The organism is Nostoc sp. (assembly GCF_036917195.1).
Taxonomy (GTDB): Bacteria; Cyanobacteriota; Cyanobacteriia; order Cyanobacteriales; family Nostocaceae; genus Nostoc.
The window spans coordinates 173,014-230,684 of record NZ_JBALDG010000066.1 but is presented as its reverse complement, the minus strand read 5'-3'; the positions used below and the strand labels follow the sequence as shown (position 1 = coordinate 230,684).

At 41.8% G+C, this 57,671-nt stretch carries 49 protein-coding genes and 1 pseudogene (1 of these 50 running past the window's edge); 24 read left to right on the top strand and 26 right to left on the bottom strand.

What is annotated here, in order from left to right; genetic code table 11:
* Both V7K40_RS21380 and V7K40_RS21375 read left to right on the top strand, forming a co-directional pair.
* On the top strand, positions 1 to 141 hold the final stretch of the coding sequence (locus tag V7K40_RS21380; protein ID WP_334963185.1) for a hypothetical protein. The gene continues 357 nt to the left of window position 1, outside the view; 141 of the gene's 498 nt are visible here — the last part of the coding sequence; its start codon lies off the left edge, out of view; its stop codon occupies positions 139 to 141.
* Between the two features lie 224 nt (positions 142 to 365).
* Entirely contained in the window at positions 366 to 692 is a 327-nt protein-coding gene (locus V7K40_RS21375) for a DUF6464 family protein (protein WP_334963184.1), read from the top strand.
* 260 nt (positions 693 to 952) lie between these two features.
* Here the strand turns inward: V7K40_RS21375 and V7K40_RS21370 are convergent, their stop codons facing one another.
* Both V7K40_RS21370 and V7K40_RS21365 read right to left on the bottom strand, forming a co-directional pair.
* Positions 953 to 1,255, bottom strand: coding sequence for a Dabb family protein (locus tag V7K40_RS21370; protein ID WP_334963183.1), 303 nt, complete (start codon positions 1,253 to 1,255; stop codon positions 953 to 955).
* 176 nt (positions 1,256 to 1,431) lie between these two features.
* The gene (locus tag V7K40_RS21365; protein ID WP_334963181.1) at positions 1,432 to 1,611 is read right to left on the bottom strand and encodes a hypothetical protein; all 180 of its coding nucleotides are present in this window, start codon (positions 1,609 to 1,611) and stop codon (positions 1,432 to 1,434) included.
* Positions 1,612 to 1,843: 232 nt separating this feature from the next.
* Here V7K40_RS21365 and V7K40_RS21360 point away from each other — a divergent pair, with 232 nt between their 5' ends.
* The 4 genes from V7K40_RS21360 (at position 1,844) to V7K40_RS21345 (ending at position 6,050) form a co-directional block, all read left to right on the top strand.
* Complete coding sequence (locus tag V7K40_RS21360) at positions 1,844 to 3,106, top strand: ABC transporter substrate-binding protein (RefSeq protein ID WP_334963179.1); 1,263 nt, start codon at positions 1,844 to 1,846, stop codon at positions 3,104 to 3,106.
* A gap of 7 nt (positions 3,107 to 3,113) precedes the next feature.
* The gene (locus tag V7K40_RS21355; RefSeq protein ID WP_334963177.1) at positions 3,114 to 4,064 is read left to right on the top strand and encodes a branched-chain amino acid ABC transporter permease; all 951 of its coding nucleotides are present in this window, start codon (positions 3,114 to 3,116) and stop codon (positions 4,062 to 4,064) included.
* A 247-nt stretch (positions 4,065 to 4,311) separates the two neighbouring features.
* Positions 4,312 to 5,235, top strand: a complete 924-nt coding sequence (locus tag V7K40_RS21350; RefSeq protein ID WP_334963175.1) for a branched-chain amino acid ABC transporter permease — start codon at positions 4,312 to 4,314, stop codon at positions 5,233 to 5,235.
* A 23-nt stretch (positions 5,236 to 5,258) separates the two neighbouring features.
* A complete protein-coding gene (locus tag V7K40_RS21345; RefSeq protein ID WP_334963173.1) occupies positions 5,259 to 6,050 on the top strand; it encodes an ABC transporter ATP-binding protein in 792 nt (263 codons plus the stop codon).
* Between the two features lie 14 nt (positions 6,051 to 6,064).
* Here V7K40_RS21345 and V7K40_RS21340 read toward each other — a convergent pair whose 3' ends face one another.
* The gene (locus V7K40_RS21340; RefSeq protein WP_334963171.1) at positions 6,065 to 6,934 is read right to left on the bottom strand and encodes an Rpn family recombination-promoting nuclease/putative transposase; all 870 of its coding nucleotides are present in this window, start codon (positions 6,932 to 6,934) and stop codon (positions 6,065 to 6,067) included.
* 338 nt (positions 6,935 to 7,272) lie between these two features.
* Between V7K40_RS21340 and V7K40_RS21335 the strand changes: the two genes are divergently transcribed.
* From V7K40_RS21335 to trpD, 7 genes are all read left to right on the top strand, one after another.
* The gene (locus V7K40_RS21335; protein ID WP_334963169.1) at positions 7,273 to 8,238 is read left to right on the top strand and encodes an AraC family transcriptional regulator; all 966 of its coding nucleotides are present in this window, start codon (positions 7,273 to 7,275) and stop codon (positions 8,236 to 8,238) included.
* Positions 8,239 to 8,260: 22 nt separating this feature from the next.
* The gene (locus V7K40_RS21330; RefSeq protein ID WP_334963167.1) at positions 8,261 to 8,791 is read left to right on the top strand and encodes a TonB-dependent receptor plug domain-containing protein; all 531 of its coding nucleotides are present in this window, start codon (positions 8,261 to 8,263) and stop codon (positions 8,789 to 8,791) included.
* Between the two features lie 37 nt (positions 8,792 to 8,828).
* Positions 8,829 to 9,248, top strand: a complete 420-nt coding sequence (locus V7K40_RS21325; RefSeq protein WP_334963165.1) for a hypothetical protein — start codon at positions 8,829 to 8,831, stop codon at positions 9,246 to 9,248.
* Between the two features lie 45 nt (positions 9,249 to 9,293).
* On the top strand, positions 9,294 to 9,500 hold the full coding sequence (locus V7K40_RS21320; RefSeq protein WP_334963163.1) for a helix-turn-helix transcriptional regulator: 207 nt from the start codon (positions 9,294 to 9,296) through the stop codon (positions 9,498 to 9,500).
* Between the two features lie 116 nt (positions 9,501 to 9,616).
* Positions 9,617 to 12,280 carry a TonB-dependent siderophore receptor gene (locus V7K40_RS21315; protein ID WP_334963161.1) on the top strand — a complete coding sequence of 888 codons (2,664 nt, stop codon included), beginning with the start codon at positions 9,617 to 9,619 and terminating at the stop codon, positions 12,278 to 12,280.
* Between the two features lie 708 nt (positions 12,281 to 12,988).
* Complete coding sequence (locus V7K40_RS21310; RefSeq protein WP_334963159.1) at positions 12,989 to 13,900, top strand: DNA adenine methylase; 912 nt, start codon at positions 12,989 to 12,991, stop codon at positions 13,898 to 13,900.
* A 180-nt stretch (positions 13,901 to 14,080) separates the two neighbouring features.
* The gene (gene trpD / locus V7K40_RS21305; protein WP_334963157.1) at positions 14,081 to 15,172 is read left to right on the top strand and encodes an anthranilate phosphoribosyltransferase; all 1,092 of its coding nucleotides are present in this window, start codon (positions 14,081 to 14,083) and stop codon (positions 15,170 to 15,172) included.
* Here the strand turns inward: trpD and V7K40_RS21300 are convergent.
* Entirely contained in the window at positions 15,102 to 16,151 is a 1,050-nt protein-coding gene (locus tag V7K40_RS21300; RefSeq protein WP_334963155.1) for a retroviral-like aspartic protease family protein, read from the bottom strand. The genes trpD and V7K40_RS21300 overlap by 71 nt on opposite strands.
* 315 nt (positions 16,152 to 16,466) lie before the next feature.
* Here V7K40_RS21300 and carA point away from each other — a divergent pair, with 315 nt between their 5' ends.
* The 5 genes from carA (at position 16,467) to V7K40_RS21275 (ending at position 21,099) form a co-directional block, all read left to right on the top strand.
* A complete protein-coding gene (gene carA, locus V7K40_RS21295) occupies positions 16,467 to 17,633 on the top strand; it encodes a glutamine-hydrolyzing carbamoyl-phosphate synthase small subunit (protein WP_334963153.1) in 1,167 nt (388 codons plus the stop codon).
* A 420-nt stretch (positions 17,634 to 18,053) separates the two neighbouring features.
* Positions 18,054 to 18,425, top strand: a complete 372-nt coding sequence (locus V7K40_RS21290; protein WP_273769590.1) for an STAS domain-containing protein — start codon at positions 18,054 to 18,056, stop codon at positions 18,423 to 18,425.
* 574 nt (positions 18,426 to 18,999) lie between these two features.
* Positions 19,000 to 19,479 carry a ribonuclease III domain-containing protein gene (locus V7K40_RS21285; protein WP_334722576.1) on the top strand — a complete coding sequence of 160 codons (480 nt, stop codon included), beginning with the start codon at positions 19,000 to 19,002 and terminating at the stop codon, positions 19,477 to 19,479.
* A gap of 96 nt (positions 19,480 to 19,575) precedes the next feature.
* The gene (gene rlmB / locus V7K40_RS21280; protein ID WP_334963151.1) at positions 19,576 to 20,703 is read left to right on the top strand and encodes a 23S rRNA (guanosine(2251)-2'-O)-methyltransferase RlmB; all 1,128 of its coding nucleotides are present in this window, start codon (positions 19,576 to 19,578) and stop codon (positions 20,701 to 20,703) included.
* An 87-nt stretch (positions 20,704 to 20,790) separates the two neighbouring features.
* Complete coding sequence (locus tag V7K40_RS21275; protein WP_334963149.1) at positions 20,791 to 21,099, top strand: DUF1816 domain-containing protein; 309 nt, start codon at positions 20,791 to 20,793, stop codon at positions 21,097 to 21,099.
* A 184-nt stretch (positions 21,100 to 21,283) separates the two neighbouring features.
* Here the strand turns inward: V7K40_RS21275 and V7K40_RS21270 are convergent, their stop codons facing one another.
* From V7K40_RS21270 to V7K40_RS21250, 5 genes are all read right to left on the bottom strand, one after another.
* On the bottom strand, positions 21,284 to 22,144 hold the full coding sequence (locus V7K40_RS21270) for an alpha/beta hydrolase (RefSeq protein WP_334963147.1): 861 nt from the start codon (positions 22,142 to 22,144) through the stop codon (positions 21,284 to 21,286).
* Positions 22,141 to 22,458, bottom strand: coding sequence for a hypothetical protein (locus tag V7K40_RS21265; RefSeq protein WP_334963145.1), 318 nt, complete (start codon positions 22,456 to 22,458; stop codon positions 22,141 to 22,143). Before V7K40_RS21265 ends, V7K40_RS21270 begins: the two co-directional genes overlap by 4 nt.
* Before the next feature lie 288 nt (positions 22,459 to 22,746).
* Positions 22,747 to 22,983, bottom strand: coding sequence for a transposase family protein (locus V7K40_RS21260; protein ID WP_334963488.1), 237 nt, complete (start codon positions 22,981 to 22,983; stop codon positions 22,747 to 22,749).
* A complete protein-coding gene (locus V7K40_RS21255) occupies positions 22,907 to 23,134 on the bottom strand; it encodes a hypothetical protein (protein WP_334963486.1) in 228 nt (75 codons plus the stop codon). The genes V7K40_RS21260 and V7K40_RS21255 overlap by 77 nt, the downstream gene beginning before the upstream one ends.
* Positions 23,135 to 23,188: 54 nt before the next feature.
* Positions 23,189 to 23,419: a transposase family protein gene (locus V7K40_RS21250; protein ID WP_334963143.1), complete on the bottom strand. Its 231-nt coding sequence runs from the start codon at positions 23,417 to 23,419 to the stop codon at positions 23,189 to 23,191.
* A 685-nt stretch (positions 23,420 to 24,104) separates the two neighbouring features.
* Here V7K40_RS21250 and V7K40_RS21245 point away from each other — a divergent pair.
* Positions 24,105 to 24,482 carry a response regulator gene (locus V7K40_RS21245; protein ID WP_334963141.1) on the top strand — a complete coding sequence of 126 codons (378 nt, stop codon included), beginning with the start codon at positions 24,105 to 24,107 and terminating at the stop codon, positions 24,480 to 24,482.
* Between the two features lie 239 nt (positions 24,483 to 24,721).
* Here the strand turns inward: V7K40_RS21245 and V7K40_RS21240 are convergent, their stop codons facing one another.
* From V7K40_RS21240 to V7K40_RS21215, 6 genes are all read right to left on the bottom strand, one after another.
* Positions 24,722 to 25,156 (bottom strand): transposase family protein, encoded by a 435-nt coding sequence (locus V7K40_RS21240; RefSeq protein WP_334963139.1) that lies wholly within the window; start codon positions 25,154 to 25,156, stop codon positions 24,722 to 24,724.
* A gap of 164 nt (positions 25,157 to 25,320) precedes the next feature.
* The gene (gene truB, locus V7K40_RS21235) at positions 25,321 to 26,205 is read right to left on the bottom strand and encodes a tRNA pseudouridine(55) synthase TruB (protein ID WP_334963137.1); all 885 of its coding nucleotides are present in this window, start codon (positions 26,203 to 26,205) and stop codon (positions 25,321 to 25,323) included.
* Between the two features lie 487 nt (positions 26,206 to 26,692).
* Positions 26,693 to 29,101 (bottom strand): DUF4214 domain-containing protein, encoded by a 2,409-nt coding sequence (locus V7K40_RS21230; RefSeq protein WP_334963135.1) that lies wholly within the window; start codon positions 29,099 to 29,101, stop codon positions 26,693 to 26,695.
* 449 nt (positions 29,102 to 29,550) lie between these two features.
* Positions 29,551 to 31,131, bottom strand: a complete 1,581-nt coding sequence (locus V7K40_RS21225) for a reverse transcriptase domain-containing protein (protein ID WP_334963133.1) — start codon at positions 31,129 to 31,131, stop codon at positions 29,551 to 29,553.
* A 698-nt stretch (positions 31,132 to 31,829) separates the two neighbouring features.
* Entirely contained in the window at positions 31,830 to 33,617 is a 1,788-nt protein-coding gene (locus V7K40_RS21220; protein WP_334963131.1) for an alpha/beta hydrolase, read from the bottom strand.
* Between the two features lie 429 nt (positions 33,618 to 34,046).
* Positions 34,047 to 34,970 (bottom strand): DMT family transporter, encoded by a 924-nt coding sequence (locus V7K40_RS21215; RefSeq protein ID WP_334963129.1) that lies wholly within the window; start codon positions 34,968 to 34,970, stop codon positions 34,047 to 34,049.
* A 281-nt stretch (positions 34,971 to 35,251) separates the two neighbouring features.
* Between V7K40_RS21215 and V7K40_RS21210 the strand changes: the two genes are divergently transcribed.
* Positions 35,252 to 37,540 (top strand): cytochrome c peroxidase, encoded by a 2,289-nt coding sequence (locus tag V7K40_RS21210; protein ID WP_334963127.1) that lies wholly within the window; start codon positions 35,252 to 35,254, stop codon positions 37,538 to 37,540.
* A gap of 304 nt (positions 37,541 to 37,844) precedes the next feature.
* Here V7K40_RS21210 and V7K40_RS21205 read toward each other — a convergent pair whose 3' ends face one another.
* Positions 37,845 to 39,023 carry a GNAT family N-acetyltransferase gene (locus V7K40_RS21205; protein WP_334963125.1) on the bottom strand — a complete coding sequence of 393 codons (1,179 nt, stop codon included), beginning with the start codon at positions 39,021 to 39,023 and terminating at the stop codon, positions 37,845 to 37,847.
* A 52-nt stretch (positions 39,024 to 39,075) separates the two neighbouring features.
* The gene (locus V7K40_RS21200) at positions 39,076 to 39,345 is read right to left on the bottom strand and encodes a hypothetical protein (protein WP_334963123.1); all 270 of its coding nucleotides are present in this window, start codon (positions 39,343 to 39,345) and stop codon (positions 39,076 to 39,078) included.
* Between the two features lie 66 nt (positions 39,346 to 39,411).
* Here V7K40_RS21200 and V7K40_RS21195 point away from each other — a divergent pair, with 66 nt between their 5' ends.
* Both V7K40_RS21195 and ptsP read left to right on the top strand, forming a co-directional pair.
* Entirely contained in the window at positions 39,412 to 40,608 is a 1,197-nt protein-coding gene (locus tag V7K40_RS21195; protein WP_334963121.1) for a hypothetical protein, read from the top strand.
* 94 nt (positions 40,609 to 40,702) lie between these two features.
* A complete protein-coding gene (ptsP, locus tag V7K40_RS21190; RefSeq protein ID WP_334963484.1) occupies positions 40,703 to 43,219 on the top strand; it encodes a phosphoenolpyruvate--protein phosphotransferase in 2,517 nt (838 codons plus the stop codon).
* Between the two features lie 127 nt (positions 43,220 to 43,346).
* On the opposite strand, the gene V7K40_RS21185 is transcribed toward ptsP, so the two are convergent.
* From V7K40_RS21185 to V7K40_RS21170, 4 genes are all read right to left on the bottom strand, one after another.
* Positions 43,347 to 43,643 (bottom strand): hypothetical protein, encoded by a 297-nt coding sequence (locus V7K40_RS21185; RefSeq protein ID WP_334963119.1) that lies wholly within the window; start codon positions 43,641 to 43,643, stop codon positions 43,347 to 43,349.
* Positions 43,644 to 43,921: 278 nt separating this feature from the next.
* Positions 43,922 to 46,015, bottom strand: a complete 2,094-nt coding sequence (locus V7K40_RS21180) for a TonB-dependent receptor (protein ID WP_334963118.1) — start codon at positions 46,013 to 46,015, stop codon at positions 43,922 to 43,924.
* A gap of 342 nt (positions 46,016 to 46,357) precedes the next feature.
* The gene (locus V7K40_RS21175; RefSeq protein WP_334963116.1) at positions 46,358 to 46,915 is read right to left on the bottom strand and encodes a hypothetical protein; all 558 of its coding nucleotides are present in this window, start codon (positions 46,913 to 46,915) and stop codon (positions 46,358 to 46,360) included.
* A gap of 12 nt (positions 46,916 to 46,927) precedes the next feature.
* The gene (locus V7K40_RS21170) at positions 46,928 to 47,806 is read right to left on the bottom strand and encodes a hypothetical protein (protein WP_334963114.1); all 879 of its coding nucleotides are present in this window, start codon (positions 47,804 to 47,806) and stop codon (positions 46,928 to 46,930) included.
* Positions 47,807 to 48,108: 302 nt separating this feature from the next.
* On the opposite strand from V7K40_RS21170, the pseudogene V7K40_RS21165 reads away from it, so the two are divergent.
* Positions 48,109 to 48,474: pseudogene (locus tag V7K40_RS21165) on the top strand (Uma2 family endonuclease); the annotation flags it as partial.
* Between the two features lie 362 nt (positions 48,475 to 48,836).
* Here the strand turns inward: V7K40_RS21165 and V7K40_RS21160 are convergent.
* The 3 genes from V7K40_RS21160 to V7K40_RS21150 all read right to left on the bottom strand — a co-directional run bounded on the left by V7K40_RS21160 (position 48,837) and on the right by V7K40_RS21150 (position 51,812).
* Entirely contained in the window at positions 48,837 to 49,172 is a 336-nt protein-coding gene (locus V7K40_RS21160; protein ID WP_334963112.1) for a c-type cytochrome, read from the bottom strand.
* A gap of 605 nt (positions 49,173 to 49,777) precedes the next feature.
* Positions 49,778 to 50,269, bottom strand: a complete 492-nt coding sequence (locus tag V7K40_RS21155; protein WP_334963110.1) for a GNAT family N-acetyltransferase — start codon at positions 50,267 to 50,269, stop codon at positions 49,778 to 49,780.
* Positions 50,270 to 50,639: 370 nt separating this feature from the next.
* Positions 50,640 to 51,812, bottom strand: coding sequence for an RpoD/SigA family RNA polymerase sigma factor (locus V7K40_RS21150; protein ID WP_334963108.1), 1,173 nt, complete (start codon positions 51,810 to 51,812; stop codon positions 50,640 to 50,642).
* 814 nt (positions 51,813 to 52,626) lie between these two features.
* On the opposite strand from V7K40_RS21150, the gene priA reads away from it, so the two are divergent.
* Positions 52,627 to 55,272: a primosomal protein N' gene (gene priA, locus V7K40_RS21145; RefSeq protein WP_334963106.1), complete on the top strand. Its 2,646-nt coding sequence runs from the start codon at positions 52,627 to 52,629 to the stop codon at positions 55,270 to 55,272.
* A 275-nt stretch (positions 55,273 to 55,547) separates the two neighbouring features.
* On the opposite strand, the gene V7K40_RS21140 is transcribed toward priA, so the two are convergent.
* Positions 55,548 to 56,222: a response regulator transcription factor gene (locus V7K40_RS21140; protein ID WP_334963104.1), complete on the bottom strand. Its 675-nt coding sequence runs from the start codon at positions 56,220 to 56,222 to the stop codon at positions 55,548 to 55,550.
* A gap of 49 nt (positions 56,223 to 56,271) precedes the next feature.
* The gene (locus V7K40_RS21135) at positions 56,272 to 57,348 is read right to left on the bottom strand and encodes a HAMP domain-containing sensor histidine kinase (protein ID WP_334963102.1); all 1,077 of its coding nucleotides are present in this window, start codon (positions 57,346 to 57,348) and stop codon (positions 56,272 to 56,274) included.
* Positions 57,349 to 57,671: the final 323 nt, after the last annotated feature.

The following is a 57,671-nucleotide window of genomic DNA, read 5'->3' as shown; positions in this document are numbered from 1 at the left end:
AGAGAAGCAACGCTATTAGCACAGCAACTTCGTCAGCAAACCAAAAAAAGATTAGCATCGCAGCGACACAGAAAAAACAAGAGTGGGGCTGAGGCTGACATAAAACGCTTCCTTAAAAAGGTATTAGTCAACAAATCTTAAAATTATCAACATTCAACGGCAGCTGACCCATGAGATTTAACAGTTATGCTGATTGAAGTGGCAGAAGGAACTTCTTCATCAAAATTGCTAGATACCACACTGCCATTGCTAATTGCAACCACAGTTGGTGGCAATTAGGCAAAGCTGCCCTAGTATTTGCACTTCCGTAAAACCAGGTGCAACATCAGGGATAATCAATCAGCGCACAGAAGAGGTAAAAAAAGGTGTTAAAGACACTTTTAGTGATTGCCGTTGGTTTTTTACCGTCCCTGTTTTCCCTGTGGATGATCCGCAAAAACTTTGTGCGATCGCGCTTACGGATGAGGCAAGCAGCGATGAATTTTCCAATGGTGCAGGGACGGCACAACATTAGACCTGTTGAAGGCGATCGCTATTATTTAGAAGGGGTGGGTTATCTGATTGGCGATATCAGCTGCAAATTTAATGCCCGATCTGGCTATATTCGCTGTGCTGTCAATCCCGACGGTCCATGTAACGTTTGCCGTCACTACGAACCTAAGGGATTAGCTGGTAGTGAAAAAAAGACTTAATAAGTTTTACCTGACTAAATCTGGATTCAAAAAATCTTATTAGTAGGATAGGTTCAAATTTTTTGTTTTGTGGCTCCCCTGACGCAGGGGTTTGAATCTCCTTCTTAATGGAACCTTCAGCAAGAACTGCCTTCTTCAATGGGTCTTTCTATATATTAAAAAATAATTACCCTGTTCAAGTCCCCAACTTTCCCTGCTAAAGAACAGCCTCCCCACCTCCCCCATCAGAAGCTCACCGCTTCGCATTGAGCGTGAGTAGTTCAGCCTTCAAGATCAAATGCGATGACATCATCAATACACGATAAGATTTCAACTTTGATTTTTTCATGAATAGGATGGGGTAAATAGGCATCGCGGGCAGCAGCGCTCTCAAAAGTCATTAAAAATCCATGCGTATAACCCTGATTCAAACCTTCGTTGCTGGAATATCTACCACCTGTAAAGTAAGTGATACCAGGAATCAATTTTATGATTTCTTGGAGATGTCTAAATATATCTGCAATCTTTTCAGCGGGGGTTTGTGGTTGAAATTTTAACAAAACTATATGTTGAATTAGAGGCATCTAAAATTTCCTTATTTATACTTATGTAATTATTAGTGGTATACTACTCAACTCTTGTGAATGGGGAGTCATTGAGAAACGAACCCTAAACTCGACTTGATCCATTTTAGGCTATGTTCAGCTATCGCCTCAGCTTGAAATTGCGAATAACAGGCATTTAGCACAACACACTCGGTTCAATTAGAGAAAAGTTTAAATAAATTCGCTAATGCTTCTGAACTCACTAGTTTTGCCTGCCCAGTTGCATCCTCGAATAGCAGACCTTCCTGTTCTACTCCATGACCAACCTGAGGCCCACTCCACAAACTGCTATTATCAGCCGTTGCATGAACATTGGTTGAATTAAACTCTACCAAAGTAAATTTTAGGTAAAATTTAGGTAAAAATTTGTTTTACCTGACATGGTAAAATCACGGCTAATTATAATTTGTATTGACAAACACTTTGAAAATTTGGCTTTGCATGGTCAAATAAGAATGATTTAATAGAATTCGTGCAAAAGTGTGAATCTGCGTCATTTTGTTTGCAGATTATGAAATTTACTATTAGCTTTTGCCGAATATCTAATAACTACATGATTATTTAACGATGAACAACGCGATCGCTCGGACAACAGCATTATTATCAACTTGCGCTTTGCTACTAACAGGCTGTGGTGGTGGCACTAGCACTGTGACAAATTCTCCAAATAATAGTCCAAATAGTACCCAAAATAACACTGCAACCAATACGGCAGCCACAACGGGTACATTGTCAGGTGCTATTCCCATCGGTATTGCCGTTGCCCAAACTAGCAATGTAGCATTACTAGGTCAAGAGCAAGTTGCTGGAGCCAAACTTGCCCAGAAGTATTTCAATAGTAAAGGTGGTATTAATGGCACTCCAATTAAATTAGTGTTTCAAGATACTAGCGGTGATGAAGCAGGGGCAATTAACGCTTTTCAAACTTTAATTAACAAAGATAAAGTTATTGGGATTGTGGGGCCAACTTTGTCACAACAAGCTTTTAGTGCTGATCCAATTGGCGAACGGGCAAAAGTACCAATTCTTGGGCCATCGAATACTGCTAAAAACATTCCCGAAATTGGAGATTACATTGCTCGTGTTTCTGCACCAGTTTCCATCGTTGCGCCTAATTCGGTGAAAGCTGCACTTAAGCAGAACCCCCAACTGAAAAAAGTCGCAGTTTTCTATGCTCAAAATGATGCATTTAGCAAGTCAGAAACAGAAATTTTTCAGCAAACAGTTAAGGATCAAGGGCTAGAATTGGTAACAGTCCAAAAGTTCCAAACCAGTGATACAGATTTTCAAAGCCAAGCTACCAATGCAATTAATCTCAAACCAGATTTGATCATTATTTCTGGTTTGGCTGCTGATGGTGGTAATTTAGTGCGACAATTGCGGGAACTAGGTTATAAAGGCTTAATTGTTGGTGGAAATGGTCTAAATACATCGAATGTATTGACAGTTTGTAAAGCACTTTGTGATGGCGTGTTGATTGCTCAAGCCTACAGTCCAGAACATCCAGGTGAAATTAACGCAGCATTTCATAAAGCCTATACTGACGAATATAAAAAAGAGCCACCCCAATTTAGCGCTCAAGCTTTTGCAGCAGTGCAGGTTTATGTCGAAGCACTCCAAGCTTTAGATAAAAACAGCAAAGTTAACAAATTACAGCTACCAGAATTGCGGACGCAATTAAACAAACAGATCCTTGTCGGAACATACAATACACCACTGGGTGAAATTGGTTTTACTCCTCAAGGTGAAATTGTTCAAAAAGATTTCTATGTTGCCCAAATAAAAATGGCAAAAGACGGAAGTCAAGGTAAATTCATATTCCTCAAATAGTTGCTAAATGAATATAAATCTATTTTTACAGCAATTATTAAATGGTTTATCTATCGGCAGTGTCTATGCAATTTTTGCCTTAGGATATACCTTGGTTTATTCTATTTTGGGCATCATTAATTTAGCTCATGGTGCGATTTTTACCTTGGGTGCATACTTCACTTTTGCACTCATGGGTGGTAACTTTGGATTTAACGGCTTGTTAGCTAATGCAGCCCTGCCGATAAAATTACCATTTGCTATATCCTTGATTTTAGGAAGTACCTTGGCAGGATTGGTAGGGGTAGTTATGGAACGTGTTGCTTTTCAACCTTTGCGCCGTCGAGGATCTGACCCTTTACTAACTGTTGTTTCCAGTTTAGGGGTAGCAGTGGTAATTGTGAATTTAATCCAGTATTTAGTAGGCGCAGAAAGTTACACATACCCTGCAAATACTTACGGAAATTTGCCGCCTGCTATTAACTTTGGTAGTTCAGAAAACCCAATTCCTATTCGTAGTGTTCAGGTGGTAATTTTTACTGTATCAGTTGTGATTGTGGCAATTCTTACCTATTTTATCAATCGAACTAAATATGGTAAGGCAATGCAGGCGATCGCAGAAGATGCAACTACAGCTAGTTTGTTAGGAATTAATAGCGATCGCTTTATTATTTTAACATTTTTCATCAGCAGTTTTTTAGCAGGATTAGCAGGAACTTTAGTCGCCTCTAGTGTTAGTATTGCTGGGCCATATTTCGGCATTGCTTTTGGTTTGCGGGGTTTAGCGGTAATTGTTTTAGGTGGTTTGGGTAGTATTCCTGGTGCAGTATTGGGAGGCTTGGTAATTGGATTAGTGGAGGCGTTTGTTCCTGCTGAATTCTCTGGATATAAAGACGCAGTAGCCTTTGGAATTTTGTTTATCATGCTATTAGTTAGACCCCAAGGTTTACTAGGACGGCGGTTTATTCAAAAAGTTTAACGTAGCGTTATCGGCTTGCCGCAGGCTACCGCAATCGCGCAGCGTCTCGCAGAGAAGAACACATAGACACAAAGTGGCTGACCGCAGGGTAGGACACAAAGAGAAGAAAGAAATGCTTTGAACTGTATTGACCGCAGAGGCGCAGAATACACGGAGAAATAGAATAGAGAGATTTTTAAAACTGATTTTTAAGCGCTAGAGTTGATGAAAATGATAGTTTTATTAAGCTTAATCAATATATTTTAAAATGGCTGATTTTTTCACTGCTTACGGTTCTTTAATTGTCTCTATGGTATTAGGGGCGCTACTAGGATTATCACTTTACTTACCGCTAATGACAGGGCAATTGTCTTTAGCTAGTCCAGGATTTTATGCTTTAGGTGGGTATATTGCAGCAATTCTCTCCACAAAAGTTTTGACATCTAGTAGTAGTTTATATCCCATTCCATTATTGTTATTGGAGATGTTAATTACTGGTGTAATTTCTGGTTTATTGGGTGTAGTAGTGGGAATTCCAGCGTTGAGGTTGCGAGGAATTTATTTAGCGATCGCTACTATTGCTTTTGTAGAAGTTCTGCGCGTCATCTCTCTCAATCTGGATATTACAGGCGGTGCTGTCGGGATTTTTGGCATTCCTCAACCTTTCCAAACACAACTTGAATATTTATGGATTGTTTTGCCCTTACTATTAATTAGTATGGTGTTACTTTACCGTTTAGAACGCATCCGAGTAGGAAGGGCATTTATAGCTATCCGTGAAGATGAATTAGCAGCGGGTGCAATGGGAATCAATCCCACTTATTACAAAGTTTTGGCATTTACACTAGGGGCTATGCTTGCAGGGGTTGTAGGTGCAATTAGCGCCCACTTCTTGAATACTTGGAATGCTCGTCAAGGTACTTTTGATGCCAGTATTATATATTTAACTTTTGTTTTGATTGGTGGTTCAAGAACTTTTTTAGGGTCGGTAGTCGGAGGTATAGTATTTACAGCCTTACCAGAAATTCTGCGAAGCCTAGCTGATACTGGTGGTTTACCTAATTGGTTAGCACAATTTTTGCGCGATGGGAGATTAATTATTTTTGGCTTACTAATAGTAATAGGTACAATATTTTTCCCCCAAGGGCTAATTACTCCAGATATTTTCCAAAGACGCAAAATCCCAAAGTGAACTATTCATAATAATATGCAAAAATGTCACATAGTACTCCAGCAGCTAACAGCAGTATTGTCTTAGAAGCACGAGCATTGACTCGCCGCTTTGGTGGTCTAGTAGCAGTTAATAATGTATCTTTTAGTGTAAATAAATATGAGATTTTTGGACTGATTGGCCCTAATGGTGCTGGCAAAACAACACTGTTTAATTTGATTACCGCTTTCATTCCACCTTCTAGCGGTCAATTAATTTATCAAGGTGGAGAAATTTCCCAACTGCGTCCTCATCAAATTGCTGCTTTAGGTATCGCCCGTACCTTCCAAAATATCCGGTTGTTTGGGGAATTATCGGCATTAGAAAATGTGATCATTGCCCGACATTTACACACTAAAAGTAATATGATTACAGGAGTTTTGGGATTACCACCAGCGCCTAGTGAAGAATTTAAAACTAAGCAAAAAGCTTTAGATTTATTGGATATGATTGGCTTGAGCGATCGCGCTGACGAAAAAGCTAAAAACTTTGCCTACGGTGATCAGCGTCGCTTAGAAATTGCCCGCGCTTTAGCATTAAAACCGCAAATCTTACTTCTCGACGAACCGGCGGCGGGGATGAACCCCAACGAAAAGCAGCAACTCAGTGCATTTATTCGCAGCCTGCGCGATCGCTTAAATTTGACGATCATCCTGATTGAACACCATGTACCTTTGGTTATGGGTTTGTGCGATCGCATTGCGGTATTAGATTTCGGTCAATTAATTGCTTTGGGTGAACCATCTGTAGTCAGAAATAATCCGGCGGTGATTGAGGCTTATTTAGGCAATGAATGACTATCTGTCTCAAATTACAAAACCTGTTGCAATTCCTCAATATTATTTGCAGTTACAACATTCCGTAAAATTGTCTTCAAACGCTCTAAATCATTAATTTGGTTGATTTGTGGCATTAACTGTAACCCGTTATCACCGAATTTCAACTCTAAATTAATTTCAATACTAGAAAGTATTCCTCGCAGTTCCCCGCGTGCTTCTCCGCGTGCTTCCCCGCGTGCTTCTCCTTCACGTAAAATTTCCTGATACCAAGGCGACTCACGTAATACAGTCATATCCCACCTCATGATTTCTTGAATTAGGGCACTTTCTAAAACAAACGTAGCAAAAAAAGCTAAGACCGTTTCCAGTTGGTTTAGTTGTTCATCAGCACGGAGAATTTGCAATGCTTCTCTAATAGTAGATTCATTTTCACCACCTTTAAGAATGGGTACAAACGGCAGTAAGCAAGGTAAAGGTTGTTCAAAAGCAATGTTAACATCGACTTCCCACAGGTTAATTACCCGATAATCTTGTATTGCCCGTAATCCAGCAATATTTGATGTAAAGCTTGTGGGTATTTCGTTGTTACCGATTTTAAGAATGTTGATGAGAACGGGGTATGTTGGTAAATTATATTTTTCTTCTGCAAGTGCAGCGTATGCACGCATCCGACGTGGCATTTTGGATTGATAGCGTAATTGCAATTCGTTAAGAAGCAGAAATTCTCCTTCCTGGGGACTTGTGACATGGATTAATACATCACTTTCTCGGCTAATCCACTGAAATTCACTGGTGAGAATTTCCCCAGCAACGAGATTTGGAATCTGTGTTACCCATCTTACCCAGTTGTCGGGTGCCAGACTGATTAATTTTTTGGTGCTGACATCAGCAGGTTTTGCCATCGGGGTGTAGATGCTCTCAAGAAGTGAGATTTATCGTAACTTGAAGTGTGGTATTACATCTAAAGATTATTTATCAAGTAAGCTTTTAGCTTCTTTATTCGTCCGCAATGTTGGTAACGGCTAGTGATGGGGTTGCGCGATCGCAAGTTATTAAGAATGAGTACAAAAAAATTTGGGTGATGCCTACGGTAGTCACTGAGCTTGTCTAAATGCTGGCTACGCCTACGCGTGGCTTGTGTGGTCACTGAAAACTGCTATAAGCGATACCGACCGTAAGCTTTGCTAACGTCATACTAACCTATGATTAATAATAATAACTTTTATCATTATTACTAACTATGACAATTACCCTAACGCACAAAGAGGAGGGGGAACTGTGGGCAGAAGCTAAACTGAACAGCCTACAAAACCCAGAGCCTAATGAATTTATTTATCAAGTACCCAAGCAACTGGGCAAAGGATATGTGCGAGATATTGAGGTATATCCTCATCTCTGGCTTTCAATTAGTGACTCTGAATATCACGATGATGTATTGGAAGAAGTTCCTGAATATAATCATCCTCTGCAATTTTGTGTCGGTCTTTTAGGAGTTAACACAGACGATACACTGATCTCTGGTGCTGGCGTTCAACGCTCATGGACTTTCAAGACTCCAAAATCTCAACGGTTTGTGGGCGTTGATATTCACATGCCACCTTCACTATTGGGAACCTTTTTCCCGACAGAGGGCAGCGAAATTCCTTCCCAGTTCAGCTTACTGGCGAAAGGTGATGATTGGCAGACAATGCTACACCCCAAAAAGACTGCTGCTATCCACTCTGTGGCAGAGCAAATCATTAACTGTCCTTATCAAGGAATCACGAAGCGGATGTATTTGCAAGTGAAAGTACTGGAAATGATCACCTTGCAGTTAACTCCAATAATTACTGATCAAGGTGGACTGCAACCACAACCGCGATTTAGAGCTGGAACTGTTGAGCGTATATACCAAGCAAGAGAAATTTTACTCTCTTGCCTAGCTAATCCACCATCATTATTAGAATTAGCACAACTTGTGGGAGTGAGCGATCGCACTCTTCAACGTGGTTTTCAGCGACTCTTTGGTACTACAGTATTTGGTTACTTGACAGATAAACGCATGGAGCAAGCAAAACGCTGGCTCAGAGAAGGAAATCGCACAGTGCTGCAAGTGGCAATTATGACTGGTTACTCCAATCCCACACACTTTAGTGTTGCTTTTAAACGTAAGTTTGGTATCTCTCCGAGTCAGTGTTTGTTAGGAAAAAAGTCTGTTTGGCGATGATTAGTTTTGTATTGGGGTAGACGTGAGTCATCCAATTCCTGTAATCTACACTTCTTTATTCATAAATCTTCTCAACAAAGAGGGTTTTGGTTACTACTGCTGCATCTACTGCACAGCAGCACCAACTCAACCAATACCTCAAGTAGAGCAGCCAACAAACCAAACCCAGCCACAGCAACCATCAGCTAGTAATGATCAGCCAATTGAGTTGGTGGTGACAGGAGAACTTGATGGATACAGTGTGCCAGATGCCAGCACTGCCACCCGGACTGATACACCCCTGCGTGACATTCCTCAGTCGATTCAAGTGGTTCCCCAGCAGGTTATAGAGGATCAACAAGCCATTCAAGCTTCAGAGGCGTTGCGTAATGTCAGTGGTGTCCAACGGTCATTTCCATCTGCCGGTCTTAACGACAGATATAACATTCGTGGTTTTGATCAACCCGTTAATCTACGCGATGGTTTTAGAGACAGTAACACGGGTCTTGTGGAAACCGCTAATTTAGAACGGATTGAGGTACTCAAAGGACCAATAAGCGATCGCTTGCTTTAATCACACTGAATTCTTCCTACACAATAGGCCATGTCTCTTGACTCGCCAAGTCAGCGTCTACGCAATCAAGCAAAAATTAACAATTGCGTACACGCTCTGGGGTTGCCAAAGGCATCGCTCAAATAATTCGTCAGTTTTGGCATTGCCCTACAGCCCTTTGGGCATCCTACGGCAGGCGTTGGCAAAGCCATCGCTTTCGTGTTTAATAAAAGCAAATTTGCTAAGTTCCTATATTGAATTCGGGCAGTCGTTGATTGAATTTGGACAGTTGTTGATTAAATTCGGGCAGTCGTTGATTGAATTCGGGCAGTCGTTAATTGAATTCGGGCAGTCGTTAATTGAATTCGGGCAGTCGTTAATTGAATTCGGGCAGTCGTTAATTAAATTCAGGCAGTCGTTGATTGAATTCGGGCAGTCGTTAATTGAATTTGGACAGTTGTTGATTGAATTCGGGTAGCCACAAAGGGCTTACGCACTCTTCAACGTGATTTTCAGCGACTCTTTGGTACTACAGTATTTATTTGGTTACTTGACAGATAGACGCATGGAGCAAGCAAAACGCTGGCTCAGAGAAGGAAATCGCACAGTGCTGCAAGTGGCAATTATGACTGGTTACTCCAATCCCACACACTTTAGTGTTGCTTTTAAACGTAAGTTTGGTATCTCTCCAAGCCAGTGTTTGTTGGGAGAAAAGTCTGTTTGGCGATGATTAGTTCTGTATTGGGGTAGACGTGAGTCATCCAATTCCTGTAATCTACACTTCGAGTTTATTCAGAAATCTTCTCAACAAAAAGGGTTTTGGTTACTGGAGTGTGGGGAATTGTGATGAGAATTCAGCGGTTGTCGTCTATTATTTGGCTATGGTTGGTGATCAGTTTTCTGCCAATGTTTATGGCACAATCTGTACGGGCAGAAGTGAAACAAAATTCGCCAACACTAATTACAAAAATTAAGTCACTGAGCGAGATGGAACGCCCAGCCACAAATGTTAGTGGGTTACTTTCTCAATCGTCAACCCCACAAGCAACACCTTCAAGTGAAGTTGTGCAAGTGACGCAAGTGAAAGCAAATCCTACCACACTAGGTGTGGAGGTAATTCTACAAACTAGCAAAGGGGAACAATTACAAGTTACTAATCGCAGTGCTGGTAATAGTTTTATTGCTGATATTCCTAATGCCCAGCTGCGCTTACCGTCGGGCGAGGCATTTACATTCCGTTCTGAAAAACCACTTGCGGGAATTACTGAAATAACCGTCACGAATTTTGATGCCAATACTATCCGAGTCACAGTCATAGGTGAGCCAAGCTTACCGACAGTCGAGTTATTTGACAGTGATGAAGGTTTAATTTTCGGGTTAACAACTGCTGCATCGACTGCACAACAGGCACCAACTCAACAAACACCTGAACAAGAACAACCAGCGAACCAAACGCAACCAGAGCAACCATCAGCGCCGGGTGAGGAACCAATTGAGTTGGTCGTGACAGGTGAGCAAGATGGGTATCGCGTGCCTGATGCCTCGACTGCTACGAGAACTGATACGCCTATCCGCGATATTCCTGCCTCGATTCAGGTCATCCCGCAACAAGTGCTAAAGGATCAACAAATTACACAAGTTCGGGAAGCCGTTTCTAACGTTAGTGGAATAACTGCTGGACCCGGTGGTTCTCAAACTACGTTTGGTGAAAGTTTCATTTTACGAGGATTTGCAGACTCCTCTGATTCTAGTACTTTTGTTGATGGTTTTAACAGGAATAACGTCCTTAGTCGCAGTCTGGATGTAGCGAACATTGAACAACTTGAAGTTCTTAAAGGACCAGCATCTGTCCTTTATGGGCAAGGTGATCCGGGGGGGATTCTCAATATTGTAACTAAGCAACCTCTTTCAACACCTTATTACGCTGTTGAAGGAACCATTGGTAACTTTGATTTTTACCGTCCTACATTGGATATTTCTGGCCCCTTAAATACCGACAAAACGATTCGCTATCGCTTGAATATGGCGTATGAAAACTCTGGTAGCTTTGTGGACTTTGTGAAAACTGAGCAGGCATTTATCGCACCTGTTATTAGTTTTGACCTGGGGAAGAATACCATCCTGACCCTAGAAGCTGAGTATCTCAATACCTCCAAAGTAGAGTACTTAGGTATTCCGGCAGTAGGTTCACTATTACCCAACCCCCTTGGCAGAGTTCCCCGCTCTCGGTTTATCGATGACCCAGATTTTAAATTAGAACGGGATTTTGTTGGGCTTGGATACCGTTTACAACACAAATTCAGTGACAATTGGTCAATTCGTAATGCGTTTAGAACAGAACTGGAAGATTATAATGAGACCTTTGATTATAGTTTAGGACTACGAGCAGACAATCGAACAGTGGATCGTGGCGCTAGATCTGATCAGGCTAAATCACGGAATTACAATCTACAAACTGATGTAATTGGGAAGATTCAAACTGGCATTGTTAAGCAGGATTTACTATTTGGCTTGGAATTAAGTAGGACTAATTACATCCGAAAAATATTCAATCCAACACCCGCTTTCCCAACCATCGATTTGTTTAGCCCAAATTATGACCGACCTGCAATTCAATTTGATACGAAAGCTTATGATGAAGAAAGTCCTCAAAATTTTATCGGTGTCTATACCCAGGATTTGATCTCAATTGGAGATAAGTTAAAGATTTTGCTAGGTGGACGCTTTGATTTTGTAGACTCCTCTTATGAGGATACAGTAAATGGTATCTCACGCAATCAACAAGATACTGCCTTCAGCCCTCGCATTGGCATTGTTTACCAACCTATTCAACCAGTCTCTTTATACGCCAGCTATAGTCGCTCATTTCAACCCTCTCCTGCTTTCTCCAGAAATGCAGATGATACTACGTTTGAGCCAACTAAGGGTGAATCATTTGAAGTCGGGGTGAAGAGTGACTTTTTCGATGGCAGACTGTCCGCAACGCTAGCAGCTTACCAAATTACCAAGCAAAATATTATCGTAGACGATCCAGCTAATCCAAGATTTAGCCTTCAGGTTGGTGAACAACGCAGTCGAGGCATTGAACTAGATGTCGCTGGTGAAATCTTGCCGGGATGGAAAATCATTGCCAATTATGCCTATATCGATCCGGAAATCACTGAAGATACCAGAGCAGAGTACAAAGGGAATGAACCGAGTAATGTTGCCCGAAACAGTGCCAGTTTATGGACAACCTATGAAATTCAAACTGGAGGTTGGAAAGGGTTGGGATTTGGGGGTGGAGTCACTTTTGTAGGCGACAGACAGGGAGACTTGGAGAATACATTCACATTACCCAGCTATGTGCGAACCGATGCAGCCATTTATTACCGCCGTGACAACTGGCGAGTGGGGCTGAATATCAAGAACTTATTTGATGTTTACTACTTTGAAAGTGCTGATAGTATAGACAGTGTGTATCCTGCCGCACCGTTTACAGTTTTGGGAACAATTTCGTGGCAGTTTTAATGATCTGTGAATATTATCATTAAGCCCTTCTAATGGAAGCGATCGCTTCCTTTTCACCTATACTGGTTCAGTTGCGGAGGACTGCTGTTAATTATCATGAGAAACAAGATCCCCAACATCTTTGAGATGTTGGGGATCTGTCTGGTCGTAGGCATGGCACAGAAGTGAGCGAGCATCCATAAAAGGCTTACGCTTTTTGGAGTTTAAAGATGATAATAACAACAGTAGAAGCGATGCCTACGGCAACCTTTGATCAAGAACGTAGCAATTGACGACAAACTATCCAAGCGATTTTTAGAACTCGATCCGGCAGGTTATACCAATTCTCTATGAAGTTGCACTTAATAAAGCTATTCTGTATGAAGATGCGCTAAACCATATTTAAGTACAAGAAAGAAAAACGAACTGCAAAAGACGCAGAGGACACAAAGAAAGAAAGAAGTTAAAAGGGTTTGGCGCAGCCTCACAAAGAAATGGTATAAAACGTGAAAATCGCAAGCCGAAATACAGAAAGAAGCCGCTCGCCAACGCTTCCGAAGTGATGCTGGAAGTATTAACCTTGGTTACGCTACAGGAGCAGACAATGAAAGCATTGATGCTGATTTGGTCAAAGCACATAGTGATACCTCTAAGGAAACCTGATCGCCATTTTGAGCAGGAGGGCTTTCGACGTTTATTATTACCCCAAGTGTGATATTTATACGAATTATGCTCAAAAGCCCTCTGCGATATCCTGGCGGTAAGTCAAAAGCAATAAATCAAATAGTTGAATATTTACCAGAGAGCTTCCCTTCCACTACGCTCAGGGCGAGTTCGGAATTTCGAGAGCCTTTCGTAGGTGGTGGTTCTGTCTTTATTTATTTAAGACAAAAGTTTCCTGATATCAAGATTTGGATTAACGATTTAAACCGCGAACTATTCTTATTCTGGAAGTTTGCTCAATCTGATTTAGCTCAGTTAATTAAAGAAATTAGACATATTAAAGTCAAATATACAGATGGTAAATTACTTTTTGCAGAATTTACTACTGTCGATGTCAATAATTTATCTGATTTAGAAAGAGCTGTTCGCTTTTTCATCCTTAATAGAATTACTTTTTCAGGAACTGTAGAATCAGGTGGTTTTTCCCAAGAGGCTTTTCATAAAAGATTTACTGATTCTTCAATAAAACGATTAGAAAAATTAGAATATATCTTATCAGAAAATGTAAAAATTACTAATTTGGATTACAGCCATCTATTAAAAGCAGAAGGAGAAGATGTATTTTTATTTTTAGATCCACCATATTTTAGTGCTACTAAATCAAAGTTATATGGTAAAGACGGTGACTTGCACACCTCTTTTGAGCATCAGAGATTTGCTGGACTTTTGCAACAATGTCATCATCGCTGGCTAATTACCTACGACGACTCACCGCAAATTAGAGAGAATTTTCAATGGGCTAATATCTCAGCATGGGAATTGCAGTATGGGATGAATAACTATAAGCAAAGTGGTGCAGCTAAAGGAAAAGAGTTATTCATTACTAATTACGAAATTAAACTTTATTTGGATAAAAAAGCAAAAAATCAGAAGCTTGTTAATCCAGCTTTGCAGTTGAGCCTTGATATTTCACTCTAATAGGACTTACGCACAGGTAACGGAAAACAAACCACAGAGGACGCAGAGATCACGGAGTAATGAGAGTTTGAGAGGGTTTTTGCGTAAGTCCTATCTAACTTTGATAACTCCCAATTTTCCGGTAGGATAGCTCCCATACCCTTTAACGTAGCTACACCTACAACACCACAAACCTTAGCGATGACAACTTCCCCAATCCCTGCTCAAGAATCCTCTGTTAGCTGGTATATCCTGCTGCAACAATTAATAGATGGCCAATCCTTGTCCCGTACTCAAGCTGCTGAATTGATGCAAGGTTGGCTGAGTGAAGCGGTTCCCCCAGAGTTATCAGGGGCTATTTTAACAGCGCTGAACTTTAGAGGCATTTCTGCCGACGAGTTGACCGGCATGGCTGAAGTATTACAATCTCAATGTTCCCCACTCAATACTCAGCACTTACCACAGGCTAAACGCCCCGCTACCGCTAACAGCACTGTAATAGATACCTGTGGCACTGGTGGAGATGGTTCATCAACCTTTAATATTTCTACAGCAGTTGCATTTGTCGCCGCAGCCTATGGCGTACCCGTCGCAAAACACGGCAATCGTTCAGCCTCAAGTCTCACGGGGAGTGCTGATGTATTGGAAACTTTGGGTGTAAACTTGAGTGCCTCTAGTGACAAGGTGCAAGCTGCACTACAAGAGGTGGGGATCACTTTCTTATTTGCGCCTGGTTGGCATCCAGCCCTCAAGGCGGTTGCCTCATTACGGCGGACTTTGAAAGTGCGAACAGTTTTTAATTTGCTTGGACCGTTAGTAAATCCCTTGCGTCCAACTGGGCAAGTGGTAGGGTTATTTACTCCCAAACTTTTGGCAACTGTTGCTGAAGCTTTACAGAATTTGGGCAAGGAAAAGGCGATTGTGCTGCATGGGCGAGAAAAACTCGATGAGGCTGGGTTAGGAGATGAAACTGACTTGGCGGTGTTATCAGATGGAGAAGTGCAGGTAACTACCATTAATCCCCTGGATTTGGATTTAACGCCTGCTACCATAGGTATGCTTCGGGGTGGGGATGTCCAAGAGAATGCAGTGATTCTCAAGGCGGTACTCCAAGGTAAGGGAACTCAGGCGCAACAAGATGCAGTTGCCTTAAATGCTTCGTTGGCGCTGCAAGTAGCGGGTGCGATCGCATTGCTGGATCACGCCCAAGGGATTAAAGTAGCTAAGGATATCCTAGAAAGTGGCGCGGCTTGGACAAAGTTGGAGCAGTTAGTTGAGTTTCTGGGGAATTGATTTGCGATCGCAATTGCGGGCGAAATTCTACCACATTACGTTTGATGGTAACATCGTAGTTGCCAAAAAAGTCATGTCCTAAAAGTCCAGTTTCTAGTTCTGCCCCTGCGATCGCTACTGCTACTTTATTCACTATTACCCCGCCAACTGCCATCGAATTAACATAGCCCACAGGAAATTCTACAGCTCTAGAACTAGCGGTGTTTGCCTTAGCTCTCCCTACTGGCACTATACCCAAAGCATCGGCCATCTCTTGGGTGATCACAGTGCCACTGGCTCCTGTATCCACAATCATCTCAAATTGTCGCTGGCCATTGAAGGTAACTTCGACAATTGGCGTTCCACCAATTCGCCTTTTAATCGGGGCTGTAAATACTGCTTCATCTGGAATCAGCACTACTGATGAGGGCAAACGTGGCTCTGGTGGTAACGGTTTAGTTTCTTGTAGAGGCGATAGAGGTGAGGTATACTTTGGTGTGGTTACTGTGTGGGGAACAAGAACTATTATCCTCTTCGGTTCGGCAACGCGCACAGGCCGAGGATTAGCTTGCTGTTTGGCATATTTGATTTGGCGTCGATATTCAGTAATCTTGGTTTGAGCGATCGCAAATTCTGGGCTTTGTCGCCGCACTCTTTGCATCAGCGCGATCGCATCCTGGTACTGATTCGCCACCAAAGTCCAATCACCTGGGGATTGAGCAGATTGGCTGATACTCCAAGCGCCAACGGCTTTGTCTAGCCCCATCTCAAAAAGACTTGGTTCAGTTTCAGACGGCTGTAGCGGCTGTGCTTCTGGGGTAGCTGTTGGTGTTGCTGGTTCGACGGCAGGCTGTATTGATGGCAGATCCCCAATTGGCGAGGGTTGCTCATTGCCACCAGTCGCAATGTTCCCTTTGTCTTCACTACAGGCAACACACAAAACCGCTAGAGCGCTTGATAGGAAAATTAGGGTTGCACGGGATAAAAAGGAGTGAAGCATAATTAATTTTAACTGCCCAAGCTTTGCCAAATCCACTCCAGCTACTTTAATTCCCTTTTAATTTTAATTAACTATTTTAAAAACTCCCAATTGCTCAACTCATGGGATAATTAACAATCGCAGTATTGGGAAATGAGGCATGAGAGATGAAAGAGCAGGGGGGACAACTGATTAATGCCCCATGCCCCATGCCCAATGCCGCCACTTGCTTCTCCTAAGGAGACGCTCTTGCTAGCAAGATCCCCTACGGGGTACAAGCCGGGGAACCCGGACAACGCAGTGGCTCCCCCATACCCAATCCATAATTTATCGCCTATGCCCCTGACTGACGCAATACCAGCTTTACTTGTCCTGGCAGATGGAACCACTTATCGCGGTTGGTCTTTCGGTGCTACGGGAACCGCGATCGGAGAAGTGGTGTTCAACACTGGCATGACTGGCTACCAAGAAGTACTGACTGACCCTAGTTATTGCGGTCAGATTGTCATTTTTACCTATCCTGAATTAGGGAATACTGGCGTCAATCCTGAAGATGAGGAATCAGATGGCCCCCAAGTGCGGGGTGCGATCGCGCGCAATATTTGTCACCGACCAAGTAACTGGCGATCAATACAATCCTTACCTGACTACCTTAAACAAAACCAAGTACCAGGGATATACGGCATCGATACCCGCGCCCTCACCCGCAAAATTCGGATGTTTGGAGCGATGAACGGTGGTATTTCCACAGACATTCTTGATGAGGCGGAATTGCTGGAGCAGGTACAGGCGGTTCCCAACATGGCAGGATTGAATCTGGTTCGTGAAGTTACCACCCCAACGGCTTATGAATGGTTAGATCCCACAATTCCAGCTTGGGAATTCAACTCTGAGGCTGCGGAAAATCTTGGGGAACCCTTTACCGTTGTTGCCCTTGACTTTGGTGTAAAACGCAATATCTTGCGTCGCTTAGTAAGTTACGGTTGTCGGGTGATTGTTGTGCCTGCTGATACGCCACCAGAGGAAATCCTCAACTACAATCCAGATGGTGTGTTTCTTTCTAATGGGCCTGGCGACCCTGCTGCTGTCACCGAAGGGATTGCAACTGCCAAAGCCCTCCTGTTAAGTCAAAAACCCATCTTCGGGATTTGTATGGGACACCAAATTTTAGGTCATGCACTAGGGGGAGAAACCTATAAACTTAAATTTGGTCACCGTGGTTTAAATCAGCCTGCGGGCTTACAACAACGGGTAGAAATTACTAGCCAAAACCACAGTTTTGCTATTGACTCAGATTCTTTACCTACGGGAGTTGTGGAAATCAGCCACCTGAACTTAAATGATCGCACCATTGCCGGGGTACGTCACAAATCTCTGCCTGTATTCTCCGTACAGTATCACCCAGAAGCCAGTCCTGGTCCTCACGATGCTGATTACTTGTTTGAGCAATTTGTTCAAGTCATGCGAACAGTACGTCAAGCCGTGGCAGCCGAGGTTAGGTAAAAATAGGGAATACGGCATGGAACATGGGGGAGCCACTGCGGTCTTCTCCCTACAGCCCTTTGGGCATCCTACGGCAGGCGTTAGCCTCTCACGAATGGGAGAAGAGGAGATGCCAAGGGCGATAGCGAACGCAAGAGCGTCTCTAAGAGTTGCGGTAGCGAGTCAGACGCTACGTACAGTCGCTCTAAGCGAACGCAAGAGCGTCTCTAAGAGTTGCCATGCCGCAGGCTTTACGCTACGCTACCCTTGCGTCTGGGGTCTCCCTAAGTGGAGCAAGTGGCGTCATTGGGCATAGGGACTAGAAAAGAATTTTCTAATGCCCAATCCTCAATGCCCAATCCCCAATGCCCCAGAAGATTGTAGACAACTTGCTCAAAAACCATCTATACTTGAGCGTTCACTTTAACTCATGAGGAGGGAATTATTGCTGAACCACTGAATCTAACCGTTAGCCTGAGGGGCACTCGTGAAGTCCGGGATAACTGCCAGCTATTCCGCCTCACAGGTTTGTTAGATGCCTTTTCTGAACCAACATTTCGCAAAGTACTTGGCAGCAAGATTGACGAGGGTCCTAAGCACATTATTTTGGATCTCTCACAAATCGACTTTATTGATAGCTCTGGCTTGGGTGCTTTGGTGCAGCTAGCCAAGCAGGCTCAAACTGCTGAAGGCACTTTGCAAATTGTCACGAATGCTCGCGTAACTCAAACGGTCAAGCTTGTTCGCCTAGAGAAGTTTCTCTCCCTGCAAAAATCAGTTGAAGATGCTCTAGAAAACGTTAAGCAATCTTGATTGCTTGAACCGAGAGATCAATTCAGCTATCCAGATTCAACATTGGATAGCTTAATTTTTAAAACTTCTGGCAGAAAACCTCTCTCCTTGTGGGGGAGGCACAAAGCCAGTTAAGTTATTATGTTTAAAGTTGAGTAATAACTAAAGATATAGACACCCAGTTATTGAGTATATAATCGTTGGCTAGAATATTTGGATAAACAATTAAGTCTGAAAAAGTTCTAGCAAATACAAAGCCAGCAGATTTGTCTATATGTAAACTTGACTTGATACTGTATAGTTAGAAATTGTCGCTTACTAAGTAAGCCTGACAATGTGATCAAGTAAAAGGGTGAATTTGATGTCCAAATTTTACTCTATCTTAGGCACAGACCACAAGAAGTAGGCGAAATTCGGTTTGTAGGCGTTGACATCAGGGTGATTTAAAATGCCAACTCTCAAGCAAAAAGATGAAATTAGGAAGTAATTTTGATAGTATTGATTATGCTAAGTATACTATCATGGCATACTTCAGAAAAATCAGTCTTTGCGAAGAATGCCTGCCAAATGTAGCCCGTCAAGGAATGATTTATTTGTGAAGTCACAGGAGGAAGAGCTATTAGATGGACAAGATGAAACTCCTAAACAGAGTTTATCTTGGACTGAAGCACTCTTGGCAACCACAGGGCCATTCCAACAGATTTCCCTTTCACAAGTACAACAAATTTCTCCTACTGCTTTAGCATATTTGGGGGATGCAATTTATGAGTTGTATGTTAGAATGTTCTATCTGCTGCCATTGCAGCGGTCAGGAATTTACCATAGTCTGGTAGTGGAGCAGGTAAGAGCGGAAACACAAGCCCTACATTTGCGATCGCTGATTCCTCATCTAAGAGACACTGAATTAGAAATTGTCCGACGGGGTAGAAACGCCGCTACAGGACGCCCAAAGCGACTTAATCCCGAAATTTATCAACAGGCAACTAGTCTAGAAACCTTAATCGGCTACTTATATCTCACTGATTACCAGCGTCTAACCGAACTGTTGCAAATACTTCATGTAGAAAAAGAGTGAAAACTCAATTTCACAGTAGCCACAGCAGTAAATTAGGCTCAAGAAATTGAGGTAATCGGGATGATCAACTAACTATACGCTATATCTATAACTCAAATGCAGAATAAACCAAGAAAAGTCAAGACTTCTAGCGAACCAAATCGTGGACAACCTGTAAAAGTTCAGGGTAAGCGTGTTGTTACTAATCCCACTCGCAATCCCAGGAAAATAGATAGCAATCCCATCTCTGTCGTTAATCCCACTCGTAATCCCAGAAAAATAGATAGCACCCCCATCTCTGTTGCTAATCCTACTCGCAATCCCAGGAAAATAGATAGCAACCCCATTTCTGTTGCTGATCCCACTCGTAATTCCAGAAAAATAGATAATAACCCCGTTTCTGGCAACTCCCGACAACGAAATAGCAACTTCTCCCAGGCGTCTGTATCTACACCGACAGAAGAAGATAGTGATCTCATCTACGGTCGTCATCCAGTATTGAGTGCCTTGCAAAATCAGCGCAATCTCAACCGGATCTGGATTACTACCCGTCTGCGGTACGATCCCAGCTTTCACCATTTTCTCTTGCAAGCGAAGGAAAATGGCACAGTTATTGATGAGGTTGAATCCAAGCGTTTAGACCATCTCACCAACGGGGCTAATCATCAAGGTGTGGCGGCACAAATTGCTCCCTATGCCTACATCGAATTGCCGGATCTAATTGAACAGACAAAAGCTATAACCGATCCTGTAATTGTCGTGGCTGATGGAATTACTGATCCCCACAACTTGGGAGCAATTATTCGCACCGCCGAAGCAATAGGCGCTCAAGGATTGGTGATTCCCCAGAGAAGGGCATCTGGGATCACTTCCACTGTTATGAAAGTGGCAGCAGGTGCTTTAGAAAATTTTGCTGTAGCTAGAGTTGTCAACCTTAGCCGCGCCTTAGAAGAATTAAAAGAAGCTGGCTTTTGGATTTACGGCACTGCTGCAAGTGGGAGCGAACCCGTGCATACAGTCAATTTCACTGGTCCAATCGTTTTGGTAATCGGCTCAGAAGGCGAAGGTCTGAGTATGTTAACTCAACGCTCCTGTGATTTTTTAGTATCAATTCCTCTACAGGGTAAGACTCCCAGCCTCAATGCTTCCGTAGCAGCAGGTATGGCGCTTTATGAAATTTATCGGCAGCGATCGCTAAATACCCTGCACTTAGATAAATTACAAAAATTTTCTTTGAAAAAATAATAGTAAAAGAGTATAAAGAAATGTAAAAGATAATCAAGTAGTATATCGTTTAATACCCTGTAGCACGTTTATAAATCGGCGAAAATCATGAAAACCATTTGGCATAACCTCAAGGAAGTGTTGATTAACACATTCGACTACCTCGGCTTGGCTTGGTGGGTAGAGATTGTGACGCAGAATCCCCGCTGCACGTACTACTTCGGACCATTTCTGAGTTCTTCTGATGCAAAATTGTCAAGTACCGGATATATAGAAGATTTGGAAGTAGAAGGAGCGCAGGGAATTGCTGTAAATGTCAAGCGCTGCAAACCTAATACTTTAACAATCGCTGACGACTTGGGGGAAAAGATTGACCGCAAAGTACAGCCTACCTTTGGCGGTCAAATTTTAAATTAGGCCAGAGAATGAACACAATTCGTAGTTTGTAATTCGTAATTCGTAATTCGTAATTCGTAATTTCGAGTTATAATTACGAATTATTTGTTCAATAGTTAAAAACCCTTGGACTTTTGACTATTGACGGGGCGGTTGGTACACACGTTTGAAAGTCTATATTGACTGTTCAAGAATCTCTCCTACTTTAGACGTGGGCAGTATCAATACCAATTACCTGCGGATGTTCTTCGAGCCAATGGTCAATGTCATTCAGCACCTGCTGGGGAATTTCCCACGGGAAAAGATGGGCAGTGTTGGGATAGCACTGCCACTGAGAATTTTGCAGGTGTTGAGCAGTTTCTAAGCTGGAATCAGATGTAATGTGGCGGTCTTGGTCACCAGCAAGTATTAAACTAGGACATTGTATTTGTTGCAAATCTAGAAGTCGGTTGTATCCTGATTGAATTGCACTATAAAGGGCGCGAGTAGCAGCAGGAGAGGTTTGCAAATAAGCTGGTACTGCAACGGTTGCGATGTAGTTGTAAGTGGTAGATGTATGTTGTTGGATTAGGTAGCGGAAAAGCGATCGCTTGCCAAAAGTTTCAATATTCCATTGCCAACTCGGTTTTATATAGTTTACTAGGGCAGCAACACCAGTATATAAATTATCTTGCCAAGTGATGGTCGGATGACTGCCACGCGGTTTTGCGGCTGTAGCCACCAAAATTAGCCCTGTAACACGCTCTGGCAAACGTAATGCCAATTCCATTGCCAAAATGCCCCCAAGTGACCATCCTAATACTAGGCACTTTTCAATCTTAAAGCGGTCTAGCAGCGCTTCTAAATCGGTCAAATGGTCATTCATATCAAAATTGCTATTGCAGCGACTTTTGCCATATCCACGTAAATCAGGGGCAAAAGTTTTGTAGCGTTTTGATAAATGATTGGTAAAGACAGATAGACTACGACCAGAACCAGGATGACCGTGTAAGCCCAAAATGGGGAATCCTTGACCTTGGATGTAGACATTAAGATGTGCAGCAGTGGTGGTATGGCGATCGCTCATGACTCCCCGTTCTCCTGTCTGCCGAACAAATGTTCTAGAATGGGTTGACTTTCAGTTCTCAAGCCTTTAATTTCCGATCTGATTTCTCTGAGTTCAGTGACAATTCCTTCAAAGTTATGTTGAGTTGCTTGATGGTTGAGCTGATGGATTTCAACTACCTGCACCAAGGAATTTACGGTTGAGGGTAGTTGGGCGATCGCAACTCTATTCGCTTCTATGGCTACTCTATTACCATCTATAGCTGTCGTATTCGCTTCAGCGCTTTGTGCTGTCCGTTTTCGAATTGCTTCAATCCGATCTAGCCTTTGTGTCATAGCAGTTGCTTATATTATTCTTCTAATTGTGTCACACGGCTAGTGGCGAAGCATTCCAGTGTTTAGTTAGAGTTCAAGCTTCTGGAGATAATCTATTAACGGGACTTGGACAAAAATTAAGCCCAAACTGCCTTTATAAGAAGCAAATACGTCACGATTAAGGCTCAACCAATCGAAAAATCGACTCATACATAGCTGTTCTAAAAGCATCTATTAGATACTTGCTGATAACAACTATCTGTGAATATGCTGATGACTAATTCATCTCAGACCGGATGTTTACAACATTTATGATAATGGCAAAATTAATGCACCAATTCTTAGCCTGACTAATTCACAGATGGTAAGAATCACCTGCTCGTAAGTCCGAGAATTGAGTGGAAATCTTTGTCGTACAATTGTGAATATTTTGACAAGTCTAATCACATGTTCAATAAAGATACGTTTACTAGAAAATTCTTTGTTTTCTGCTTTTTGGTTTGCAGTTAATTCTCCTTTTCGTGGCTTCTTGTGGGGGGTCGTAATATTCTCTCCTCCTTGATACGTCTCTATCCCCTTCAAACATTTGGTTGGCTTCAAACTTTTCTTGTTGCTCACGAAACAAGCTAATATCACTGGTTGCTCCCTTTTCCCCCACTTCTACATCTACAATATCTTTTCCTGATAGTAAGGTAATAAATTGGTTTTTAAATGTGTGCTGTTTCTTCTTACCCGAAAAATACTCTTTCTGTTATTGATTGTCAGAAGACCGTTCCCGTGGCTGTTCCATACTGTCCACGATTAATTTAAATTCCTTCAAGAGTTCCATTGCGATCACATAATCACTCTCATTTTTTTCAACTTGTTTCAGGAGACTGGCTGGTAATATTTTTTGCAGGATGACAAGCCAGTAATGAAATGTATCGTTAGCCTCAGTTTTTGAGATTCCAAATTGTAACCCTAAAACCTCAAATGTTGGCATTTGTCTTAAATAAAATAGACAGATTTCAACAATTCTGCTGAAATTCAGGTGCTTCAAATTGTGCGATGAGTCTAATGTACGACACCGAACCGACTTCCTACGTGAAGCGGGTGTAAATTTAAAGTTATCGTCCTACATCTGTTTAGCAATGCCAAGTAATTTCTTTACACCAGTAGAAGAAAGAGAAAAAATATTTTGCACGGAACTGGTTAAGCGCAGTATGTCATATCAAAAAGCGGTTATTGCCGCCAAAATTTTAGCGTCTGGTCACTCAGATGAGCTTTTGTCGTCATCAGAGAGAAAAATTCTTAAAGACGCTTGTCAATAGTGGTTTTTGTACAGAAATTAGCCTTCTAAACGTTGAACGGTCAGACTTGGAAGATACATCTTGTGAATGTTATTCGATCATCAAAAACGAATACGCTCGGTATGCCTTGCAACCGAGTTAGCCGCATACTCTTCGCCATCTGCACAAAACAATGCGGGAGCAACATTGTTGCTCGGTTGGTTAAGTTAGCCTCTGTTAACGGGACTTAAACATTAAACCATGCTTTATCTGCCTGAACTTGTTCAGCAGATAGAAGAAAAAGTTTAGTAATGAAGAGTATTCTTTTAAAAACAAGACTAAGCAATTTTTTTTAGTTGATTCACAAACTACAAGCTTTTTTCTAACTTCAAGTAAATAATGAGCAAGATTAATCGAGAGAATTATACTAAACATATTTTAGTTTGTGATGATATTAAACCAATGGTTGAAATGATGAAACTCATCTTAGAATCAGAAGGTTATGAGGTGTCAACTGCAAATAGTGGTTCAGAGGCAATTGACAAAATTCAGATGAACAAACCTAATTTACTAATTACAAATTTAAGTATGCCAGATATGAGCGGTTGGGATATAGTTAATTATGTTCGGCAAAATTTAAAACTAAATACTCTCCCAATTTTGATTGTATCAGGCAATAATGAAGAAGAATTTATCAACAATGAAGTAGCTGGATTTCTTTGCAAGCCAGTTAAACTTGATGTATTTGTCAAAAAAGTCAAATCAATTTTATCGTGAAGTTAATTGATTTGAACCAAACGTGAATAGCAAGCACGGGAGGGGTTGTGGAGAGAGTGGAAAAAGTTTTAGAGTCGATGCCGCAATTGATATCTTCACTCAGACTGTTACTAAAGGTGGATTGGGCACAACAAGCTCTAGAAGAAGCGCTGCGTATGCGGTCGGAGGCACTGTGGATGCGGTCAAAGGCGCAACAGGAGCGTGAGTCCGATGCTTTCTGATGGTCTGTCGAGTTGAGTTCAGTTGATGAAGAGAATGTACTTTACTCTGCACCAATCAACCACATCAACCCCGATCGCATAATCACTCTCATTTTTTTCAACTTGTTCCAGGAGACTGGCTGGTAATATTTTTTGCAGGATGACAAGCCAGTAATGAAATGTATCATTAGCCTCAGTTTTTGAGATTCCAAATTGTAACCCTAAAACCTCAAATGTTGGCATTTGTCTTAAATAAAATAGATATAAACATACTTCTTCGGAAATGCCCAGTTTCGGTTTCCGACCTCCTCCTTTGGAGTTTATCCGTACCTCCTGACATTTTATCTCTGATTGAAGTAAGTTATGGTGGATTTCGGCGATGTTCAACAAATCACGAAACTGTTGATTGGTTATTCCCAAAATTTGTTTTGTTCGGTGCGGATATTCTTGAATATAATGAAGTGGATTTTTCATTTTGGTAGACGGTCAAAATTCCGTTCTACTATTTTTTTGACTTTTAGTTAATATTTCGGACGTGTCTATTGGGTAAAGCTCCCATTTAATTTACTATTGGTGATAATTTTACAGATTGTGCCCAAACTCTGTGTTCAAATTAAAACCTTCAATTTACCACACTTTCAAGAAATAGGTTCAAAAACCATTTGGGGAATCAACACTTCGTCTTGTAATTGCCCAATACCTAAAAAGCGAGTCTCTTGATCATAAACTCTCACTATTCCAGAAACATCGAAAGTTAGAGAAATTCGCTGACCTTGACACCATTTTTGAGCAGATGTTGCTGGTAAAGTTACAGATGACAAATGTTTCAAGGCAGTATCAGGTACAAAAGGTTGAAATGTCTGGGCTTGCAGTTTAGTTTCTAAGTCTGTGAAAGTGAGACTATCTGTTAAATCAAAACCACTGCTTTGGGTGCGGATCAAAGCCGCAAGAGTGCCACCAGTTTCTAAAATTGCACCTAAGTCACGAGCGATCGCTCTAATATATGTACCAGAACCACAGGCGATCGCCACATCCAATTCGGGAAAATCTCCTTCTCTCCAGTCCAAAATATCTATCTGAAAAACTTCCACTGTTCGCACTGGAACTTCCACCGTTTTACCTTGGCGTGCTAAGTCATAGAGACGTTTACCATCCACTTGGATTGCACTGTAAATAGGTGGTATTTGCTCAATCTTACCTTCAAATTGTGCCAGTGCAGTTTTCACCTCTGCTAAACTCAATCCAGCACAAGGTTGAGAAGTGATGATTTCACCTTGTAAATCATCGGTTGTAGTACGCACACCCAGCCGAATGGTGGCTTTGTAAGCTTTGTTTTCTGGCAGATACTGCAATAATCTTGTGGCTTTACCAAGGGCGATCGGTAATACCCCGGTAGCTGCTGGATCTAAGGTTCCCGCGTGTCCCACACGTTTGAGGCGCAACAATTTTCGCACCCGCGCTACACAGTCGTGGGAAGTCCAGTCAAATGGTTTGTTTAAGTTAAGAAAACCTTGAAATAACACAAAAGCAATAGTTACAGCTTCTAAATTCTATAAAATACTCATCAATATAATGCTCAAAACATCAATATTCAGCAGTTAATACTTCATAAAGCATTAATTTATACGCATTAACCAGGCTGAAGATATGCTCTTACCGCCGATGCTGCATGACGATGAATTTGTACAGTGCGTAAGTCCGATCCTAAATGAGTTAAACCTTGTCCATTTTGAAACCTGGAGTAGTGTGGGCATCTTGCCTGCTACGACAATATGGCAGAAAGATGTTCCCACTACTTTTAAAAACTATGGTTCTCAAAATAGATGTGGTTTATGAACAAAAAGATCCCCGACTTCTTGAAGAAGTTTAGGATTTGAGCCTTTCCGTGGAGAGCAAATCAAAATAGGATTGCTCTATCATCAAAAAAGTAAAATGGTATTAGTATAGGAACCCAAAAAAAGGACTAACCATAATAGATCAGTCCTTTCTTTTTTCAAATAAGAGTGATGATTAGGAGAATATAAAGTCCCCAGCAGCCAGCGTCGGAGTAACGGCGGCGAGTTTAATCAGTAGATCACTTTGATTCAGAGTACCTACAGTGGCATCATTACCCAAGATATAGGTATCACCACTATATGTGAAAGCACCAAACTTGCTAGCGCCGATTGCCGTAGCAGCACTTGCAAGTGCGGTGCTCAAGCTGTTTGCACTAGCGACGGCTGCTTGTACCGCCGACTGACTAGTCAAACTACCGCTATTGAATACACTTCCACTAAGTTCGATTTTATCTGTTCCTTGCGTGAAAGTATTAACGGTATCATAGGTATCGGTAGTACCCCCTGTAAAGCTTCCTGCATTGGAACCTGCGATCGAGAAGACAAAGGTGTCAGTACCAGCACCACCTGTTAATACGTCTTTACCAAGACCACCTACTAATCTACTAGTAGTACCACTACCACCACCTGTTAAGATGTCATTACCATTACCACCTATTAATATGTTACTACCACCGGTACCACCACCACTAGCGGTTAAAGCTGCTTGGAAACCAGTAGCGTCAATATTTACATTGATGGTGGGCGTTGCAATTGTGAGGGCGCTGTCACCCGTCACTTTAATCGCCACAGTACTAGTATTAACAGTGCCTAGACCAGTGCCTAGTGTGATCGAATTAGTAGCAGTTGCAGCATCTTTCTTCTTAGATGTTATGTTGAGCGTGGTAACACCAGTTAAGTTTAAAGCGCTGATTGTCGCAGTATCTTGAAGCGCGATATTAGCAGCACCAGTCCCAGTGAGAGCGAATGTATTAGCTGTAGAACCTGCTAGACTAGACCCAGTACCTGCCAAGGTAAAGGTATTGCTTGCAGTCGCCCCAGTAACTGCGATATTACTTGCTGACGTTAGTGTGAATATCTCGTTTGGAAAAGCAGTAATCTTACTGCCATCGACTGTTAGACCAGTACCTGATAAGTTCAGTACTTCAAAATTTTTGACAGCGTTGAGAGCTGTATATTGAGTGGCAGTGGGTTCAACAGTCAAACCCGTAAGTATTAATGTATCCGTTGTGCCTGCACCACCGTCAAGCTTATCGCTGGCGTCGAAGTTGGCTAATGCAGAGCTTAAGGTATCATTTCCGCTACCGCCCGTGAAGGTAGTATTTACGACACCAACTGCCACCTTAACACCGCCTGTGTTTGCGCTGGCATCAATCGTTGATACTGTCGTCGAGGTAGTAGCACCTAAATCTAGTGTGCCAGCACCAGTAATTTTCAGGGATGTCGTAGCCGTTGGTAGTGTTAATGTCTTAATAGAATTATTCCCTAAACCATCAGCGGCAATGTTAAGGGTAGTGAGTGCAGCGTTGATACTGCCTGTGTTTAAATCAGCCGTAGTGACTATGGCATCCTTGATGGACAAGTTTGCACTAGTGGTAGTAGAACCAAAATCAGCCGTGAGCGTCGTGACAGTCGTGGTAGGGGTGGCACCGGCGGTAAGGGGGGCACCTTCAACACCAAAGGTAATACCACTAAGTCCCTTGGCAGTAAAAGCGGCTAGGGTACTAGATAGACCTTTAATAGTGACTTGTTGAAGACCTGTAGTTTTGCCAGTGAAGTCAATTGTGGCACCAGTAGTAGGATTTATAAGTTCTACTTTTTCAACATTTGATAGAGTTGGGACAGCAGCAGTACCATTAGCATTTAAGTATTGGAAGGTATCAGTGCCTGCACCACCATCTATCTTGTCAGTGGCTTGGACTTGATCTGTTGTTGATGTACCAGTGTTAGCGCCTGCGAACGTGTCATTATTTGCTGTACCTATTAAGTTGTCAAATAGCGAGGTTGTCAGAACACTGTTTATACCGACTGTCGCTGCTGATATGTAACCAGTGATCTTTGTATCAACCGCCGTATTACCTGCTGTAACTGATGCAGGGTCAGAGGTAATCGTATTGAGGATAGTTGTTGAATCTGTAAATGCCTGCGAAGGTGGTGAGATAATATTATTATTCAGCAGTCCATTGGTAAACCGCGTGGCAATGTCAACCCTATTTTGCAAAGCTGTTATGTCTGAACCGCTAGCACTTTGAACTAATGTGAGGATAAAGGTCGAAGCTTGATTCGATCCTTGAGTTTTCAACAGATTAACCCAATAGTCCAATCCTGTCTGCTCTGCCGACCGACCGAAAGCATTACGGTAGATTGAGTTGACAAATGCAGTGGGATCGGAGATATTAGGCAAGGCCAAGTAAGCATATTTATCTTTTGACTCTTGTGCAGTACCAAAACTAGTAGCAATACTTTCAAGAGATACGCCTTGTTGACCTTGCCCTACCCAATAATTAAGACCAACGAGATCAGGGGCACGATTGAAGTAGGTCACATAAAGCTGGGTAATTGAATTCCTGTCTGCTGTAGTCATAGTTCTATTTCACTCTTTATTAATGTCAAGACTATTTTTAGTTTTAGCTGGTTCACTTTTTGAATCACTAGTCGATAGTTTGGCAAACTCAAGCATAAAATCATCCAGTGTTTATACTGAACTGTTTTGAGAGCACTCTTATATAATTAAGTAGTTTAACGGTTGATTTTATACAATTAAGTAGTTCAAAGGTTGATTTTAGTAATTGCTCAACCCCCTTGACAAGAGGCAGAGATAGAGATTAGCTGAAGGAATGGAAATAACTGCCAGAGCTAAAACAACTATAAGAATCAGGCTAATTTAATTATTCACACCTACTTACTTATCTGCATTGTGATGTGAAACCAGTCGAATAGATATTCTGGTTGAGTCGATGGGGGATATTATTCCCCGCACCTCTCAGTTAAATCTGGGCGTGCGACTTTCGCCGCACCCAGCTTCCGATGTTCTCAGCTTTCGCATTTGCTCATGTGTTTGTAATCGTGGCAACTCTCATGAATTGCTTCAAGATTATTTTTCTTCCAATTGGCGTGATTTCCGTCGATGTGGTGCAGGTGTACCCGTTCCTCATCGATGAATTTCAGACCACAGGAAGCACATCTATGGTTTTGCTTCTTAAGAGCTTTAGAGGTTTCGCCGTCGTAGAGCTTGCTTTTACGTTCGCTCCAGTAAGCTGTATCTCCGTCATAGGGGGATTTTGTTCCTTTGACCATGACGTGTTTGTTTTCGGAGTAGGAAACTGATGGGAACGCTTTATTAACTAGCTTTTCACTAGATTGGCGTGTCTGTTTTGATTCCTTATTGAATACCGTGTAAGTTCTATGGTCTAGGAACCAAAGGGAATACCTTGACCCGTCCATCTTGCAGAACTTATGGTAATTTCTCCAACCTCTAACTATTGGTGATAGCTTTTCAGCCTTCACTTTAGAACCATAATTCGAGTTGTTGACGATGTGTTTTACTTTCTTATGGAACGCTTTAAAGTTATCCAATGAGGGAGTACTTCTAAACTTTCCATTGCTTTGAACTTTGAAGTTCCAGCCGAGGAAATCAAACCCATCTGTCGCGGCGGTAACTTTGGTTTTCTTTTGGCTTACATTCATTCCGCGTTTGCGGAGAAACTCGCTGATTCTTTCAAGTATCTCTGTTGCATCGTCTTCGGGTCGGAGTATAATAACCATGTCATCCGCGTACCGGACTGATGGTTCTTTAATTGACTTGTTTGAAGTCTTGTCGTGTACCTTGCAACCTATTTTGTAGTTGTAGTGGTATCTGTGTATACTCTCAATCCCGTTGAGTGCAATGTTTGCTAGTAATGGGCTGACCACTCCCCCTTGTGGGGTTCCTTGTTCAGGAAATCCTGGATTTACCCCTGCCTTGAGGCATCGGAAAATACCGAGTTTTAAGCCTTTGGGGGCGATGAGTTCGTCCATTATTGCTGAGTGATTAATCCTGTCGAAGCACTTTTCGATATCGAGTTCGATAACTCTTTTTTCTATTCCATTTCTGGAGGAGTTGAGGTTGTTGTAAATGTACGTTTGTGCATCATGGGCAGAGCGCCCAGTTCTGAACCCGTAACTCCTGGCGTGGAAAGTGGCTTCGTGTGCTGGTTCGAGTGCATATTTTGCTAGGCATTGCCAAGCTCTATCCGCGATGGTTGGTATCTTTAGCATTCTGGTAGTCCCGTCCTTCTTGGGGATGGGGATTTCCGGTAGTCCTTGATGCTTCCAATTTCCACTATTCATTTTCAGTAGTTCTTCAAGGTTGAAGCGTTCTTCAAATGAGAGGGATTTCTTACCATCAATACCCGCCGTCTTTTTGCCAGCATTTAGCTGAGATACTTGTCTTATTGCAAGAAATCGAGCCGAGGTGGATTTAAGAATAAGCTTTTGGAGTGACCTAGCCTTCCGCTTGTCTCCAACTTGAACAGCTTTAAATACGCGCTTTTGAAGGCGGAAAAGATTTCGGCGGAATTTCTTCCACGGTAAGGCTTTCCAAGATTCACTAGTATGTTTACTGTGTCTAATCATTTTCTCTTCTAGAGTTTGTATTTTCTGAACACCTCAGACCAATTACGGTCTGTCCTACCCGAATTGTGGGGATTCCTCCGCTCGTCTGGGCTACTTGGGGTTCGACTGCCCCTAGACCCACAGTTCGTTTTTATTCGTTCCCTCGGAGAGATTGTTTGTTCCGTTAGATGTAGCCAATTCGACTACTGGATTCCCTAGACTCTTTTGCCGTTACTGAATGCATTGTTCGGCGGGAGTAAGCTCCAGTGAGGTCAGGGGATTTTGAGTTGCGCCCTGCCTGACGGTAAGTCGCTTTTTTAGGCTCGGTTTCATCATAGGAACTCCCTGTTAGCGCCAGTGTCAACCCGCAACGGTCGTCTGATTGCGCCCTGTTCCCAGCTTCACTCTACAAGAATCGAGCTTGTTCGGTGTGGGCAGATAAGGAGTCAATTCTGAGTCTGAATGGCAAGACTTACACTTGCATCTGACCGAGAGTTCAGCCTCTGGTGGCAGTGATCTGCTGTCGGGCTGGCTTAGTTATGTACGGGCTGGTTACCGTGATTCCCTAAGCAACGAATCGCACGCATTCTCCGCCTCTGATCACAGTGGAAGCAGCCCCTTAATTAGGCTAATAAAAAGACCTTTCTCTGGTTTGACTACGCAAAACCTGTCCCTCTCCGGCCCGGAGAGGGACAGACTTGAATTTTTAGATGTAATTATTAAATAAAAATCGTCACATGCAGCATTGCAACGCCGACATCCAATATCCAAAATCCAAAGTTGAGTATGAAGTTAGAGGCTTTCTTTTGAAAGTATTGAGCTTTGTGGCGATCGCTACCAAGTGCTTGTGCTAATTCGGTTTTACTCAGCGACTGGACGAGACTCAATCCAAGAGACTTACTAGAAATGCTTTGGGTATAGGCGGCGTTGAGGTAAGAGACGTATTTTGGTCTTTTAGCGACGTAAGTTTGGAAGAAAGGTAAACTTAAAACATTCATGTAACGACGCGCTTGAGAAGCATCACCAATCATATCGGCAGGTAATGCTACTTGTTGATTTGCAGGGTTACCATTGCCAATGGTGGAAAAGTGGGTGCCACCTACAAGCATCACGAGATACTTTTGTGAATTAGCGAACCAGGAGAAAGGTAGAATTTGTTCGGATAAAGCTGGTGCAACTGTATCATCACTACTACTGACAATCATCACTGGAGTTTTAATTTGACTTAAGCCAGCTTTGCCGAAAATAGAACTAGTAATGGGATTAACTGCGATCACAGCTTTTACTCTCTCATCCCGCAGGTTATAATCCTTGGCAGATTTGCTGATGTTCAATTCTAAAGCACGACACTGGAGCAGTAAAGACATGTTCCAGGTATTTTGCAGCGCCGCTGGTTGACAGTCTTGTTTTAGCTGCTCAAAGTTGATTTTAGCGCCTGCCAGGGCCAAAGCTGTGTAGCCTCCCAAAGATTGACCAAATACTCCAACTTGTTGCAGATTTAACCGACCTTTAAATCGTGAATCAGATTGGTTACCTTTTTCTAATTGATTCAATATATATGTTATATCCAAAGGTCGGTCTTTAAATTCACTTGGTTCTGCTACATCATTGGCGCGTCCATTCAACAGAGAATGTAATTGTTTAGCATCACTACCAGGATGATTGGGAACGGCGACGGCAAATCCGTAGGAAGCTAGGTGAGTGGCTAAATATTGAAAGTTGCTGCTGTCTAAACCCAAGCCGTGAGAAATCACAATTACGGGTGCAGCATTCTGGACATTGGGAATATAAACATCAGTTAATAAAGGTCGATTGCGGGTTGAGTCGAAAAACTTCAGGGCATATTTTTGTGATTTAAACTTTCCCGGAACCTGTAAATCAGACAATTGCGAGAAAATTGGTTGTTTTATGGTATCAGCTTCAATCTTAGACTCTTGGGTAACTGCTGCGATCGCTCGATGGGTTTTATTAACAAGTTTCTCCAATTCTGTAGCTATTTCCAAAGTCTGCACTACATCAAGGTTAATCCTGTTGGTGGGATATTTACGCAACACATTCAAAAGTGTCAAGCCTCCTGATTCAGCAGAGGCTAAAATTACTGCCGAACGCAAAGTATGAAATTCTGGTTCTGGTTGAGAAGATTTGGTTTTAATCACTTGCGCCAACCGATGCAGCAAAAGTTCTCCTTGCGGTGTGTAGAGAAATTGCGAAAGTACTACCGGACTAACTTTCACACGATTAAGTAAAATCTGCCGCAATTCTTGAAGCTGTTGAAGAGGCAGATATTGCTGATAGGCTGCCAAATCGTCGTCAATTACACCTGTTTTAGTGTATTTTTCTAAAGTAGTGATTGAAATAGAAAGCTCTAAAGCTGAATAAGATGCATAAATCCGCTCTGCTGCCAAGACAGAATTACTAATTCCAAACGTTGGCAGCATCATTGAAAGAACCAGCAACAAGAAATTTTTTCTCAGGGTGCTGGCCCAATTACCAAACAAACTATTCATCGCTCAACTGTTTCGGTGGTCTGTTTTTATTCGGTGTTGGCTTTGGTAGTTATTCGGACACCCTGCTTGTTTTACTTAAATTATTAGCCTCAATTTTATCAAAACAGAATTTAGGAGTCAGTCGTTATAATTCAGGATCAATTGTGTATGACTGACGATTAGAAAAAGCTTTATCTGACTCCTGAATTCTGATTTTTGATTCTTATTTAAGAATTTTCATCTTGGCTATAAAGTCAAAAATCAGATACTACGGAGTCACACAGATGAGTAAAATATCCACCTTACAAGAGGCTGACTCCAGTAGTTTTCCTTCACCATCAAATCATAACAAATAAAAAATATTCTGCCTCAGTATTTATGTTGTAGCTTTGAATATGGCACAAATTCACTAAATGAAAAATCCAGTAAAAATCCGGAAAATCCTTTCTATTAATCAGCTTTTACCAAAGCGATCGCTACTGAGCCTGTGACTACTAAAGCTGCTCCTAATATTGCGATGAAAGTGAAGTGTTCTGCTGGTATCCAATAAGGTGCAATAACTGATACAACTCCGACTGATATTAATGTTACAATGGGAGCTAAAGCTAATACTGCGCTTACTCGTGATGCTTCCCAATGTTCTAATGATTCGGCAAAAGCACTGTAAGCGATTAAAGTATTCAAAGCACAAAAAAGCAACATTCCTAAGTGTAAAGTATCAAGTATAAAAAGCGATTTTACTCTGGCTAGAGGAGTGAATAATAAAGCACAGCCCCCGTAAATAATCAGCATGATACTAGAAGAAGATAAAGATTGTAATAACTGCTTTTGTGCCAAAGCATAAATAGCCCATGCTGCGGCTCCTAGCACAATCAAAACACTACCTAGTATATATGTGCCATGCGCTGTAATTAAATTCCTTAGTTGTTCACCAAAAAATAAAAGGTAACCGCAAGTTAGTACACTTATACCAATCCATTGATACAGTCGATAACGTTCTTTAAAAATTACTAACCCTCCTAAACCTAATAAAAGGGTAGATAATTGAATGAGAACTTCAGCGTTAGCAGGTGATGTTAGTGCTAAACCTTGCATGAAGAAAAAGTAATTAATTCCTAAAAAGATTGTAGCGATCGCTAATAATTTCCCAGAAGCAAAAAACAATTGTTCTAACTTTGGTAATTTACCGCGTATTCCTAAATACACAGCAAGTAGGAAAAAAGATACCAAAAAGCGAAACCAAATGACGGTATATACATCAAGCACTTGCAAAGTTACCGTCAGAGCAATAGGTAAAATTCCCCACAATAAGACCGTCAATAACGATAACGCTAGCCCTAAGCGCCACCGACCAGAACTTTGATGCAGTGACATTCAAATATCCTACTCAAAGTAGGGCTAATAACAAGCTGAAACACATCTATTTTGCATAGCTATATTTTATCAAACTCTTGTGGATAAAGGATATTAGCAGCTTAGTTAATGCAAATTAAAATAGAACAGCTTACCTCTCCTATTCAATTTCTTGATAGTCATATGGCGTTTTTTGTTCACATAAAATTTGTAAATTTATGTAGTTACTTTACATGAATATTAAATTTATCAATTTCACGTAAGTATATAATTTATCCGTTGTTATTTTTTTACAAAAAACTATGGGGTTTATACCCTTCATAGGCTTAGTAGTCTTTATTACAGGCTTATCAATTTACTTGCTACTGACCTCAAAAGGTCGATTTTTGCTCAAATTTTTGGTGACAAAAATAAAGCCCCAAGAGTGGAGATTCAGATATGGTAAGATTAACCACCTGAAATCAAGATTTTTAAGGACTATAACAATTGCTGCGATTATTCTAGCAGCAGTAATAGCTGGAAATACTGTATCAGCCCAGGTTACGCCGCCTCTAGCTTCGCTCAAGACCGTATCGGTTCCAGAACCTGGCAATCTTGGAGACTTTGTAAAAGACAAAGTAGCCGCGATCAAATTAGGAAAGACTCTTTTCTGGGATATACAGGTTGGGAGCGACGGACTGACCTCCTGTGCTAGTTGTCACTTCCATGCTGGAGCCGACAATAGATCCAAAAATCAGATTTCTCCTGGGCTTTTGCGGGTTAACGCTGATCGCACACCGAATCCGGATACAGTTTTTAATGTCGGTGGCGCGCCAAACTACCAGCAAAGAAAAGAAGATTTTCCCTTCCACAAGCTGTCAAACCCGAATGATCCCAAGACCGTTGTGTCTGACCGTAACGATGTCAGTTCCTCTCAAGGGGTCTCCAATACGAAGTTTGTTGATGTTAAACCTGGTAGCGCGGAAGACGAAGCAAAAACCGAGCCAGATAAGGTATTTAACGTGGGAGGTACGAATGTGCGCCGCGTCCAGGCGCGTAACACGCCAAGCGTAATTAACGCTGTATTCAACTTCCGCAACTTCTGGGATGGAAGGGCGCAACGGATCTTTAATGGGGTGAATCCCTTCGGTTTAAGAGACCCTAACGCCTCTGTGGTAAAAGCAGAAAACCCAAATCAGCTCAAATTTGTCAAAATCAGCCTGAATAATTCGTCTTTGGCTTCCCAGGCGCTCGGCCCACCACTCAGTTCCTTCGAGTCGTCTGCTGATGGTCGCACTTTTCAAGAAATTGGTGATAAGTTCGGGCGAATTGACAACAGAAGATCTAGCAGCGGACTGCCGCTAGATAATCTAGATAATATTGGTGATACTCTGGTTGACCCGCTACTCAGTTCTGTTGAAGATATTACTGGTAATTTGGGGCAAATTGGCAACATAAAATCTATCAACGGACTGGTGCAAAATGTTCTGTCAATTAGCGGTACAAAGCTCCCTCGAGTACTGGCGCAAAAGTTAACTAGCCTCAGACCGCTAGGCAAACAGGTTGTGCATCCACAAGACAGCGTTTTAGGTGCAGACAGTAGATCGCCTCTACCCGGACTGAAGGATAGAACCTACGAGCAGCTGGTTAAAGATGCCTTTAAGCCGCAGTGGTGGAAATCTAATCGACTCATCCAAGTTGATGCTCAAGGTAGACGGACTTTTGTCAACACGCCTGATAACTCTTCCCAAACCAATGAGTACACACTGTTGGAGTATAACTTCTCGCTATTCTTTGGGCTTGCAATTCAGTTGTACGAGTCTACACTTATTGCCAATGATACGCCCTTTGATCGCTTCTTGCAAGGAAACACCACAGCCCTAACCAAGCAGCAGCAACTAGGTAAACAACTGTTTGAGGGGAAAGGTCTGTGCATTGGTTGTCACGTTGGATCAGAATTAACAGCTGCTTCAGTGAGCAACGTGGCTAAAGAGGGACGAATCAAACGTGCGCCGATTGGTGCAAGATCCCCTGAGGACAATGGCTTCTTCAATATCGGCGTCAGACCTGTTACGGACGATCTCGGTTTGGGTGGTAATGACGGTTTATCTGGTAACGGCCAAGGTAATCCGCTTTCAGAGGCACGATTGGCTCAGTTAGGGAAATTTCAGGCTCTCCTCGGCGAAAACCCCCCCATTCTCAGTCCACCGTTGAGTCCTAATGAAACTGTGTTTGCAGACGGAGCCTTCAAAGCACCTGGACTTCGCAATGTGGAACTCACTGCTCCCTACTTTCACAATGGAGGTCAGGCGACTTTAGAGCAAGTGGTTGATTTTTACAATCGGGGTGGTGACTTTGGAGTTCTTCCGCCGCTGAATCTCTCACCAGAAGAAAAACAGCAATTGGTCGCCTTTTTAAAGGGACTGACTGATGAGCGAGTTCGGTATGAGAAAGCGCCCTTTGACCACCCGCAACTGTTCGTTCCGAATGGACATCCGGGTAACTCTACCTCTGTTACCAATGACGGTACTGGCAAAGCCACGGATAGCCTACTAGAAATTCCTGCTGTTGGTAGGTATGGTGGTACTGGCACTCGAAATTTCCTGAACTAACTAGCAATTTCAGTTAGTAACTCAGGTGTGGGAGTAGGGCAGCAGGGGGAAAACTTTTAACTCTAGGACTTACGCAAAAATTGCTAACTTCGCTTAATTTATTGAACCGCCAAGACGCCAAGAGCGCCGAGAATTCGTAGAGTGTGCGTAAGTCCTAAACTCTTAACTCCTAACTCCCCACTCCCCTTAACGGGACTGACAAAAAATAAATTATCCAAAATTATTTGTACATTTTTAGGGGCACAAGTGTAGGGGCACAAGCCTTGTGCCCCTACAATGAGATATTTTTTTAACTGGAAGTCCCTTAAAAGTGATCAGCCATCCAAGGCGACGCACCTGCAAATATTTGCGTAGCTGTTAAAATAGCGGTTTCTGTCCCATGCAGTTTTCCGGCTATTTGTAAATGGTAGGGGGTGAACAAACTTGTATACAATGGTGCCAATTCTCGGATATCTAGCTGCAACTCACCTCTTCCACCTCTGGTAACTTCACCACGTCCGTTGGCGACAGAAAGAATGAATTTACCATTATTTCCAGTTAGCAAATTATCTTGAATTTCTAAGTGCAGTTCAGCTTCGATTCCCGATGGATAACCCCGCGCCTCCAGCGCCTTAACTATATCTATTACTCGCAACATCCAACGGATCGTATTCCCGATCTTGGCAGTCTGCTCTGGTAGCAGCAATGTCAGGGCATCAATCACAGAACTCCTCCATCGCACCCGGTCAATTTGAGAGCGATGATTGGCAAGAAAAGACCAAAAACTTTGTGCAGCAGTATCTGTGAGTATTACCCAATCTTTGATCCGCAGAATTGCGCCATCCTCTGCTGAATGTTGGCTGAAGAGAATGTAGCCTTGGGGTTTCTCTTTAGTACCGATAAAATATGCGTAAAATGTTTCCTTCTTATCTGGTTGGATTAAGCGCTCCCAGATTGCTGGATGTCGGTCTAAATATCCATGCGTTTGTCTCGCCTGCTGCTGATATAGCTGATGAAAGATTTCATGATTGATGCTCACTATTGGTTCCAAAGGTAGGGGTTGCTCCCGCACCTGGATACTGTTAGCAGCAACTTCCCAATCACATCGGTGACCCCCCTGCTCATACCCTACTTTTCGGTACAAGCCTTGAATAGAGGGATAAAGAGCAGAGAGCGCTACGCCCCTAGCATAAAGTTCTTTGAGGGTGTGCTGCATTAGAGCGATCGCAGCTCCTGAACCGCGATCCTCTGGAGCAATGCCCACTGCCGCAATTCCTGTCATGGGTACACGTTGACCACCCCACCACTGACCCATATCCAAAGTTGCCAATCCACCAATTACTTGCTGCAATTTACGGATAATCCGGAAATTTTCTACGCCAATGAGATTGATGTAAACTTCCTCGCCACCAAATGCGCTGATATAACACTGCTCAAAGATATACCCCAGCTGCTGAATATCCTGTGGATGGGCGAGAGTGCTGTATTCAAATTGAGCCGTCATCTCTTATACCATTAATAATACAAAAGCAAAACTATACTACAACTAAGGTTGCTTAAAATTTGACCTTCTGAGGTTCAACTTTGACCTTCTGAGGCTCAATGTTGACCTTCCGAGGCTCAATGTTGACCTTCTGAGGCTCAACTTTGACCTTCTGAGGCTCAATGTTGACCTTCTGAGGCTCAACTTTGACCTTCTGAGGCTCAATGTTGACCTTCTGAGGCTCAATGTTGACCTTCTGAGGCTCAATGTTGACCTTCTGAGGCTCAATGTTGACCTTCCAAGGCTCAACTTTGACCTTTTGAGGCTCAAACTTGGACTTCAAAACCTGGGTAATATCAAAATCTAGATTATAATTCCTAAGAAATATTTTTGCCTCAACAAAATACCAATGAATGTTGTCATCAATTTATTGCTTTTTTTGCTGCCGATTCTAAGTAGCCTTTTGATTGTCCAAACTTTCAACCCTCTGTCTTCTTATCAGCCTCTCCAGGTTATAGACGGGGCAGCTTTATATAAAAAACAATTAACTAATGGTAACGAAGCCTATTTACAAGTTATTGACCTTCGCAAAATGCACATAGACCAAATTACCGGAGAGGTAGATAATATGGGTCTAAATGAAGGGAAGTATTATAAAAGAGAAGGTGGATATTACAGCCCTTTTTTCAAAACCAAATTATTTTCTGAAGTAACAGACGAATATAAGAAACTTTACACAAACAACGTTTTTTCGGTGATTAATTGTTCTTTTTTTGAGCAATACCAATCTAGTTCTCAATTATCCTTTCCAATTAAACTAAATGGTGTAGTCATCAGTGGTGGTACTAGCCCTTATGGTCCAATCAAGCAACCAAAAGAGAAATACTATACTAATATTCACCTCAAAGCCCTAGTCTGGAATAGTAAGCAGGCATACATTACTGATTACGACCAAGTTAGTGGTGCGCCTCTCAACCAAAAAGCAGTGAACAATGCCATTGTCACTTACCGATACAGCGATCATCCGGCGAAAGTATTAGCCCAAAACCAAGCGAATAAGTATCAAATCATCGGTACTCTGGACAAAGATGGTGTTAAGGGTGACGAGCTTTTGTTGATTATGACGGTGAACCAAGCAACTCTGGACGAGACAGCTGATTTATTACGTAAATTAGGAGTTAAAGGCGATATTATTACCGTTGACGGCGGTAGATCAACTTATTTGTTCAATTCGCAGAACGGAAATATTATTGTTCCACAACTGTCTAATCCTCAAGAAAATCCGGCTTTCCGACACCTACCTCATTATCTGGGATTCCGTAATAAAATCAAAAATCAGGTTGCGCCAAAAATCTTGATCAGTCAGCCAGTGAAGAAAGTACTTCCAAAGAAGGATCAACCTTATTTAATATTGTGGCGGGATAATTTTGACGGTGATGTCTCGATTAAGTTGTACGATGGAAACAAACTTATCCAAAACATTTCTTCTCGTACTGCTAGCGATGGAGTTTATGAGTGGACACCAGGTATTTCCGTAAAAGAAGGCTATTTTGTTCGCATTTATAGCTGGAAAGACCGGAATATTTTCGGGCAGTTGCAATTGTAATAAAAATCAGCGCTGTTTTTAGCGGTGCGAAATGGGAAAATGAAATGGATAACTAGCTAAACACAAACCTCTCAACAAGGTTGGCGGTGTGGCAGTGATCGGAATTGTCATCGTTTCTCACAGTAAACAACTAGCTCTGGGTGTGCGGGAACTCGCCGCGCAAATGGTTCACGGCCAAGTTCCTATAGCTGTTGCAGCAGGTATTGAAGATTCAGAAAACCCATTGGGTACAGATCCCATCCAGGTTTATGAAGCGATCGCTTCTGTTTTCTCTGATGATGGTGTCTTGGTGTTAATGGATTTGGGTAGTGCTTTGCTGAGTGCAGAAATGGCAATAGAGTTTCTCCCAGAAGCACAGCAGCAAAAAGTATATCTGTGTGAAGCACCTCTAGTAGAAGGTGCGATCGCTTCTGTGGTGGCGGCTGCTGCTGGTAGGGACATTCACCAAGTGATGGCGGAAGCCCGCGGCGCACTCCTAGCAAAAGCAACTCAATTGGGTGTAGTTAGTAGTCCGTTGTCAGTTGTCAATAGCAACACCCCAACAACAAATAGAGAATCACCAACGCCAGAAATCCGGTTGATTGTGAGCAATCGCTTAGGATTACACGCCCGTCCCGCAGCACAGTTTGTAGCAACCGCAGCCCGGTTTCAATCCCAAATTCTGGTGCAGAATTTAACCAGAAATACTGAGCTAGTCAGGGGTGACAGTATTAACCAAGTCACAACTTTAGGGGTGCGTCAAGGACACGAGCTAGTGATTACTGCTACTGGTTCTGATGCAGATGAGGCGCTGGCAGCATTACAGGCATTATTCGCAAATAACTTTGGTGAAGATAATGTTGCTTTGAATTCTCCACCAGCATTTCACCATAAAGTTACTCCAGCAACTCACGGCGAACTTTTGGGAATTGCAGCTTCTGCTGGAATAGCGATCGCACCCATTGTTCATTATCAACCCACCCACATTTCGATTAAGCAATACCACGTAGATGATCCTGAGCCAGAGTGGCAACGAGTACAAGCAGCAATTCACACTGCCCGACAGGAAATCCAAGCAGTTTTTTCACAAGCATCTATTCAAATTGGTGATGCTGAAGCCGCCATCTTTGATGCCCAACTACTATTTTTAGAAGATCCAGTATTGTTAGAAGCAGCTAAAGAGCGCATCTTAGAACACCATCTAAATGCTGAAGCCGCTTGGCAAGCCGTAGTAGATGAAGTAGCAACTTCCTACCACACACTTGAAGATTCTTACCTACAAGAGCGAGTTGACGATGTTGTAGATGTCGGGCAAAGAGTGCTGCGATTACTAGCTGGGAATGCCCCTGCAAAAGTGCATCTTCAGGAACCTGCAATTTTGGTGGCGACTGATTTAACTCCCTCAGATACCGCTGGACTAGACCCGACAAAGGTGTTGGGTATTTGTACTACTTCAGGTAGCGCTACTTCTCACAGCGCCATTATCGCCCGGACATTGGGTATTCCCGCAGTCTTGGGAGTAGATGCCCAGGTGTTGCACTTGGCGGATGGTACAGTTATGGCACTTGATGGTGAAAGTGGCAGAGCTTGGGTAGAACCAGAATCACATATCCTAAATTTACTGGCAGCAAAGCAGTCAGCTTGGCAAACTGCCCAACACCAAGCACTAGCTACGGCACACCAGCCAGCAATTACTCGTGACCGTCGGCAAGTTAGCGTCTTCGCCAACATTGGTAGTATAAGTGATGTCCAAGTTGCTGTGGCTAGCGGTGCCCAAGGCGTGGGGCTACTCCGCACTGAGTTTCTCTATCTCGACCGGACAAGCGCCCCGACTGAAGAAGAACAACTAGAAGTGTATCAGGCGATCGCCCAAGTTTTAGATAATCGTCCGTTGATTATTCGTACCTTAGATGTAGGTGGTGATAAGCCACTCCCCTATCTGAGAGTAGGGTTAAGAGAAGCTAACCCTTTCTTAGGTTCGCGGGGAATTCGTTTCTGTTTGGATAATTTAGATTTGTTCAAAACTCAGTTACGGGCAATTTTGAGAGCCAGTGTGGGACACGAAATTAAAATTATGTTGCCGATGATTACTACTGTAACGGAGGTACGTGCAGCTAAAACAATCTTGGGTGAAGTGCAGGCTGAACTAAATCAAGCTGGTATCCCTTTCGATGCAACAATGAAAGTAGGAATTATGGTAGAGGTACCCTCAGCAGTGGCGATCGCTGATCAGTTAGCCGCTGAAGTAGACTTCTTTAGTATCGGCACTAATGATCTGAGTCAATACGTCATGGCTAGCGATCGCACTAATCCCCGCGTGGCAAATTTGGTTGATGCGCTACACCCAGCAGTGTTACGAATGGTGCAGCAAACTATCCAAGCTGCCAATGCGGCAGGGATTTCGGTAGGATTATGTGGAGAATTGGCAGCTGATACTTTAGCAACACCAATTTTATTAGGTTTAGGGCTGGATGAGTTGAGCGTGAATCCTCAAAGTATACCTGGAGTCAAGCAAGCGATCGCTCGGTTTAGTGTAGTTGAAAGTGAAGCGATCGTGGCATCAGCATTACAACAAGATTCCGCAGTTCATGTCAGAGAACTAATCTCAACTTCAGTTACTCCGCCTGCATAATACTAATTCACAATTAATCCTTAAAAATCTTATTCACAGTTGCCCGTTAAAGCCACGAATAGAATTGTAGTCGGAGACTGGGAATGACTACTTTGAGGCTCCACCTCCCTTACTAGCAGCAGCATCCTTACTCAAAAGTGGACACATCTCGCAGCACATTAGGAATTTCCCCTTGAGAAAAAGGAAACTCCAGCAAGGTTTCTCTAAGACCCAAATACCCAGATTCAGCAAACGACAAAAGCATTCGTGAAAGCGCTAGCCAAACCTCCGGTTCGTATTCCCAATCACGATAACGGGAAGCTTGACCAGCAATTGAACGTAGCGCCCAGAAATAAGAGTTCCGCACCACCGAACCACCTTTCTTAAACTCTGGCAAATCTTCGTGCTGGATAAAAAGTATTTTATTTTCAATTCTGGCTCTCATAGCAATTTTGGATTTTAGATTAAAAGTAAATCTTAATACTGATTACCTGTGAGGTTGCATAGAACCAGTTACTCAAGCCCGTTGTTTCACCAAGCCTGATTTTGTAAAGTTTCACAAAAAATTGCTATAAGTAGCGTGCGTTACGGCTTTAGCCTAACGCACTAAATTGGATGGCGGTGTGTCATCTTTACCAAAAAACTCTTTAATGAATTTCAAATAATCCTATTTATCCCAATAATCTAGAGACTTTGCAATCACAAAATCTCTAGATTTAATACCTAAAAATTGGCGTTTAAACCCACACGAAAAGTGAATCCAGGGCTATAGATGCGATTAACTCGCTCATATTGCTCACCTAGTAGATTTTCTAAGTAAACTGTCAGTCCTAAATTCCTAGTTAAAGGTATACGACCGCTCAAATCTAAATTTACAAAAGATGGTGCAAAGTCTGTAGTCTTGTCACCAGGGTTAGTAAAGAAGGCTCTACGAGCGCCACTATTGTAAGTAACATACAAGTTAGCCTGCCATCCTGCATTTTCATAACCTACACCACTTTGGAGTACAGAGTAGGGAATCAAACCTAACTGTAAACCTCTCTCTGCTCCTGTTTTTATTTGGGAATCTGTATAAGTATAGTTGAGGAAAGTTGACCAGCCAGCCGCAATTCTTAATTGCAAAGCAGCCTCTAAACCATTGGTATCTACTAGTCCAATGTTTGCCCATTTTCCATCTATTACTCCCAAGCGATCGCCTATACTACTACCAAAGTAAGTAAACTGTCCAATTAGATTTTCCGAAAAATTGACATCTACTCCTGCACTCCAAGTAGAGCCAGTTTCCGGTCTTAAATTAGGATTAGGTTCCCAACCATGAACTGTATCATAAACATACAACTGATCTAACCCAGGATTGCGTTGTCCCCCTGCCCAACTTCCACGCACTGCTACTATTGGTGTGATGGCATAACGTAACCCAACACTAGGGTTGAGATAATTTCCAAACTGGCTGTCAAAGGTTTGCCTTAGTCCTAAATCTATCAAAAAATTCTCACTAATATTCCAAGTATTGACAGCAAATAAAGCTGTATTCAATAAATTCCTATCTTCAGTTTCGTTCTTGGCAATACTACTAGGATTTGTACTCAAAACATCACCAGTTAAGTCGGTGTTTTTCAAATCTAATCCCCAGCGTAATTTATTATTGGAAGTAACTTTCCACTCATGATCTACCCTGGCTGTGAGTTGTTGTGTATCTAAAGCTCCTATACGGTAAAATGCTCCCGTAGGGCCATAGGTGCTGAAATAATCTTGGTTATAACCAATTGAGGTTGTCAGGTTAGAGCTTTCCCCATTACCTAGCCGAGTTTTCCAGGATAAGCCAACGTTTAAACCATCGTGGTCTAATCTATCTCTTTGAAGAGGAAAACCAAAATAAATTAAACCGCGACGACTGCTGAGTTTAGTAACATCTAAATTCAATGAATTTTTCTGATCTAAATCTAGTCCAATGCTACCAAAGTAGGTACTTGTAGCTGTGTCTGCATTTGAGAAAAACCCCTGACTATCACGATTTGCTGCACCTACGGGGACGCGGTAACGGTTATCTATAAAGAATCTTTCAAAGCTAAAGTTGTACTTTACATTATCAGATGAACCACCATAGCTCAGTTGTTGATTATTTAAACTCAATGAGCCAAATTCTGCACTACCACTCAATTTAGGTTTGCCATAACCTTCCTTGGTAATTATATTCACAACTCCCCCAAAGGCTGAGGAACCATACAATGCGGAGGCTGTGCCACTGTATAATTCCACTCGTTCAATAGTCTCTACAGGAATACTATTTAAGTCAGTTCCACCATGATAAGTATTGACATTATTGTTAATTGGTCTGCCATTAATCAAAAATACAGACTGATTAATTGAGGCTCCCCGGTAGTATGTACCTGTGTGAGTATCTGCACCATGACCTACATCATTGATCGCAAAACCAGGCATTCTTTTCAAAATATCAGCTAAACTTGTAGCGCCCTGCTTTTGAATTTCTTCTTTATCAATTACGTAAGTTGGAGTAGATTGAGGTAGGTTATCTTTTTCTCCGATCGCTTCTATGTAAATGTCTGCATCATCGCTGGGAGTTTGCTCTGTTTCTGATTGAGTTTCTGGATTAACTTCATTCGGTGCAGATTGTTGAGTTAATAATTCGGCATTAATAGCGGGTAGCTCGATTTCACTCAAACTCGGAATATCTGAAATAACTTCGGTTGATTTATCAGTATTTCTCTGCTTAATTTCACTCTCAGCAGCAAAGCCAGGAAACGCTATCAGTAAACCTGGTAAAGCAGCTGTTAGCAACAAAAAATCCTTTTTCACGTTCTCTTTCACACCAACTAAAAACAGTCACCACGTAATATTGTTGCTGTAATAGTAAAATCATGTCAAAAGACACGCTGTCATATTTCCACGACTTAGATTTTCAATTTTTTTAAGAAATCGCTAATTTTGCTCTATTCACAAATAATTAAGTAGGGCTATAGCAGTTTGTAGCTGAGTAAGGTACAGAAAAAAATAATTAACCATAGATAAACACACATACTCGTAGGGACACGGCAATACCGTGTCCCTACCCATGTACCTGATTCAAATGAGAATTGCTATATAGCAATTTTAATTGTGTGAAGTATGTAAAATTTTTCTATATACAACATTACAGTTTCAAAAACTATTTTTACTCATAACTCTAATTAAAAAACGCAGAGTTTCATTTACTGCTTCCGAATTGGGAAACATTTCTACAACATCAGGCTCTAACAAAACTGTCAATTTTTCAATATTATTGTGATTATCTTCGCAATTTCTCACATTCTTGTCCGTCAAACTACGATTTGATTGAGTTTTATTCTGTGTTATGGTTGTTTGGTAAGATGCAGCATTTAATTTATTAACTAGCGATTCCCAACTACTAACTTTCAGGTTAAAGTGAGCCTTTGCATCCCGTAATGTTTTAAACTGTTGTTTTATAATATCAATAGTATAAATATGTTTCTGAGATACCTGTTTCTCTACATTAAGGTCTAACTCAACCATATCAACTACTTCACTAATAAGTCGGTCATGATTTTCGGCAATTTGAGCAGCAGCCCCTAAAATCCGAGAAGTTGTTTTTATTTGTACATCAGTCTCTTGTTTAAGGCGATCAGCAATACTGCGAATTTGATCTCCCAGCCTTGCTTTACCTTGTTTTCGCGTGATTGGGAGTGATTTTTTGCTCATGAGTATGCTTATTTATTCAGAAAGTATATCTTTAATAGCCAGCCAGATGCGTTTAAACTTTTGTACCAAACCCATAGGATTGTTAGTTGTTTCTTCTTCTACCGAATCAACTAAAGATTGAATCCGATCCATACGTTCTGCTACAACGTAAAGACTATTTACTGCTTCATCTTTACTTTCTAAGGATTCACCTAGTAGCACAACCATCTGGGCAATTTCTCGTTTTAGTCGTTCATTCTCGGCTTTCCGGCGAGTTTCCCATCCCTTAATACCAGCTTTAGAACGTCGCTCATGCTTGAGTTCTGCTTTAGCCTCATTATATAAAGTTAAATACATTTCTCGTTCAGAGTTTACTGCGTCATATTTGGTAAGCAATTCAGTCGCTCTCACTTTTTCTGCGTTGTAGAGGCAGAGGGTTTGTTTATGACTTTGTTGTTCATCAACATAGAACTGGTAATTTTGAGTGACTCGCTCTTTTAGCTCATTAGCTTCGAGTTGGCAACTTTGGATCTCTCGCTGGTAAACATGAACTAACTGGGATATTTTCGTTTTTTCTTCGTTGTAAAGGTAGAGCGTCTTTTGATGATTTTCTTGCTCATCAATATAAAAGCGATAATTTTGAGAAACACGCTCTTTTAGTTCATTAGCCTCAATTTGGTAAGTTTGAATCTCTTGCTGAACATGAACTAATTGGGATGCAGCTTCCTGGTATTCTTTTGCACGTTCTTGCCACTCATCACGTTGAGATGCAGTTTCCTCAAGATTGGTACGGACGGTCATTAATGAAAGTCTTAACTCATAAGGAGGAGTTGGTTCTTTCTGCCGTGAGTGAGGATTATTAACAGCGTTGTCATGATTAGAATCTTTGCGATCCGCTCTTTTCATTGCCATAATTTCAGTTCCTACGTAAACATTTGTTATAGTAAAATGTTTAGTTTAGCCAAGATGAACTTATTGAAGTGTGATCTCGGTTCTACTGGTAATATGATCTGACACTGAGTTGAGATATCTTTTATTCTTTCTCAGGCGCTAAAATTCCCAGAGTGCGATCTCCAAGGGCTAGAGATATTGCGCTTCATAAGCAAGCTAGGCTCCAAAAGGCTAAGGGCAATGAGCCTCAAAGCCTCTTTCCTTGTAGCAATTACGAATTACGTTAGCCTTGATAAAACTGGAAGCTTCGCAAACAAAATAGAATGATTCAAACCTTACGCAAACTAGTTACATTCGATGAATTCGTTGCTAAATATCCTGACAACACAGGAAAACATTATGAATTGCATGATGGAGTAATAGTCGAGATCCCGCAACCCACAGGTGATCACGAAGAGGTAGTTGGATTTTTAGCCTTTGAAATTACTAGAGAATGTATTCGTTTAAATCTCCCCTACTTCATACCTAAAACAGCATTAGTCAAACCACCTGAAAATGAATCTGCTTACTCACCAGATGTGCTGATATTAAATCGCTCTAATTTGGGAAACGAACCTCTATGGAAAAAAGAATCTACTGTAAGCCAAGCGGAATCAATACCCTTAGTAGTTGAGTTAGTGAGTAGCAATTGACGTGATGATTATTTAAAAAAGCTTCAGATGTTTTTTATAAATTAGCGATCGCTATCAACTACAGCAAAATATTTCTGAAGTTCAATCGCCTGATTGAAATTCTCTGTTGCTACCTGGTAATCACTGCACACCATCTTATCTCCACCCAATTATAAGAAATCACCCTCTGTAATTTGTGTGATAATTATGGGTGATGAATGTGCAGATTCAGTCAAACAAATCAAATATAAAGCAATAATTACACTGAAAAAAATCGCCATAAATTAATCATAAATATCCTATTTGACAATTTTGGCAACCATAAAATTAGCAGGACAAAAAGCCCCACTAATTGTTAATCCTTGAAGTTAGATTTTAGTCTACTTCCAGTCTTTATCTGCTTGTGAAAGTACATAAGCAGTTACATCTTCAATCTGGTTAGGTTTCAAACGTTTGCCGAAAGCAGGCATGGCATTTTTACCTTTTGTAACTTGGGCGATAATCGCCTCCGCTGAGTACATACCATACTTTTCCAAAGCATCTTTCTTCAGGTTTTTTTGCGCTTGAACCAGATTCTTACCTCCCGCGTGACAAGAGGCACAATTGGCACTAAATACTTTAGCTCCACTAACAGCATCTGCTGCCAATACTGGACTACTGAAGGCAAAGATAAAGATTGCTATGCCTAAAAGCATTACTGTAATAACTTTTTTCATTTGGTGTTCTCTCTCTGGAATAACGGCTTATTCGGTGCAATATCCTCCATAATTGTCAGTTGAACTGCTGCCATAGTCAAATGACAATCTGTCAAACTTCCCTTGAAAGTTTTTGGATTTTGAATATTCCGGCTTTTAGATTCAGAGATGTTAGTACAGAGCGATGTCTGATGATGAAAATGCAAGTTTATATAAATTTAAATACTTTATAATCAACAAATGATAGGTGTTTAAGGATAAAATGTTTAAGATGAAAATTCTCTTGCTTCATCCTTTGTTCTTTAGTTCACAGCTCCTAACTGATACCAACTACCTGTCAATCAATTTTGGCTTTTAGATAATAAAATTTAGATTCATCCCAGCAATCAAGTCAGGCGATGCACTGAGCGTAGCCGAAGTGGCAAGGCATAAAATGTTTGGATTTTGGATAATAAAATTCTTTTCGCGTTTAAATTCGCTTGCTCTCAAACATTTATAAATAATGGAACGCAAGAATATTCAATCCACAATCCAAAATCCAAAATTTAAAATCTAAAATTCGGTGAGGTTGCTCTAGAACTTAGAGATTTTGCCCCTAGTCTGACCAAGCTTTATTTTGTGCAGTTTCACAAAGAATTAGTATGAGGAAGCATATCTTCTGTGACACGGCAAATTTGCCAATCATCTAATATAGATGCTCCTATACTACGGTAGAATGCTTTAGCTGATTCGTTCCAATCCAACACACTCCACTCTAACCGTCCACAATCACGTTCTACAGCTATCTGGGCTACTTTAGTAATCAGAGCTTTACCAATACCTTGCCTGCGATATTCTGGTAAAACAAATAAGTCTTCCAAATAAATTCCTGGCTTAGTCAAAAATGTTGAATAATTATGAAAAAATAGGGCAAAACCAACAGCTTGACCCGCAGATTCTGCTAAAATTGCTTCTATATACTTGTGCGAACCAAATAAATGCTCCTTAAGTGCCAGAGCATTGCCAGTGACAGCGTGAGATAATTTTTCATACTCAGCAAGCCCTTGAATTAATTTAAACAGTACGCTGCAATCACCTGGTTCAGCAAAACGCACAATCAAATTGCTACACGAAGTCATTAGTCTATAGTCCATAGTTCATAGTCCATAGTCTATAGGCAAGTGTGCAAATTTTTTGAGTCATCACTAAACAAAAGCTTAAAAAACCTACAAAACACCGGGTTTTTGCGAATTGGAGTCGGCGAGGCTGAAGAAATATAATATACAGATACAAGCTCTCTAAATTTCTTAGAAATGTGGATTTAGTCAAGAGCAAGTTTTGTCCGCTGTGTTATTGCCGAGAGGACGGCACCATCATGAATTTTAGGTGCGTTAGGACAAATGTCCATAACACACCCGACAAAATTTCAAGTTTTGCACTTTATTTTATCCATGTTCGTTAGTGGAGTTAATTAGGTCAGGTATTGCATCTCTATCTTCATCAATGTAATTAAATCAACCAACCTTTTAAGCGTTTGGCTATGTGGGGACGCCGCAATTTTCGCATGGCTTTGCTTTGAATTTGTCGGACTCGCTCACGAGAAAGATTAAACATATTGCCAACTTCTTCTAAGGTACAGGGTTCGCTGGTCGTCAAACCATAGCGAAGAGAAATCACATCTTTCTCTCGTGGAGTTAACACGTCCCCCAAGACTTCCCAAATCTCCTGACGCATCATGTTTTCATTCATTTTTGCTTCTGGAGACAGATTATCTTCATCTTCTAGCAAATCCATCAATTCCGTGTCTTCTTCTTTACCAACGCGGTGGTTGAGAGAAAGTGCTTGACGCCGTAGTTGTTGTAGTTGGCGTAGTTGTTGCACACTAATTTCCAAAGCTTCTGCCATTTCGCCTTCAGTAGGATTGCGACAGAGTTTTTGTTTGAGTTCCCGTTGGGCTTTTTTCAGCTTGTTAAGCTTTTCAACAATATGAATAGGTAGCCGGATTGTCCGCGCATCGTTAGCTATAGCCCTGGTAATTGCTTGTCTAATCCACCAGTAGGCGTAAGTAGAAAATTTATATCCCTTATCAGGATCGAACTTTTCTGTAGCGCGATTTAAACCCATTGCTCCTTCCTGAATTAAATCCAGAAAAGGCACTCCCCGATTCAAATATCGCTTGGCAATAGAAACTACCAATCTCAAGTTCGAGCGAATCATTTTACGTTTCGCTACTCTACCTTGATACAAGCGACTTTCTAATTGCTTTTCCGTCATTTCTAGCTCGGAAGCTACTTCTAGCTTGGTAGGTTCCTGTCCCAGTTTTAAGTGTAAGGCAGCTTGTAATTCCCTAACTTCTTCTAGAAACCTAACTCGCCGTGCTAACTCTACCTCTTCATCAGCTTTTAGGAGCGGATAACGCGCCATCTCTTTAAAAAACGCGCCTACGGCATCATCATGCTCGGTTTTATTGTATCCCGAAGGACGAGCCGCCGCCATCTCATCCCCGTCGCGTTCGTCTGATTCCAGATTTTCTATTAGAATTGGAGGTTCTTCATCTGCCACTGCATCTAAACTATCGAGTGATGGTTCTTCAATATCAGCAGTGTTCTCCAGTATTTCCATTTTTCCCAATTCAACAATATTCATAGTTTTCTTTAGGGATTGTTGCTTTATTTGGTACATAATTTAGTTACAGCTACTCGTTTGAGGCTTGGTAGTTTTCCCTAAGGGACGAATGCACCCGTTTATATAGCGAAATACAGGCTTATGCTAATTTATCTTCAAGAATAAAAATTGGCATCTACCTACCACTTATGGGTTACGGTTAGATACAACCTATAACGAAACTGGCCTTCACACCCTACAAAACTTTATTCTCAGGCTCTTAACAGATTATATTCTTCATTTTTTTCTTAATTACCAAATATGTCAAACCCCCTCAAACTTTCTCAACCTTAACAAACATAAAAATCTCAGCTAACCATCCAAATTTCTTAAACTCTCATATATTTTTCTAAATATTTATTTTTAATTTTGAGGTGTTAGAAGTCACTGGATAAATCAAAAAGCTGGTGCTGGGGTTATGTATTCCCGATTCAAGTTACCCAGATGATACAAATTACAATAATGGGAGCTTAAATGGGAGCTTATTTTCGGGATGTTCTTACTTGTATAAAAGCATCTCATATGCAGAAAGGCTTGAATATCTATCGATAGGCGGAAAAACGCTACTCCCTATTTAGTAGTTGGAGTAACTTTTGTAGACTTAGCCGAGATGCTTTTATTTGTAGAGTAGGCACCAAATATTTATTGCACGTATAGAAGAGACAAAATTGTCTAGTAGATTACATAAGAGGAAACTTATCAAGTATGATGAATAATAACAGTATTGAGAAATACAATTTATGTCTAATAAAGTAAAAAAATAAAGTTGAATGAGCCAGGTTAATTGTGAACAGCTATGTGAGTAAAATGTCTAACCATAAAGTCAGAAACTATGTATATAAGTGACGTAAATTTATCTCCTGTGATGGTGGCTGAACCTGGGGAATCGTATCAGTTAAGTGCAGCTGTTAATAGGTGGGTTGAAGTACTGGTAGACTGTCCAGGAAGTACAGGACTATTGACTTATCGATTGCCAGCCCAGTTAGAAATAAAACCAGGGGATATTTTGAGCGTGCCATTCAAGGAGCAACAAATAGGAGGGGTAGCCATTCGGTTACTGGCAAAACTCCCAGCAGATTTACAACTAAAAAAAATCTGGGATGTGGAAGATGTTATTCAAAGAGATTTCTTCCCCGATCACTACTGGACTCTAATGGAACGGCTATCAGAGTATTACTACACACAACTAATTCAGGTAATCCGTATGGCGCTGCCACCTGGGTTATTGGGGCGACCGCAGCGTCGCATCCGCTTAACTGTAGCTGGTGCAGCAGTGTCTACTAACACTAATCCTAATGCTTGGCTAGATACATCTTTGATGCGTGCCATTCATCAGCCTTATTCTCACCTAATTAAGTTTTATTTACTCAACACAATTGAAAATAATTATTTGATTAAAACCCTGGCTTTGTTCAGCTTTCAATGCTCAGTAGGGAAAGTTAATAATATAAATGCTAATAAAATTCTGCAACTCCTGCAACAACAATCAGACGGGGATTATAGCTTTCGGTTCTTACAACGTCAAGTCCAAGGACGCAAGCCAGAAGTAGACGAACTGTTGAGACGAAGTTTAGTAAAAAGCTACTTAGAACCGCCACGACTTACTAAACCGAAGTTTGAAAAAGCAGTGACATTAGTGGGGAGTACCTTTGATCGGGACTTAACTACTCGCCAACGAGAGATTTTGGAAGTGCTGCGGCGGCGTGGTGGGGAGTTGTGGCAAAATGAATTACTACAGATTTGTAAAACAACTACCTCTACCCTGAAAGGGCTGGAGCAAAAAGGCTGTATCGTCATCGAAGAACGGGAAGTATTGCGAAGCGAACAGGGCCCAGCATTAGTAGGCGATGAGGCTAAATCCTTAACTTCTGCCCAAGCTAGCGCCTTAGCAACAATCCAGACTCTAGATGGATTTGCTCAAGTTTTGTTGCATGGAGTGACAGGTTCAGGAAAAACGGAAGTATATTTGCAAGCGATCGCACCCCTCCTCAACCAAGGTAAATCCGCCCTTGTCTTAGTCCCAGAAATTGGACTTACACCCCAGCTAACTGACCGTTTTCGCGCCCGCTTTGGCAATAAAGTTAGCGTTTATCACAGCGCCCTTTCCGATGGTGAACGTTACGACACTTGGCGACAAATGCTCACAGGAGAACCCCAAGTTGTGATTGGTACTCGCAGCGCCGTTTTTGCCCCTTTGCCCAACTTGGGTTTAATTATTTTAGATGAAGAACACGATAGCAGCTTTAAGCAAGACTCTCCCATGCCCACCTACCACGCTCGCACCGTCGCCCAGTGGCGAGCAGAGTTAGAAAATTGTCCCTTGGTGTTAGGTTCCGCTACCCCTTCGTTAGAAAGTTGGGTAAGCGTCAGGAGCCAGGAGGAAGGAGCTAGGAGTTATTACTTAAGTTTGCCCGAACGCATAAATTCCCGCCCTCTACCGCCAGTGGAAATAGTCGATATGCGGCAAGAGTTGCAGCAGGGAAATCGTTCTATATTTAGTAGATCATTGCAAGAAGCTTTGCAACAGTTACAAGAAAGAAAACAACAGGGGATTTTATTTATCCATCGCCGGGGACACAGTACTTTTGTATCGTGCCGCAGTTGCGGATATGTGTTGGAATGTCCATACTGTGATGTGTCGCTGGCGTATCACCACACCGAAGAAAAAGCGCCGGAATTATTGCGCTGTCATTATTGTAACTATGCGCGATCGCACCCCAAATATTGCCCCGATTGTAGTTCCCCTTACCTAAAGTTCTTCGGTAGCGGTACTCAACGAGTAACGCAGGAATTAGCGCGACAGTTCCCAGAGTTGCGCTTGATTCGTTTTGATAGCGATACCACTCGCAACAAAGGTTCACACCGAACCCTACTTACCCAGTTTGCCAACGGCGAAGCCGATTTATTAGTAGGAACGCAAATGCTCACCAAAGGTTTGGATTTACCGCAGGTGACACTTGTGGGCGTTGTCGCCGCCGATGGATTGCTAAATTTATCAGACTATCGCGCCAGTGAACGGGCATTTCAAACTTTAACTCAGGTAGCTGGACGTGCTGGTAGAGGTGATGATCCAGGTAGAGTAATTGTGCAAACTTATACTACAGAGCATCAGGTAATTGCAGCAGTGCGATCGCACGATTATCACTCTTTCTCTGAAGCTGAATTAGAACAACGGCAAGCACTCAATTATCCGCCATACGGGCGGTTAATTTTGTTGCGCTTAAGTAGTCTTGATCCGATTCAAGTGCAAAATACCGCGCAAATTATCGCCACAACCTTGAGTACAGAAGAAGAATTCGAGATATTGGGGCCAGCACCAGCAAGTATTTTACGGGTAGCTAATCGTTATCGCTGGCAGATATTGATTAAATTTGCCCCCGACGCATTGCCACAATTGCCAGATTGGGAAGAAGTGCGAGATATTTGTCCCCAATCTGTTAGCTTAACGATAGATGTAGACCCATTAAATATTATGTAATTTTATTGGGTTAAAAAATTCAGGACTTACGCACGGGTTATGGAAGAACGAACCACAGAGACACAGAGTACACGGAGGAATGAGAGTTTGAAAGGTTTTTTACGTAAGTCCTAAAATCAATAAATCTGGTTTATTTAGATAATTACAGTTACCAAGAAGCTCTATTGAAGTCAACTGCTGAATACTTATATTCGCCATCAAGTCATCAGCTTTATAAAGTCAGACGAAACAAATTTAAAATTTTAATATTTAATTTTAAAGTTTGAATATTTAATTTAATTAATCAAAAATTCTGCTGCTACCAATCCTTTCTGGATAGCTAAAACTGCGGCTTGAGTGCGATCGCGTACTTCTAGTTTCTGCAAAATAGCATGGACATGCACCCGCACTGTACCAGGGGCAATGTAGAGAATCTCAGCAATTTCTTGATTGCTTTTACCAGCTGCCACCAGTGCCAAAATTTCTTGCTCTCGCTTCGTTAAGGGATTTTCTAAGGATTCCTCAGTTTTTACAGGCAGTATCGCTGTAAAGTTTCCCTCAAAAGCTGCTCTAATTTCTGTTGTTGCCGTTTGATCCCACCAAGAAGCGCCCGCTGCAACCGATCGCACCGCCAATATCAGAGATTCAGCAGGAATACCTTTGAGACAGTAACCTTGCGCCCCGGCAGCAATTAACCGCGAAATCAGGGGTTTTTCAGAACGAGATGTTAAAACAAGAATTGGTAAATTTGGGTGCTTCTGCTTGATTTGGCGACAAGCTTCAATCCCGCCAATGCCCGGTAAACCTATATCCAGTAAGACCAAATCCAGGGGATAGCTATTTGCTAATTCTACAGCTTGTTCTCCATCTTCTGCTTCTGCGACAATCTCCAAACTAGTTTCTTGTTGCAACCTCATCCGCAGACCAAGCCGAAACAATTCATCATCTTCAACGAGTAGGATTTTTGTCATTTGTTATTTGTGATTGGTTATTTCTCTCCTACTTCCCTCGCCCCACTCCTCATCTCCCTGGTGGTGGACAAGCTGGGAGTCGGAAACCAAACAGTGCGCCTCGTGGTGAGCGATTCTCTGCCCAAATTGTACCTCCATGAGCAGCTATAATTTGCCTGGTCAAATAAAGCCCTAGTCCAGATCCAAAGACGTGGCGATCGCTATGTCCTTGATAAAATCTCTCGAATAAGTGGGGTAACTCTTCTTCGGTAATGCCGGAACCAGTATCGAGTATTTTTACCACTTGATCGCTAGAATAACCTTCAAATACTACTTCCACTTTACCGCCACGAGGGGTATGATTAATGCCATTACTCAGGAGATTTGTAAAGACTCGCCCTAGTTGCAAAGGATCGCCATTTACCCAAAGAAAGCTCCGAAAATCTGATTCCCCATAGTGCAGAGAAATATAAACTTGACGTGTTCTCGCTAGTTCAGTCAAGGTAGCGATGATCTCCTCCGCCACTGTCACCAAGTTAACAGGTGATATTTGTAGTTTCAGCCCTTCGGCATCATTGCGATACACATCTAAAAGCGTTTGGACTAATTGCAGTGTACTTTGATGACTACGAGCCATTGTTTGTAGGACTTTTGCTTGCATTGGTGTAACTTCACCAAATTGCCCATTTTGAAAATACTTCAGCGTTTCAATTGCTCCTAATAGGGGTGTTTTCAAATCATGCGTTAGGGTAGAAATAAAATCTTCACGCATGGTAGCTAATTGTTCTTGAGAGCGTAATTGTGCTTGCGTATAAGCGATCGCTTCTTCATTGCGGTGGTTGCGGTCACTTAACCAACCCGTTACCAGCAATGCCAATACTGCAATCAATCTATTTGCCAACGTTGGGGGATTAATTATTTCTCCTCCTGGGACAAACAAATTCAACAATGTTAATCCTGTCGCTGCAAAAGTGATCCCCAATACTGCTGCCCGATTCAATCGAGAATCTGCTAACAAAATTGTCCCTGTGTAGAGGTAGCCAAATACGTACTCAGGTGGTGTCAAATATTCCAAGCCTATTACTATAGCAAAGGCGATCGCTATTAGCCCATATGTCTCCCTCCGCTTATTTATAGCTTCTTTCATAGTCAATAATCGCCTTAATATTGTCATTTATGATTTACTAAAAAATCGTACTTATACAATCTGTATAACTATTTAATTTACCAATTATGATTTATCTGCAATCTATATCTGCAAATGCCAAGTTGAGAATTAATTCTAAAATTAGGATTGTCCTGATGCAATAAAGGAGATTGATACCGCAAGGCGGAAGTCACTCATCCAAAAGTCAAAAGTCAAAATGAATACAGCGTAAGCGTTTCGTTGATTTAGAATGGGTGGCTTATTTATGCCGCCCTGCACTAGGTAGTTACTCACAAGGAGCAGGGTATGTACCCCAATCTTGC

What these genes read in the sequence shown, in the direction of transcription:
- V7K40_RS21370 (WP_334963183.1), bottom strand. Translation starts at nt 1,255, where the DNA reads ATGCCTCTAATTCAACATATAGTTTTGTTAAAATTTCAACCACAAACC.
- V7K40_RS21360 (WP_334963179.1), top strand. Translation starts at nt 1,844, where the DNA reads ATGAACAACGCGATCGCTCGGACAACAGCATTATTATCAACTTGCGCT.
- V7K40_RS21355 (WP_334963177.1), top strand. Translation starts at nt 3,114, where the DNA reads ATGAATATAAATCTATTTTTACAGCAATTATTAAATGGTTTATCTATC.
- V7K40_RS21350 (WP_334963175.1), top strand. Translation starts at nt 4,312, where the DNA reads ATGGCTGATTTTTTCACTGCTTACGGTTCTTTAATTGTCTCTATGGTA.
- V7K40_RS21345 (WP_334963173.1), top strand. Translation starts at nt 5,259, where the DNA reads ATGTCACATAGTACTCCAGCAGCTAACAGCAGTATTGTCTTAGAAGCA.
- V7K40_RS21340 (WP_334963171.1), bottom strand. Translation starts at nt 6,934, where the DNA reads ATGGCAAAACCTGCTGATGTCAGCACCAAAAAATTAATCAGTCTGGCA.
- V7K40_RS21335 (WP_334963169.1), top strand. Translation starts at nt 7,273, where the DNA reads ATGACAATTACCCTAACGCACAAAGAGGAGGGGGAACTGTGGGCAGAA.
- V7K40_RS21315 (WP_334963161.1), top strand. Translation starts at nt 9,617, where the DNA reads ATGAGAATTCAGCGGTTGTCGTCTATTATTTGGCTATGGTTGGTGATC.
- V7K40_RS21310 (WP_334963159.1), top strand. Translation starts at nt 12,989, where the DNA reads ATGCTCAAAAGCCCTCTGCGATATCCTGGCGGTAAGTCAAAAGCAATA.
- trpD (WP_334963157.1), top strand. Translation starts at nt 14,081, where the DNA reads ATGACAACTTCCCCAATCCCTGCTCAAGAATCCTCTGTTAGCTGGTAT.
- V7K40_RS21300 (WP_334963155.1), bottom strand. Translation starts at nt 16,151, where the DNA reads ATGCTTCACTCCTTTTTATCCCGTGCAACCCTAATTTTCCTATCAAGC.
- carA (WP_334963153.1), top strand. Translation starts at nt 16,467, where the DNA reads ATGCCCCTGACTGACGCAATACCAGCTTTACTTGTCCTGGCAGATGGA.
- rlmB (WP_334963151.1), top strand. Translation starts at nt 19,576, where the DNA reads ATGCAGAATAAACCAAGAAAAGTCAAGACTTCTAGCGAACCAAATCGT.
- V7K40_RS21275 (WP_334963149.1), top strand. Translation starts at nt 20,791, where the DNA reads ATGAAAACCATTTGGCATAACCTCAAGGAAGTGTTGATTAACACATTC.
- V7K40_RS21270 (WP_334963147.1), bottom strand. Translation starts at nt 22,144, where the DNA reads ATGAGCGATCGCCATACCACCACTGCTGCACATCTTAATGTCTACATC.
- V7K40_RS21265 (WP_334963145.1), bottom strand. Translation starts at nt 22,458, where the DNA reads ATGACACAAAGGCTAGATCGGATTGAAGCAATTCGAAAACGGACAGCA.
- V7K40_RS21250 (WP_334963143.1), bottom strand. Translation starts at nt 23,419, where the DNA reads ATGCCAACATTTGAGGTTTTAGGGTTACAATTTGGAATCTCAAAAACT.
- V7K40_RS21245 (WP_334963141.1), top strand. Translation starts at nt 24,105, where the DNA reads ATGAGCAAGATTAATCGAGAGAATTATACTAAACATATTTTAGTTTGT.
- V7K40_RS21240 (WP_334963139.1), bottom strand. Translation starts at nt 25,156, where the DNA reads ATGAAAAATCCACTTCATTATATTCAAGAATATCCGCACCGAACAAAA.
- V7K40_RS21230 (WP_334963135.1), bottom strand. Translation starts at nt 29,101, where the DNA reads ATGACTACAGCAGACAGGAATTCAATTACCCAGCTTTATGTGACCTAC.
- V7K40_RS21225 (WP_334963133.1), bottom strand. Translation starts at nt 31,131, where the DNA reads ATGATTAGACACAGTAAACATACTAGTGAATCTTGGAAAGCCTTACCG.
- V7K40_RS21220 (WP_334963131.1), bottom strand. Translation starts at nt 33,617, where the DNA reads ATGAATAGTTTGTTTGGTAATTGGGCCAGCACCCTGAGAAAAAATTTC.
- V7K40_RS21215 (WP_334963129.1), bottom strand. Translation starts at nt 34,970, where the DNA reads ATGTCACTGCATCAAAGTTCTGGTCGGTGGCGCTTAGGGCTAGCGTTA.
- V7K40_RS21210 (WP_334963127.1), top strand. Translation starts at nt 35,252, where the DNA reads ATGGGGTTTATACCCTTCATAGGCTTAGTAGTCTTTATTACAGGCTTA.
- V7K40_RS21205 (WP_334963125.1), bottom strand. Translation starts at nt 39,023, where the DNA reads ATGACGGCTCAATTTGAATACAGCACTCTCGCCCATCCACAGGATATT.
- V7K40_RS21195 (WP_334963121.1), top strand. Translation starts at nt 39,412, where the DNA reads ATGAATGTTGTCATCAATTTATTGCTTTTTTTGCTGCCGATTCTAAGT.
- V7K40_RS21185 (WP_334963119.1), bottom strand. Translation starts at nt 43,643, where the DNA reads ATGAGAGCCAGAATTGAAAATAAAATACTTTTTATCCAGCACGAAGAT.
- V7K40_RS21175 (WP_334963116.1), bottom strand. Translation starts at nt 46,915, where the DNA reads ATGAGCAAAAAATCACTCCCAATCACGCGAAAACAAGGTAAAGCAAGG.
- V7K40_RS21170 (WP_334963114.1), bottom strand. Translation starts at nt 47,806, where the DNA reads ATGGCAATGAAAAGAGCGGATCGCAAAGATTCTAATCATGACAACGCT.
- V7K40_RS21160 (WP_334963112.1), bottom strand. Translation starts at nt 49,172, where the DNA reads ATGAAAAAAGTTATTACAGTAATGCTTTTAGGCATAGCAATCTTTATC.
- V7K40_RS21155 (WP_334963110.1), bottom strand. Translation starts at nt 50,269, where the DNA reads ATGACTTCGTGTAGCAATTTGATTGTGCGTTTTGCTGAACCAGGTGAT.
- V7K40_RS21150 (WP_334963108.1), bottom strand. Translation starts at nt 51,812, where the DNA reads ATGTACCAAATAAAGCAACAATCCCTAAAGAAAACTATGAATATTGTT.
- priA (WP_334963106.1), top strand. Translation starts at nt 52,627, where the DNA reads ATGTATATAAGTGACGTAAATTTATCTCCTGTGATGGTGGCTGAACCT.
- V7K40_RS21140 (WP_334963104.1), bottom strand. Translation starts at nt 56,222, where the DNA reads ATGACAAAAATCCTACTCGTTGAAGATGATGAATTGTTTCGGCTTGGT.
- V7K40_RS21135 (WP_334963102.1), bottom strand. Translation starts at nt 57,348, where the DNA reads ATGAAAGAAGCTATAAATAAGCGGAGGGAGACATATGGGCTAATAGCG.